Below are 57,671 nucleotides of genomic sequence, written 5' to 3' on the forward strand. Positions count from 1 at the left end.
AAAAGCAAGCTAATGAAGATCCGCTCGACTTGCATGTATTAGGCACGCCGCCAGCGTTCGTCCTGAGCCAGGATCAAACTCTCCAATAAAGAGTTATGAGTTAGCTCATAAAGTTAAAACGTTGGCTAGTGATCATCTATATAATAGAAGTCACTATAAAATATTGTTTGTTGACGCTTGTTTGTTTAGTTTTCAAAGAGCAATTGAATTGGAGCGGGTGATGGGAATCGAACCCACTACATCAGCTTGGAAGGCTGAGGTTTTACCAGTAAACTACACCCGCATATAAAGTTAAGTTTCTGAATGGTCGGGAAGACAGGATTCGAACCTGCGACCCCTTGGTCCCAAACCAAGTGCTCTACCAAGCTGAGCTACTCCCCGATATCAAGAAAAAATATAATGGCGCGCCCGAAAGGAGTCGAACCCATAACCTTCTGATCCGTAGTCAGACGCTCTATCCAATTGAGCTACGGGCGCGTATGTGTTTGATAGCAACTTTTATATCTTACTACATCCAACAACGGATGTCAACATCTTTTTTTGGTGCGGCCGAGAGGACTTGAACCTCCACGGGGTTGCCCCCACTAGGCCCTCAACCTAGCGCGTCTGCCATTCCGCCACGACCGCAAAACATGACAGGATAATATCTTAACCAATTTCAGCTTATTAATCAAAGGTAATTAATGGTGCGGGTGAAGGGAGTCGAACCCCCACGCCTTGCGGCGCCAGATCCTAAGTCTGGTGCGTCTGCCAATTCCGCCACACCCGCATATTAATATAGAAAGTTAATTTCGCTGTCGCGAGATTAAGGCTTTCGCGAAAAAATCATGGTGAGCCATGAAGGACTCGAACCTTCGACCCTCTGATTAAAAGTCAGATGCTCTACCGACTGAGCTAATGGCTCGAAAATGGCTGGGCTAGATGGATTCGAACCAACGCATGACGGAGTCAAAGTCCGTTGCCTTACCGCTTGGCTATAGCCCAATAAAATGGCGGTCCCGACCGGGATCGAACCGGCGATCTCCTGCGTGACAGGCAGGCATGTTAACCGCTACACCACGGGACCAAATGATAATTTCAAAGGTTGATTGTTTTCATTTACACTGTCGAGAAAAATCTTGGTGACCCCTACGGGATTCGAACCCGTGTTACCGCCGTGAAAGGGCGGTGTCTTAACCGCTTGACCAAGGGGCCATATTAAAATGTTCTGGCGGAGAAGGAGGGATTTGAACCCTCGCGCCGGTTACCCGACCTACACCCTTAGCAGGGGCGCCTCTTCAGCCTCTTGAGTACTTCCCCATACATAAAATTAATGGCTCCGCAGGTAGGATTCGAACCTACGACCGCTCGGTTAACAGCCGAGTGCTCTACCACTGAGCTACTGCGGAAAATTATTAATTGTTTCCTGAGAAACCTCTTTAGAAAACTGTGTTGTTGTCTTGTCGACTCTTACTATTATAAGAAGGCGCCTAGTAAAAGTCAAGAAGGTTTTTAAGAAGTTTTTTATTTTCTTTTAAAACCTGTGCCTACAGCTATTCTACAGTCATTTCTCTCACTTTGACAAGCTTTCCTCGGCATTTCCCGCAAACATATTTCAAAGTATTAATTGACCTTTTACGACGATACATCAATTTGCAATTGCTGCATTGATAGAAAAGGATCTTCTGTTTCGACTTTCTTTTTTTCACATCCGGAAGAACGGAACAAAACCTGGGAGCGCCAACCTCTTTTAACAAATCCCTAAAATCCTTATCCCTGTGCTTATAACCCTTCCCCTCTAAGTGAAGGTGATAATGGCAAAGCTCATGCTTAATGATTCCGATCAATTCCTGTTCGCCTAGCTGCTCGAAATACTTCTTGTTTATTTCAATGTTATGGCTGCGCAGCATATAACGGCCTCCAGTTGTCCTGAGCCTTGGATTGAAAAATGCTTTATGCCGGAATGGCTTATGAAATTGTTCTGCGGATATTTTAACAATTAAGTCGTGTAACTCTTGATCTGTCATCATGATAAAACGCCCGCCTTTTGTAGAAACATGACAACCCATTATAGCATATATTAATGATACCTTTTCACGTATTATCTTAAGGAGGTATTTTTATGCCCGTGTGGTTCCAAAATCAAATGAAACGAGCCTTTTATGAAAAAAATCGTTATCAAATCAAACTTTTAAATCAATGCTGGTTTTTTTATAGAAATAAACAAGAGTATTGAAATAGGTTAACTAAGTTATTTTTTTTAAATCATTCAGAATGGTTTGTCTTATAAAAAAACTGCAGAGAACCTACTCTGCAGTCTTTCCGCTTTACGCTTGTTCTGGCTTTAGCATCGTCAATGCTACTCGCCCTTTTTTCTGGTCGACACTGTCTACCCAGACAGTTACAACATCCCCTACCGAAACGATATCCATTGGATGCTTAACGAATCTGTTGCTTAGCTTTGAGATATGGACTAAACCGTCCTGCTTTACGCCAATATCGACGAACGCGCCGAAGTCGACTACGTTACGGACTGTTCCCTGAAGCTCCATTCCTGCTTTTAAATCCTCAAGCTTTAGTACGTCTTTCTTCAGGAGCGGAGCCGGCAGCTCGTCACGCGGATCTCTTTCCGGCCTTACTAATGCGTCAATAATATCTTTAAGCGTCAGCTTGCCGATGCCAAGCTCGTCCGCTGTCTGTTCGATATTAATTTTAGCAAGGGCTTCTTTAAGAGCCGGAGTTCCTAAGTCACTTTTTTTGAAGCCAAGGCTATCGAGGAGCTGCTTCACCTCTCCGTAGCTCTCTGGGTGGATACCCGTCCTGTCCAATGGATCTTTCCCATCGATAACGCGCAGGAATCCGATTGCCTGCTCATACGTTTTTGCACCGAGACGCGGAATTTTCTTCAGCTGCGCACGACTAGTGAATTTACCTTCTTCCTCACGCTTTTTAACGATGTTGTTGGCCACTGTTTTTGAAAGGCCAGATACATATTGCAATAAAGAAGATGAAGCTGTATTAACATTGACCCCTACCTGGTTAACCGCTGTCTCAACAACAAATGTCAGTTGGTCAGATAGCTTCTTTTGGCTGACATCATGCTGGTACTGTCCGACCCCGACTGATTTCGGATCAATTTTAACGAGCTCTGCCAAAGGATCCTGAAGACGGCGCGCGATGGAGACAGCACTTCTTTCTTCTACCTGGTAGTTCGGGAATTCTTCGCGGGCAATGTCTGATGCTGAGTAAACACTTGCTCCTGCTTCATTGACAATCAAGTAAAAGATTTCTTCATCTAATTCCTTCAGAATTTCCGATACAAACTGTTCCGTTTCCCTTGACGCTGTTCCATTTCCGATTGCGACCATTTCCACTTTGTAATCCTTAAGGACTTTAATGAACTTCTCGCGGGCTTCCGTACTTTTCGAGCTAGAAGTATGAGGATAGATTACCCCTATTGACAGCACTTTTCCTGTTTCATCAACCGCTGCCAACTTACAGCCTGTCCTGAATGCAGGGTCTACACCAAGGACTACTTTCCCTTTTAACGGCGGCTGCAGAAGTAATTTGCGCAGGTTTTCAGAGAAAATATGAATCGCTTGCTCTTCACCTTTTTCCGTCAGCTCATTCCTGATTTCCCGTTCAATGGACGGCTGGATCAGGCGCTTATAAGCATCTTCTATCGCTTCCATTACTGAAGACGCTGTTACTGCATGACCTTTTGCGATCCATTTCCGCTGTAGATAATTCATAATCAGGTCTGTTTTTGGCTTAATCGAAACTCTTAAGAGTTCCTCTTTTTCACCGCGATTAAGCGCTAGAATCCTGTGGGGCACTACTTTGTTGACTGGTTCCGCGTATTCGTAGTACATCTCATATACTTTTTTCTCATCCAGTTCTTCGTTCTTCACGGAGGATTCGATTACTCCGGATTTAAAGGTTTCGTTCCGGATCCACTTTCTGCTGTCCGCATCATCGGAAACCATTTCAGCGATGATATCCTTGGCACCGGCGATCGCATCCTCTACAGACTCCACACCTTTTTCGTCTGATAAAAATTCACTCGCCTTATCTTCAAGACTGCCGTTAACGGGAAACTCCAGCATCCATTGAGCTAGCGGTTCAAGACCCTTCTCTTTAGCAACAGTCGCTTTCGTTCTTCTTTTCTGTTTATACGGGCGGTATAGATCCTCTACTTCCTGGAGCTTGATCGCCTTTTCAATGCTTGCTTTCAGTTCGTCTGTCAGCTTTCCCTGTTCTTCGATGAGCCTGATGACTTCTTCTTTTCGCTGCTCTAAGTTCTGTATGTATTGCCATCTTTCAACTATGTCACGAATTTGCACTTCATCAAGCGCGCCTGTCATTTCTTTTCGGTAACGGGCAATGAATGGCACGGTATTCCCCTCGTTTATCAAAGAAATGACACTTTGTACCTGTTTAGCTGTTAATGATTGCTCTTTGGCAATGATTTTTACGTATTGATCCTGCTTTTCCATTGTTTGAGTCAAGAGACAATCCTCCATAATCTTTATTGATATTACTTGTCACTCATTACAGTGTACCAAAATCGGCAGAAGCTTTACAGTGACTATAGGATTTCAACGATCCTGTTGTTTGGTAATTCAAGGATGGGATTTGGACCTTGATGCTTCGTTTGCTTATGATTCCTTTTTGACAAAAATACTAGGACATAGATTGTTCTATGGTTGGTCACTCTTCAGCAATCAAGCAGCCATTTGGGCTTATAGAATCATTCTATGGGCCCTTTTCCGCACCTTAGGCACCCATTTGGGCTTATAGATTTATCCTATTTGCCCTTATACCATTTCCTAACCACCATTTAGGCAATTCATATATTTCCCTTTTCCGCTCTCCAATCAGTTATCAGCCCATTGCTTTAGTCCCATCTCTTCTATACAAAAACAAAAAGAAGCCCACCGGCTATAGTAGACTTCCCACAATAAAAGTTGCATCATCCATTGAATTTGCATATTCGCTTTTAATTTGTTCTGCGATGGCACCAACTGAGCGATACCCCTTCAATATTGTTTTAGCGCCGTGGATATTGTCAAAACCGTCTGAGTAGATCAGGAATTTTGATTCCGGTTCAAAAACAAATCTCTGAGTATGAAATACCTGGGGCTTTCCTGACAGGTATCCTGTTACTGGAAGCGGGTATGTCAGTTTGCCATTTGGCGAGTAAAGGAAGAATCGGATATTCCCGACGCAGCTGTAGACGAATTCATGGGTTTCAAAGAAGACCTTGAAAATCGAAACCGCTGCTCCCCTTTTTTGCACCAGGATATTGTTACAGTATTTCATGAGAGTATCAACATCTTCGTGATGGTGCTGCTCTACTACAGCTACAACTGCCGCAGAAGCTTCATGGGCGTATTGTCCAGACCCTAATCCATCAGCCACCACACAGACAAAATATTCATCGGTGGCAGTAAAGAAGTAACTGTCACCGCACTCTAATTTACCTTCTTTAATTGTCTGGTAAGCGTAAAGTTCTATTTTGTCTTTAAACTGTTGGATCATGTAATATACTCCGAATTATTGTTTTCTGCATGGATTGCTTCTTGAAGTTTCTTGATCGCCCTTCTTTGAAGCCTTGATACGTGCATCTGCGAAATCCCAAGCTTGTCTCCTGCTTCCTTCTGGCTCAGGTTATCAAGGTAGGTATATTGGATAATTAACTTTTCGCGGTCGCTCAGGACATGAAGGACCTTCTCGAGCACCATTCTTTGATTGATTTTTTCATAGCCTTCATCAATATTTCCAACGATATCTAACAGAGTGACTGTACCTCCATCAGAATCGGCTTCAATAGAATGGTCGACAGACAACGCCTGGTAGCTTTTGCCCATTTCCATCGCTTCCAATATTTCTTCCTCAGAAACTTGAAGTACTTCGGCAATTTCGTCCACTCTTGGAGAACGGTGCAGCTGGGTAGTCAAATCTTCGACGGTCGTCTTGATTTTCGGGCCAAGCTCTTTTATCCTGCGCGGAACGTGAACGCTCCACGTTTTATCTCTTAAGAATCTTTTAATTTCACCAATGATGGTCGGAACAGCAAATGCTTCAAAGCTTTTGCCAAACGTTTCATCATATCTTCGGATTGCTCCTAAAAGTCCGATCATCCCCACCTGGAAAATATCCTCGTGGAACGACCTTCCTTTTGAGTACTTCCTCGCAATAGTTTCAACCAGGTTTTGATAATTGAGAACCAGCTCATTTTGGGCGTCCGCATCCTCATGCAGCTGGTAAGCTTTGATTAATTGATTAATCTCTTCTTTTGGCCGTTGCTTAGGTTGAGATTGTCTCTGCATCTCTCTCCACCTGCTCTCCTTCTCGGTACTTGGTCATAAAGACCGTGACGCCCTCTTTGTGATGAATTCGAACCTCATCCATTAAGGTTTCGATCAGATACAGTCCCAAGCCTCCTTCGCGAAGGAATTCGACAGAACTATTCTGATCATACGGACCAAGTCCCTGGCGTGCTGAATGGAAATCAAAGCTCTGGCCATTATCGGCAACCATTACCTCTAGCTTGTCTTCATACAATCCAAAACCGATGATGACTTCGCCGTTCTCATTATTTTTATATGCATGCTGTACCGCGTTCGTACAAGCTTCACTCGTAGCAATTTTCAAATCTTCAATTTCGTCGTACGTGAATCCCATACGGCTGGCAATTCCGGAAAGTGTCAAACGGATGACACCCACGAATTCCGGTTTAGCCGGGATTTTCATTTCAATATAATCAAATGACTGGTTCATTGCACTCCACCCTCAATCTGGCTGTTTATATCGATAATATCGGCCAAGCCGGTGATTTCGAAAAGCCGCTGCAATCGTTCGGATAAGCCGACGATTTTGAACTCTCCGTTATGGGCCCGGACATTTTTAAATACTCCTACAAATACTCCAAGCCCAGTACTATCCATATAATTGACCTCAGAGAGATCAACAACCATCTTTACGCCTTCTTTTTCGGATAAAGGGAAAAGCTTTTCACGAAGCTGTGGAGCTGTATATGCATCAATTTCACCATTCACTTTAACTGCTAACACGGATTCTGTTTCTTTAACATCTATCGAAATATTCATAATTGACCCACCCTTTACAATTCAATTGCCTTTTAGATTTACCCGGTTCGGAACTCAATTAAACATCTCTTTTTAAAATAATTAAGGTAAAATCATCTCGCAATTGGAAATGCTGAAGTTTTTCGAGTTCCCTAAAGATATTATTGACAATTTCCTGAGCATTTAAGTGAATATATTTATTTATATATCCGATTAAAGTTTCCTTTTCGATGAATCCTTCTTCCGTCCTGCATTCAGTTACTCCGTCAGACATCAGGATGACCATATCCCCTGGATGGATCTCTTTTTCATACTGGATGTACTTCGTACGCTTGTCGACGCCGAGCAGCAAGCCTCTTGCTGTCAGCTCTGTAAATTCCTTCGTAACGGAATCATAGTAGAATCCAGGTTCATGTCCTGCTGAAGCATAGTAGAAAATATTGTTTACAGGATTAAACATTCCGTAAAACATCGTGATGAACATGCTTGGATCAACGTTCTGCTCAACGACCCTGTTCAAGTTCTCCAAAATGCTGCTAGGATCAAGCCGGTTTTCTGGCAAACTGTCCATCGCATACTTAATCATGGACATACATAGCGCAGCCGGGATCCCTTTTCCAATAACATCCGCAATCGCGACACTTATATTATTGTTTTCATCTTGGACAAAATGGAAATAGTCCCCGTTCATGTGCTTGGCAGGCACGCTGATCGCACCGATATCCAAACCTGGCACAACCGGAATCTTCGTTCCAAGCAATGTTTGCTGAACATTGGCAGCAATCTCCATTTCGGATCTTAACTCCTCTTGCTGATGCCTTAAGCTCTGGTGCTCTCGATAAGCAATGCCATAGCCGATCATCACTTCGAGGAGGATGTCAAAGGAATGCATGATATCTTCTGGAAGTTCAGGATACATCTCAAGAAGCAAGCTTTTATGCACGCTGATGATTTCTTCCGGTGCGATTTTGTGTTCAATCGACTTCCGGCTGAATTTCTGCCCTGCATACAAAGCCTGTTCGGATTGCTCTTTAATGTAATTGTCAAGAATATCCCGATACTTTGATTCCATCATTTCTCGGAATTCCATACTGTTTCCCCCTATCGGAGCCATTTAGATGCTCTTATCTGTGTTCCTTGTCCTGGAGATGACTCAATATCAAATTCGTCCATGAGTCTTTTTACTCCCGGAAGGCCAGCTCCTAGTCCTCCTGATGTTGAAAAGCCATCTTCCATTACCTGGCGTATTTCTCTTATTCCTGGGCCGCTATCCACTGCATTGATTCGCAATCCCGCTTTTCCGCCGTCATAAAGTTTATCGATGCATATCTGTCCTTTTCCGGCGTACAGGTATATATTTCTGGCCAACTCACTAATGGCGGTGGTGATTCTGGCTTGGTCAACTGTGCCAAACCCCAGCTCTTTCGCAACATTTCGCCCAAGCTGGCGTGCTGCTACGATGTCCCATTCATTTATAATCGTAACGCAGGATTGGATGTCCATTCATCTATTCCCCCAATTCCTGTTGTAATTTCTCCAAACCTTTTTCTAAATCTAATGCAGTTAGGACATCATCAAGACCGATTCCTAATTCAATTAGCGTTATGGCAACAGCAGGCTGGATTCCTGTAATGACTACAATCGCGCCCATAAGCTTGGACATATTGATTACATCCCCAAGCACCTTGGCGATAAATGAGTCAATAAAATCGATTGAGGTAAGATCAATGACAACACCATTCGCGCTTGTCTCGTGTATCTTATGGAGCAAATCCTCTTGAAATTGAAGAGCAGTCTGATCGTCAAGCTCCCATTGAATGGAAACCAAAAGACAATCATTCAGCTTAAGGATAGGTATTCTCACTTTGCTCCCCCCGTTGAAACAATTTTTTTATTTGTCAGCTCAAGGGCTGCTTCAATTCCTTTTTTCAAATTATTCTTCGTCGTAAACTGGTTCAAATCGATGCCAAGATTTACGATCGTCTGTGCAATTTCCGGACGAATTCCTACGAGCATGCACTTCGCCCCAATCAGCCTCACCGCATCTGCTGCCTGGATGATATGGTGGGCTACCATTGTATCAACAACCGGTACACCAGTAATATCTATAAGAACAACCTCTGAACGATGCTTAACCGCACCTTTCAAAAGATTTTCCATGATTTGTTTCGCACGTTCTGTATCAATTGTACCAACCAAAGGCATTACTGTAATTCCTTCAAAGACAGGAATCAATGGAGCGGAAAGCTCCTGCAAGGCTATTTTCTGCAAGGAAACCGTTCTTTCCCAGGTCGATGAATACACACTGACGATTTCATTGTTCATCGGCGTAGCCCAGCGGTCGAACTCGTACACAATGTCCATTTGGTTTTCCTTCGTTACGATTCCTTCTTCCTGCATGCCTTCAAACACGATCAAATTAAAGGTATGAAGTCCCTTTGTAACGAATGTCAAAGGCCAGCCTAACCTGACCACTTTTTCAGCAAAATCCGTCAGCCTGTTCGTATATTCCTCGTTCGTCCCCTTGAAGTTTGAGATGAGCAAATCGATGAATTCCTTGCTGGTCGAAACAAAGACCCGATCAGACACAAGGCGGACCACTCGCTCATCTGCCTCTTCCTTCGTTCTATTTATCCATTCATCCTGTATCTGCTGCTTATGAGACTGAATGTAATTCGATATTGTTTGGTTCATTTCATCCTCCCCATTCTATCACACAAAAATTATACAATACCCTCATCCGGACAACTGTAAACCAAATTTAAAAATGTAAAACAATATTCATAAATTTAAGTTAATATATATATCCATTTAATGATAACAGTTTTCTTTCGTCAAATAAAATCAACTTGTCGACAGGATGTCTGCAATTTCGCATGACGCTTTTTTAATATTCCTTAAAAGGGAACTTTCTATTTTAACGGACACAAATTACTGTTGATTTTTATCCGAATTCACCAGAGACATATAAAAAAAGAGACAAGCGACCAGCTCGTCTCCACACAGAACACATCCGTTTTTATTTTTTTTTGGTTATGTAAAAGGCCTGCAGACAGGCCCCATGCTTCTGGTTACAAAAAAACGCTCTATTACAGAGCGTGCTTTTAATTAAAATTCAATAAGACCTAAACTTACCTGAAGGGCTTCATCCACTTTTTCCATCATTTCGTCATCGAGATGAGTAATTTTATCGGTTAGGCGCTGTTTGTCGATTGTGCGAATTTGCTCCAATAAGATAACCGAGTCTCGTTCAAAACCGTACCGCTTCGCATCAATTTCAACATGAGTTGGAAGCTTTGCTTTTTGGATTTGAGCTGTGATCGCTGCGATAATGACTGTGGGACTGAACCGATTCCCGATGTCGTTTTGGATGACCAGCACAGGGCGTACACCGCCTTGCTCTGAACCAACAACTGGGGATAGGTCTGCAAAATAGACGTCACCACGTTTGACAATCAAGGGATTATCCTCCGCTGACTAGACGTTCAACTGTGTGTTCTGCCTCGTATTCTGCTTGAAATGCTTCAGATGCAATGGTCAGATTAATTTTGGCCATTTCCATATAGCCTCGTCTCATGGATTCGCGAATTTGTCTCTTTTTCTTCTCACGCAAATACATTTTTGTAGCCTGATAAATAAATTCGCTGCGGTTTACGTTTTCTTGCTTAACAAACCCATCTAATTCACTTAAAAGATGCTGCGGTAACTTAACCAAAATCTCAGTTGTTGCGCTGGATTCAGACACAAACATACACCTCCACCATCATCACTACATACCGTTATTAAGTTCTTTATCTCTCTACCATTTCTAATCTTATCACTATTTATGCCAGATGCAAAGGCTAATCAGCAATTCTTCTGTATTATCCGCCAAAAAAATAGTGTTTTATGCATGAATAAACAGGACTGTTAATTATTGTATCTAAATCTGCCATCTCTAGTATGCATTAACGCTTTATAGCAGGGAATTGTTCAGTTCCACTACTTTTCCGTCCTGCTTATATAAGCGCGGCACCCGCGAGGAAATGATGCAGGGAACTTCATAATTGATCGTTTCCAGCTTATTTGCTATTTCGTTGATGGAGATTGTTTCTTCTCCTTGTTCGCCAATTAGGGTGGCAATCTCCCCTGCCCGAACCTCGTATGGCAGCTTCACCATACATTGATCCATGCAAATGCGCCCGATGATCGGCGACCTTTTTCCATCCACTAATACTTCCTGGCCTTGAAGCCTGCGTATCCATCCATCAGCATACCCAATCGGAAGTGTCCCTACCCAAATATCTTCAGCCGCTTCATAGGTTGCACCGTAGCTTACTTTTTCACCTTTTTCCAGCTTCTTTACATGAACGAGCCTGGAATGCAGGGAAAATGCCTCCTGCAGCTCGACCGGCAATTCAGGTGCTATTTCCATTGAAGGCGCCAATCCATACATCGCGATTCCAACCCTCACCGCGTTGAAGCGGGCATCTGCGTGCATCAGAGCAGCGGCACTATTGCTGCTGTGCACGACCGGCGGCTGCTTGTCCAGAGTGGTGAGCATATCTTTGAACTTCGAGAGCTGCCGCTTAAAATACGTATCATCCATTTCATCCGCAGTGGCAAAGTGCGTATAGATCCCGTGAAGTTCGAGCCTCGAATCTTCTTTAATCAGTTTTTCTATCGATTTCAGTTCATCCGCAGAACGAATCCCGATTCGGCCCATGCCTGTATCTATTTTTATATGAAGTGAAATCGAGGCATCCTTACTAAGGACATCGCACGCTTTTGCCAGCCATTCCTCCTGGAAAACAGTGAGAATAATCCCTTCCTCTGCAGCAATGTTGACATCCTCCGCCCTGCTTGCGCCGAGCACCAGGATTGGTGCTGAAATCCCCTTTTTCCTTAAAGCAAGCGCCTCGTCCATAAAAGCAACAGCCAGCATCGAGGCTCCCGCTTCAAGGGCCGCTTCAGCTGTCTGCGAATCGCCATGTCCATATGCATTCGCCTTTACAACCGCAATAAACTCGACATCTTCAGGCAGATGCTCCCTGATCGCCTTTACATTGGCCTTGATGCGATCCAAATCCACCTCGGCCCACGTATCGCGGTAAAAAAATCCTTGCTCCTCCACCGAAAAACCACTTCCTTCAATCCGTACGTTATTTTTATTGTTTTATTATCAAACCGATACAACGCAATGTCAAATGGATAATATATATAGATTTTTCAAGGAGGAACTTCGCGGGAGAGAACCGGGATCAGACGAAGATTTCGATTTATTCCTGAAAAATTAAATATATTCCTTAAAAACGGATTATATTCCTTAAAAAATGGTTTTTATTCCTTAGAATTCAGATTATATTCCTTAGAACCAGATTATATTCCGAAGCCCAGAACAAAAAGCGCAAGCGCCTCGTTCAGCCCCGACAAGCGCTGGAGGGCCGACCGGTGAAGTCGTTCTTTGACTTCATTGGGCGGACCGAAGCGACTCGAGGGGCTAGGCGCTGGAGCTGGATTAAGAAGACTACATATAGTTATCCACAACTAAATAATTTTATAATTTCCTAAAGAATAAAAAAAACAGGCTCAGGTTGCTCTGAGCCTGCATCCGATTTATTATTTTTCCATATCAGCCAATACCGATTTCGCTACCATTTCCAGCTCCTCCGGAGATAAGTCCGCTGAAGCCAGCATATAGTCTACTCCGAGGTGAGTCCAAGAAATTGAATTTTCACTCATAGCACCGATTGTAAAGCCCAGATCAACCGGTTTTCCAGTCATGTTAATTGCAGATGACATCGCAGGCATTGCGTCTGCTTTTTCCTGAATCAGTGTGAATGATTTGTCGCCGTCATATGTCAGGACAACACGCTTACCGTTATCGGTCGCGATTTCCTTTTCATCAATCAAGGTCACGCCAGGGATTTCAGCCATTGGGTATTTCACAGTGAATTCTTTATCATTCACATCGGCCATAACCGGCACCTCTAGCTGAGCACCTGTCATGTTCTTTTTCATATCAAATGCATCTTTATCAAAGCTTGCATCGAATTTCACGTTAGAGAATTCAACCGTCACCAGGGCATTGCGGTCCGGATCCATCACCTTCACACTTACTGGTGACAGGTTCTTTTTATTCAGCTTGATCTCCTGGATCGGAAGCATCTTATTGTTCTGATACCTTGTTTTCGTTTCGAAAACGTAATGATCTTTCGTTGCTGAGAACTTCGCTTGCTTATCCTCGAGGATATCCATGATTAAAGATTCGTAAAGGTAAGCCTGGCTGCTGTTTTTCGGCCAGTCGCTCTGGAAGCGGAAGCTCTTGTTCAGCGCTGGTGTCAGAACAAAGACTCCTTCTTCATTCCTCAAGATCATCTGGCTTTGGTCTTTCTGGGCATTCTTCAAGTTGACACGGTAGAAGGACGGATCTTTATGCCAAATCTCCACTTCATACACTTGCGGCTCCGTACCCATTTGCAACGTCATTTTTGCATTAGCCTTGTAACTCTTTAAATCATTGAGCGTTCCATCCAACTCCTTAACCACAGATTCCTGTGATTTTGTACCGCAGGCAGCCAGAGCAAAAATAACCATGAGCCCGGCGAGAAGCAGCAACAACCTTTTCTTCATTCTTCCAACCCCTTTTAGTCTCATTTAAACGTGTAAAGGGAAAGAAAGGACAGGAATAAGACACTGACTGCAAATTACTTGAGTGGTCTTTCTGCAGCCATGTTCCCGCCGCCTAGCCTTGTCTCCCTTACTGCATTATGAATATATGAGACAACCTGGGCGAATATGCCCCCGGGACCCGACAAGCATTTAAATTTTTTCAATTATCACCTGTGCAATAGCGTATTGTTCACTGTGTGAGATCGTGAGGTGAACCCCCTCCATAAACGGCCTTGTCACGATTGGCCGGCCATGGATGTCGTTTTCGATTTCAATATCCATAAATGATAATTCCTTGCCGATACCAGTACCCTTCGCTTTTGAAAAAGCCTCCTTCGCCGCCCAGCGGCCTGCAAGGAATTCAACGCCTCTCCGTTCATTATATTGATTGAAGACAGTCTTCTCTTTTTCCGTGAGCACCCGGTCAGGAAAACGAGGCTGAGATTCAACAAGCTTCCTGATCCGGCCAATTTCTATAATATCAATTCCAGTTCCGACGATCATTTTATCGACTTCCTTCTAAAAAAGATGGATGGTGCATACAAAATATTGTACAACTATTGCGGATTAGGGCTATCCTTAAAACTAGGACTTTAATCACTTAACATTGCCCGATTATTTATATAAGAACACAGGAGGTTTAGCATGTTTACGAGGACCGAAAGTTTACGCGACTTCATCCGGTTTTACCCTATCGTTTCAGTAATTATCTCAATCCACATCTTATTATATTTGGCGACAGCAGTACCAGTCTTCCCGAGTAGATATCTGTTCGAACAGCTTTCAGGGGTAAATTTATACATCGTTAACGGCGAGTATTGGCGTATTGTCACACCGATTTTCATGCATGGCGGCTTTGCCCACATGCTCTTCAACAGCTTTTCGCTCGTCTTGTTTGGACCTGCGCTGGAACAATTGCTGGGAAGAACGAAATTCATTTTGATATACTTAGCAACAGGCATAGCTGCAAATATCGCAACGCTTATTCTCGAGCCGCTCACCTATACACATGTCGGTTCAAGCGGGGCAATCTTCGGCCTATTCGGCTTCTATATCTCCATCATCGTTTTCCGGAAAGCCATGCTCTCCCGGGAAAACTCACAGACAATCATGACCATTGCCATCATCGGGGTGATCATGACCTTTGTCCAATCTAACATTAATATCACTGCCCACATTTTCGGCTTGCTGGCAGGCTTCCTGATTGGCGCTGCATCTTTTAAAAAAAATAGCTAAAAAAGTATTAAAAAAGCGCCTGATTGGCGCTTTTTCTTTTGTCTCTGATAAATCTGCTGATTTCCGTTCCAGGCGTTTCGCTTTCCGCGGAAGAATTATTACTCATTCTTCTTGGCAGCACCGGGAGCCTTACTCTGCGGTTTCATGGGAATACCAGTGATAAATCGACTCGGCATCCTTTTTCTCCACATCAATCACCTTGCCGCCAGCACCGCCGTGGCCTGACTTCACGATTGCCTCAACGGTTGCCAGCTTCTTATTACGTTGAAAAAAACTTTCTTTGACACTGAAGGATTGGACTTTATTTTTCCTCATATAAACCGTGTTCTTCACGATACTGCGGTAACGGAAGGTCAGCATTCCATGATCGAGGCTCCAGCCTGTGTCCTTGTAGTTCAAAAATGACCACAGCGCCGAGACCGCCAGCAAGACAAGCGTTCCATATCCCCATGGCCTTAAGAACCAGATGGCCGCGATGATGATCGGAAGCACGAACAGCCAGCCTTTGAATAAGTACCGGACATACGCCCGCGACGGTGCAGGGATTAAATCGACTCGGAAATGGTAATCTGTTAAATGTGGTTCGAGCAAACCCGGTATCTTCTTTTTTTTCACGATTGGAAGGATGATTACCCTCGAGCTCTCCTGGTCTAATGCAGAGCCTCCCGCGCTTTCCACGTATGCAGATGCATAGCCTAGCGGCTGCCTGATCAGGTTCTCACTGATGCGGATCGCCTGGATCCGGTTCAATGGAATCGTAAATTGCCGCTTCTCCAGCAATCCTCTCGTAATGACAAGGTCATTATCCACTTTCCTTACGGTAAAATTGGCGTATTTAAGCATAGTGCCAAACAACGCGATCACCCACGCCAGCAAAAATCCTGCAAAGACCACAACGCTGACAAAGACGACTCCGCTTTGGACAAAATGTTCTACTCCATCAAAAATCTGTTCATATGGAATGAACTCCTCAAATTGGAACACAAACGCAAGTACCGCAGAAATGACGACCCCCACTCCCCCTGAAGTAGTCGCGAGCATCAGCAGTTCTGTTGCAGACATTTTATAAAGAATATCATCGCGCGTTTCCTGTTCCTGATTCTCGTCTTCCGGTACGGCTCTTTTCTTTATTGAAATTAAGTAGTCATGGATTTCTTTTGCTTCCTGTTTCGTGATCGCCGTCAGGACTGCCTCTCCATCTTGAAGCCCCATGCCGCCGGATCCAGCAGTTTCTACCTTCACCTTAACAAGGCCGAACAGCCGCTGTAAAATCCCTTCCGATAAATCGAGGCTTTGAATCCGATCGAATGGGATATACCGTTTCTTCCGGATAATCAATCCATATTCAATCCGAAGCTCACCTTGTTCTATCCGGTATGTAAATCGGTACCATGTAAGTACTCCATAGACAAAAATTAGGACGACCGCTCCAATCGAACCATAAAAATAAAACAGGTCCCAATTTGTTCCCCTGCTGCCGAACACGACGAAAACCAAAAACGGGATGATCAGTTCTTTCAGCTGGCGAAGGGCATTGACAACAGCGGCGATCGGGTGAAGTCTTTTCGGTTCAGACATCTTCATCCGCCACCCTTGCCAGCCTTGAGATCGAAGTCCTCAGGCTTTCTGCTTCCTCCATATCAAGCGCCGGTATTTCGTGCACCGTCGCGGCAGTCGATATCGTAACCGTCGATAATTTATATTTTCTTAACAGAGGTCCCTGCTGGGTATCAACATGCTGAACACGGATCATCGGAATAAGTGTTTTCTTTATGATGAAAACTCCGTATTGCAGTTCAATCTCCTGCTCCCTAACCTCATAGCGCCATCGTTTCCAGCGCAATGTTGGCAACAAGATGATAAATAAATAGCTATATACAGCAGCAAACCCCAAAGCTGCACCAATAATCCAATAAGGCCAATCAAAAAAAACCGTAATAGTGGTCAAACCGCCTGCCAATAGCCAAACCACAAGGGTATGGATGCAAGCAGATATTTTCCAGACAGTTAAAGCCCGCTCGGAAATACGCTTCTGCGGTTCAGAAATCGTCATAAAGCATCCTCCTGCTTTTCCAATTAATAGCACCTTCTAAGTATACAACATGAACACTTTCGTTGGGCATTAAATTGGGGAGAATGTGCTTTTCATCTTTAAGTGCCTCTGCAGATGCCGGCAACACCTGAAATTAAGTGCCCTCTATAAATGCTTGGCAACACCTGATATTTGTGAATAGCTCAGGTGCCACTTTACCACACTAAAATTGACGAATTACACGGGTCCCTTGCATCAATCGAATTAATATCGAATTATTTAAGCAGGAAGCTGCTTCCGTCAATCTTTTCAATTCCCGGTGATTGTTTTAAATCCTCCGCAAGCTTGAATAAGGCAAGGTCTTTCTTTTTCGCTTCAATCATGCAGTGGATTTCTGGGACTGAACCTTTAATTCCATTCAGGAAATCCATGAACATGTTCACATCCACGTATTCAGCATGGGCTCTGAATTCCTTTTCAGACCGGGGGCTGGAAATATGCATTTTCACGGGCAGCTTCGAATGCTCCCATGTACCAACGACCCGCTCCCACTGGTCCTCCCAATTTATAACCTCATGGTGAGCCAGGTGGTGATGGTAGTCGAACACGAGCGGAATCCCCAATTTTTCGCAAAGATAAAGCGTGTCATGAAGTGTGAACGACGTATCATCATTCTCGAGAATGATCATATTCTGCAGCCTTGTGGAAATCAAGCCCCAGTTATGGATGAACTGTTCAAGCGCTTTGTCCCTGTCATCATAAACACCGCCGACATGCAGGACACAGCGGTGCTCCGGATCGATATCCATCCCCTTTAACAACGCATGGTGCATCCCCAGTGTTTTCACCGAATTATTCAGAATGTCTGTTTTCAGGGTATTCAACAGGACAAAGTGGTCCGGATGGAAATCAACACGCATCGGATTCTCATGTAAAAATTCCGCTATATCTTTGAGTGGATTTTTCAAAGCACGCATATACTTCCAATCCAAGAGTTCTTCATGGTTTGCAAGCGGAATCAGCCTCGAGCTCAGCCTGAAAAAATGAATCTCATTTGCCTTGCTATGCCTCAAAAGACGCAAGCAATTTTCTAAGTTTGAGACAGCAATCCTTTCAAGCTTGTTAATTGCTCCCTCGCGATCCTTGATTGTCTGGAATTGCTTGAACGTCATCGTCTGTGAAGGCGATGCATTTTTCAGCTCCTCACTCATTGCCACATAACCAAGCCGTATAATCGTCATCGCATACACCCCACTCATTTTTTAGGTAGTATGCCCAAGTATCATCTTTTTTCTGAGGTATTCACTCTGTTTAGGTACGGGGGAATTGGAAAAAATCTTCGATAATTACCAGTTCGCTAAATAATGAGGTATTTTCGCAAGATTCTCGTGTGCTTTCGCAAATTTATACGTTTTTTTGCCTGAATCCTTCTCATTTTCGCAAGATTTTCGGAAGCGGGCCCTAAAAGTGGTGATGACAACATAAAAAATCCCCGGTTCATTAAAAACCAGGGATTTTCATCAATTTATTTATCTTGGTGATCTAGACTTAAAGCCGCCGCCTTCTCTGCTGCCGCCGGAGCGCTTAGCGCCGCCAGATCTTGGCTTCAAAGGTGGTTTCTTGCGTCCGCCGCCGCCGCTGTTAGAATCGTATCTTCTGCGGTCCTGCGGTTTTTTGTTTCTGTTTGGAAGAGGCTTTTCCTCTGTTAGCTTGACAGGAGACATATCCGGCTCTTTTGTCAGCATTTTAAGCACAGAAGCAACAACAGTTGTTGCATCATGGTTTCTTAACAATTCATCCGCTGCCTGACGGTAGTACTGCAGGTTGTTGGCTTCGATTGTTGACATGATTTTTTCAATGACTGCTTTTTGCTGGCCTTCTAAAGCTTCATCCATTGTTGGAGCTTTCAGCTTTTCCATACGGCGCTTAGTTGTTCTTTCCACTACCTGAAGGTAAGATTGCTCTCTTGCCGTAACGAAAGTGATGGCCATACCTGTTTTTCCTGCACGTCCAGTACGTCCAATACGGTGAACGTAGCTCTCTGGATCTTGAGGGATATCAAAGTTGTAGACGTGTGTAACGCCAGAAATATCCAAGCCACGAGCCGCTACATCCGTTGCAACAAGAACATCGATTGAACCTTCTTTGAACTTTCTTAATACTGACATACGCTTCGCCTGCGTAAGGTCTCCGTGGATTCCTTCTGCAGTATAACCGCGCAGGTTTAATGCTTCAGAAAGCTCATCTACCCGGCGCTTTGTGCGGCCGAAGATGATAGACAATTCTGGAGATTGAATATCAAGAAGTCTTGTTAGGACATCAAATTTATTCTTTTCCTGAACTTCAACATAGAACTGTTCGATTGAAGGGACAGTCATTTCTTTGGCTTTAACGCGAACGATTTGCGGATCCTTCATGAAACGCTCAGCAATTTTCTGGATTGGGCCAGGCATTGTAGCAGAGAACAACAATGTTTGACGTTCGCCAGGAATTTTAGCCAAGATTTCTTCGATATCTTCGATAAAGCCCATGTTCAGCATTTCATCTGCTTCATCAAGGATGACAGTTTCAACGTTGCTTAGGTCAATTGTCTTCCTGTTGATATGGTCAAGCAGACGTCCTGGTGTTCCGACGATAATGTGTGGGCCTTTTTTCAACGCGCGAATTTGACGGCTGATATCCTGTCCGCCGTAAATTGCAAGGACGCCTACTCTCTTGCCAGCACCAATTTTATATAATTCTTCAGAAACCTGGATTGCCAATTCACGTGTTGGCGCAATGATGATTCCCTGAATATTGTGGTTTTCTTTTTTGATCTTCTCAACTAGAGGGATACCGAACGCTGCAGTCTTACCAGTACCTGTCTGTGCCTGGCCGATTACATCTTTGTTTTCAAGGCTGATCGGAATTGTTTGTGCCTGAATAGGAGTTGCTTCCTCAAATCCCATATTCTTTACAGCTTTTAATGTTGCGGGGCTAATGCCCATCTCTTGGAACATTGTCAACTTTGCTCATTCTCCTTTATATTCACATTTACTTTTGTCCAGTTTCGGCTCCTAGCCTCTCGAGTCGCTTGTTTAGTATCGCCTCCTAGAAACTCCGAAACTTCAACTCCGCCGTCAGAAGCAAAAAGCGCTTCTTTGTCGGAGTCTCCAGTTTCTGCGTTTCTGGGCAGTCGGCTACACATATCGATTTCGGTCCATCCGCTGAAGTCAAAGAACGACTTCAACTGCTGGCCCTCCAGCGCTTGTCGAGGCTGAACAGTCGCCTACACTTTTCGTTATTTTAAGTGGCTGTTTAAGTATGATCCAAACCATTTCTGATTCTGGTAAGTTTATTGTACCGTTATGGCAAAATAGGTGCTCGCACCTTGGTTTTAAGCAGGGCTGAATCAGCATTGTAATTAGTACGCTGAAGCACAGAACCTGAAATATTAGCAAAAAAAGACATTCTCCAAACACGGGAGTATGTCCGCTTAAAGGATTTTCTCAGATAGACACTCAATATTTATCATACCATCTTTAGGAAAGAAAAGCAATTTTTGCGGAATTGACTTAGCTGCCAATGCCTTCTCTTTGCATTGAGGTTAAAAAAACATAAACTTCCTCGAAAAGCTGTTCCTTTTCATCACAGTGACAGATCAGATGTTTGGAGTTTTTATAAAAAATCAGCCGTTTTTGTGCTGACCCAATATTTTCATATAAATATTGGGCACTTTTGGGAGGAACGATTCCATCGCTCTCCCCCTGTGCTATTAATGTTGGGACCTTTACATCATTGAGAACAGGCTTAATTTTATTAACGAGCCTGCGAAACTGCAAGGTAGCGGTCATGGGTGTTTCTTTAATTTTTCGCTTATAACGCCTGAATAGTTCATTTTCTTTCAGTTTTCCTTTAACTGTATCCCTCATCATTTCCCTCACGTCGATGGCGAGCTGCTTAGGGTTCACATAATAGGCAGCAGCGCTAAGCAACACGAGTTTTTCAACCGGATATATCGATGCAAGATAGCTTGCAATCAATCCACCCATCGAAAAACCAACGACATAAACAGTATCACATTCCTTCAAGAGCGCCTTCAGTTCATTTTCGGCATGGCCGATCCACTGATCATAGGTGATGCCTCGTAAACTGAGCTCCTCACCGTGTCCGGGAAGCGTGGGAACAGCTATTTTCCAATCAGTTCTTTCTTTTAACGACCTGGCCAGGGGCTCTACTTCAAATGGTGCCCCGGTAAATCCATGGATTAAAAGACAACCTATCATAACCAATCACCCATTAGTTTTTCTCGTATTTAATCTTTCCCCATTTTAAATCATTTAACCCTTAAATTCCTACAATATCGACTCCGATTAAATCGCAAAAAAGATGTCCTGTTGTGGACATCTTTTAGTAGCTCTATTGAATACCTTTTCACAGCACTTTCATTAGTTCGACCACTGAGGCTTATTTTTGCAGAGATTGGACTACTTCTTCAAGCGCCATTCCGCGTGAAGCTTTTACAAGGACGATTGTTTCATCGGTTACATACTTTTTCAGTTCGCTGCTTAATGCGTGCTTATCCTGGAATGCAAAGACTTTTTCTTCTCCCAGTACCTCTTTCGCACCCTTTGCGATCGATTCGCTGAGCTTGCCATACGTGAATACGTAATCGATTTTCCCGGTATCAAGGGCAGAACCCACTTTGTAATGATACTCTTCCTCCAGAGGTCCAAGCTCGAGCATATCGCCGAGCACGAGAATTTTCCTGCTGTAGCCCGAAAGATTGGCGACCAAGTCAATCGCTGCATTCATAGAAGTTGGGCTGGCATTGTAGGCATCATTGATGATTTTCTCGCCCTGGGCACCCTCAGAAAGCTCCATTCTCATATTTGTCAGCTTCAAGCTCGCAAAACCATCATTCATTTTTCCAAAAGGAACACCAAGGAACTCTGCTGCAAGCATTGCTGCAAGCGCGTTTAAAATATTATGGTTTCCGAGAACAGGAAGATAGAAAGTATCATCGCATTGATTCGTTTTAAACTTGTTTCCATTTTCGATCGGCTCAACACTGACAGGATACATGTCATTGTCATGGCTCGCACCGAAAGACTTCAGCTGGCCTTGCCCATCATAGTCCGCCAGCCTTTCCTGAAGCAGCGGCTCATCTCCATTAAAGATAATCAGTCCGTTATTTTTCAGTCCGGCGATAATTTCAAGCTTCGCATCAGCGATAGCTTCGCGTGATCCGAGATCCAGGAGATGGGACTCGCCAATGTTTGTGATGATGACGGCATCAGGACGGCCCATTTCTGTTAAAAATTCAATTTCTCCCTTGCTGCTCATGCCCATTTCAAGCACGGCAACCTCTGTATCTTCTCTTAAGCGAAGAAGAGTCAGTGGCAGACCAAGGTGGTTGTTGAAGTTTCCTTCGGTTTTCTGCACCTTGAATTCTTGCGCCAACAAATTCGCTGTCATGTCCTTCGTCGTCGTTTTTCCGTTGCTCCCGGTGATTCCGACCACTTTGATATCGAGCGAATTGCGGTAGCTTCTTGCCAGTTCCTGCAAAGCTATTGTCGTATCTTCTACAATAAGAATCGGCAAATCTTCAGGCGGGTTCGGTACATCCTTTTGCCATAAAGCGGCGGAAGCTCCGCCATTTTTGATGACATCCTCGACAAAATTATGGCCATCTGTCCTGGCTCCTTTAAAAGGAACAAACAAATTTCCTTCTTCAACCTTGCGAGTATCGATTGTAACTCCCTTTACGATTACATCAGAGAATTTGCTCACATCGTTCAAGGCACCTGCCATTTGAGCGATTTCTGATATTTTTTTTTGAATCATAATGATTTCCTCCCATGGACGGCAAAAATGAAGGAACACGGCTAAAGAAAGCAAGTTGCTTTCACTGGCCGTGTCTCCCTGTTGTAAAACTTTATGTGTTCCCTATTTTAGAAAGTGTACTTGATCTTCTGCTTTTCAGCGTGGCGTTCGATTGCGAGGTTCACCAATTTCTCGATTAGCTGCGGGTACTCAACTCCGGTATGCTTCCACAACAGCGGGAACATGCTGAATGGAGTGAATCCAGGCATTGTGTTAACTTCATTGATTAGAAGCTGGCCATCTTTTGTAAGGAAGAAGTCAGCACGGACAAGTCCTGAGCAATCCAATGATTTAAAGGCTGTAATCGCCATTTCTTTCAAATCTGCATACTGCTGCTCAGTGATTTCAGCCGGGATGATCATCGCTGTGTCGCCATCCTCATATTTTGCTTTGTAATCGTAGAAGTCTTTCTTTGGTACGATTTCCCCGACTACTGAACATTCAGGCTCATCGTTGCCGAGTACCCCGATTTCAATTTCGCGCGCGACAACACCTTGTTCAATGATGATTTTACGGTCAAATTGGAACGCTTCCTTGAAGGCTTCTTCAAGCTCCTGCTTGTTTGAAGCCTTGCTGATCCCCACACTTGAACCAAGGTTTGCGGGTTTTACAAAGCAAGGATAGCCAAGTTTTTCTTCAACGAGCGCATAGATTTTGTCGTTATCCTTTTCCCATTCACTGCGAAGGGCAGATACATAATCAACCTGAGGCAGTCCAGCCTGTGCAAAGACATTTTTCATGACGATTTTGTCCATGCCTGCAGCTGACGCAAGAACGCCATTGCCGACATAAGGAAGGTTCAATAATTCTAACAATCCTTGAACAGTTCCGTCCTCGCCGTTTGGCCCGTGGAGCAATGGGAAAATGACATCAAGTGTCTGGCTTGATTCGGCTCCGCCAGCCTGGAATAATGCGGGTGTAAATGAAGGAGTCGGCAAGTTTGAGCCATCAGAGAACTCAAGCGCCTTCACGTTTTCGGCAGGAGCGCTCAATTGAGATCCCTTGACCCATTCGCCTTCCTCCGTTATGTATATAGGATAAATCTCGAATTTTTCAAAATCCAATGCCTTCGTCACAGCCAAAGCTGTCTGCATCGATACTTTATGTTCAGCCGATTTGCCGCCATACAGCAGCCCGATTCTTGTTTTCATAGAAATAGACCTCCAATATGATTCACTTTGATTACAATCTAGCTCCAGTGCCAGGTTCTCCGGCACTTTCCGCTTATTATTTTACCACTTTATTTTTTAATAAAGTAATTGTTATCAATTTTTAATATTACGTCTCCAGCTATACTATTTCCTGTTTTAAATGTATGAAACCACAAGGTTGGATTAAGACCGTCTTTTTTTAAAAGAACGCAACATTTTTAGGGAAGATACCCAGTTTTCCTGTCTAAATTACCATATGAATTAATCAATAATTCTGTGAATAAATGCCCGCTTATAACAGCTGTCTCGCCTTTTCAACAACAAAAAAGGCTCCATTCCAGGGAAGCCTAATTAAGCATTTTTATCCATTGTTTTCTCTATACCCATGCTGGAAGCATTAATAATAAACGTATTCCCCTTTGAAGCTTCAATAGTGTGCACTAATCTTAGATGCGCTAATTCAGGATTGTTCGCTAACACCTTCGCGGTATTCGCAAGACTCCTCAACGTTGCTGCTTCACCCCGTGCCTTTTCTAAGGCAGCCTGGGCCTCTTTCTTTGCTCTTAGCACTTCTGAAAATGCCTTTTTCAATTCCGCTGAAAGCATAATATCCTTCACATCAACCGCGAGAATGGAAAGGCCGATGATCGTCTCGTCTTCTGTCAGCAAGTCTTTTACTCTGCTGTTTATCTGCTGGCGGTTTTCTATTAGTCTATCAATTTCTATTGTCGATATGACGTCTCGAAGCTTTAATTGTATGGTCGTATATAGATTTTCCTGAAAATCTTGATATTCTAATACGATCGCTTTGGGATCCTTAACTTGATATTTCACTGCCAAACTAATTTTCACGTTAACATTGTCAGCACTTAACAGCTCTTGCCCGTTTATCTGTAAAATAACGGGTCTCATATCAAAAACGTCAATTTTGGTTGAGGGTGTGAAATAGGTATACTTTCCAGGTTCCATTACACCCTGGAATTTCCCCTTATGAAATTTAACACCGCGTTCATATTGATAAATAGTAATGGAATTAAACACCATCTTGATTGCAAAGAATAATATTAAAATCAGAATAAAATATAAAACCGTATCAATAATAAAAGCAATCATGCCATCACCTGATCTTCATAATAATAACCGTTATGGATCCACTCACAGAAACGATTTGGACAATGGAGGTCATACCTGCAGGATTGCCCAAAGCAAATATTCTGTGAGTGGATCGTTATGGGCTTCGAACCCGAACCGGCCCCAAAAAAGGTAAACCAGTTTCCAAGATTGAGAATGCTGATAGGCTACATCATCTAAAGATTTTAAATGGCGGCTTGGCATTCTCCTTATTAATTGTAGCAAGTTTTGAGCAAAAAAGTATCCGTAGGCTATATTTATTTAGGCTCTTTTCGTAAACTTTGTTGCCTTCACAACTAAAAGTAAAAATCGACATTTGGATTTTTCACGAGTTTTCTTGCATTCCCTGATCAGCGAAAAACAACAATCCATGCGAAAACAGACTTTATTTTACAATCATCACCGGTGCTTTCACTCGTTTTGCGACTTTGTGGCTGACGCTGCCGAGCACCATTTCCTGGAGGCCATTCAAGCCTCGGCTCCCGACCACAACTACATCAAATTCATTCTTGTTTGCATAATCGACGATTGCCGGTCCGGGTTCACCAAGTAATTTTTCCAGCTTAAAACTCAAGTTTTCGCTGTTAAGCAGACTTGTAACCGGCTGAAGCCTCATCTTTCTTTTTTCCTCAACTACTGTACGATTGGGATTGTGAAGGACGTCTTCCTTGGATGTCTGTCCATCAATGACATAAACCACGGTAATTTCGCTATCGGCGTTCAGTTTCGCCAGTTCCGCTGCTTTTTTCGCAGCACGTAATGAATGATCAGACCCATCTGATGCAAGCATGATTCTCTTAAACATATGATCCCTCCGTACTTTTTCCATTATCTTATATATAAAAGAAAGCACGCTGATTAGTCAACGTGCTTTCCATTTAAATTAATGTCCGGAAAGCTTCGCGCCTTCCTGTTTGTGAACAGCAAGCTTGTCAATCAGAAGTGAGCTCGGCTCATTCAGGCCATGTAGGCGGACTACATTTCCGCTCGCCCTCAGCTTGATGACAATCTTATCAATCGCCGCAACCGCTGAATCATCCCATACATGGGCATGTGTCAGGTCGATGACGACATCCTTTGCTGTATCTAGCATATCGAATGATTCAATTAAGTCAGTTACAGACGCAAAGAATACTTGGCCTTTTACAAAGTAAGTACGACGGTCGGCTGCTACATCAAATGTTGATGTCACTTTCACCTTGGAAATCTTCGCTACAAAGAAAATAGCGCTCAGGATGATACCGGAGAAAACACCTTTAGATAAGTCATGCGTAAAAACAGTTGTAACAGTTGTTACTACCATTACAATTGAATCCGTTAAAGGAGTTTTCGCCATCCCTTTGATTGAAGACCAGTCGAATGTACCGATTGAAACCATGATCATGACGCCAACCAGGGCAGCCATCGGAATTTGCACAACGACATTACCTAACACGATGATCAAGAACATAAGGAAAGTCCCAGCTACAAAAGCGGATAATCTGCCTCGGCCGCCAGATTTAACGTTAATAACGGATTGACCAATCATTGCGCAGCCTGCCATGCCGCCGAATAGTCCGGCAACAATGTTCGCAATCCCCTGGCCGCGGCTCTCTCTATTTTTATCACTTGAAGTATCAGTCATATCATCGACAATGGAAGCAGTCAGCAAGGATTCAAGCAAGCCGACAATCGCCAAAGCCAATGAGTATGGGAAAATAATTTTTAACGTTTCAAGGTTCAACGGTACATTTGGAATCAAGAACGCAGGCAATGCAGAAGTCAGCTTGCCCATATCGCCGACAGTTCTAACATCACTCTTCGTCATAAGCGCAATCACCGTGATTACGATAATCGCTACAAGCGGTGAGGGAACTGCTTTTGTAATGCGCGGGAAAAGATAAATGATCGCAAGCGCTCCTGCTACCATTGCATACATAACCCATGTTGCATCCACGAATTGTTCAAGCTGAGCCATAAAAATCAAGATCGCCAGTGCATTTACGAAACCGATCATGACGGATCGCGGAATGAATTTCATAAATCGGGCCAATTTAAACACACCAAACAGAATCTGCAGGATCCCTGTCAAAATCGTTGCGGCCATCAAATATTGTAAACCATGGTCAGCAACAAGCGTCACCATCAGCAGCGCCATCGCACCGGTCGCAGCTGAAATCATGCCAGGACGGCCGCCGACAATCGCGATTGTCACAGCAATCGCAAATGAAGCGTAAAGTCCTACCATGGGGTCAACGCCAGCAATAATCGAAAAGGCGATTGCTTCAGGAATCAAAGCAAGCGCGACGACGATTCCAGCAAGGACATCTCCTTTGACGTTGCCAAACCATTGTTCTTTAATTGTAGTAGTATTCAAGTAAACACCCCTTAATTTATTTTGGTGGCTTCCTACTCTCAAGCAAGCCGGGTCCGTTAAAAACAGGATTTATCATAACATATTTACAGAAACGAGCAACCCTCATTGTAAGCGCTGCAATTAAAAATTCCCTCCAATTATCGACGGATATCTCTGTTTTTCACATTGGAATAGTAAAAACCTTTAAATGTAAAATCCGATTACTTGGGCCCGTTGAAGCTCTCTAAATTATCTTTTGCCAGCTCGGCTCTTCTATCAGCCACAAGTCTTTCTTGTGACCTTTTTTTCGGGTAAGCTTCTTTTCTGGAACGTAAACCAGCATATACAAAAAAACAGTCCTGCAACTCACTGCAGGACTGTTTTTTTACCCAACTGGCGTACAAATCTCAATATAATGTCCATCAGGGTCAGCGGCATACGCGACAACCTGGCCCCATGGTTTTTCGGTTGGTTCGAGTAAAATCGGAACGCCGGCTGCACGCAATTTTTCTACGGCACCCTGGACGTCCTCTGTTACAAAGCCAAGTTCAAAGGTTTGTTCCTTCCTGTTTCCATCAGGAATTGGCAGATTGGTAATTTCCCTGCCGCTTTCCCTCGTATTCATTGAAAGGACTGTATTGCCCGTCTCGTATTCGATGTAAGTACCAAACTCATTGCGCAGCTTCAGGCCAAGCAGTTCTCCGTAAAAGTGCTTTGTTTTTTCCAGGTCTGATACATATAAAATAACGTATCCCAATTTTAAATCCACCATCATCACCTCATCTAAATAATTCGAGATTCGATGGCATAATCCTTCATCTAGATTTGAACGATGATTGTGTCGCTCTATATTTTAAAATCGCTTCTTTTGTGCAGTTGTAAATACCTTCACTGATCAATTTACCCAGTGGGGTGGCTGTGCCTGCGTAAGAAATGAGCTCTCCCTGCTGGGTTGCAGCAATACAAATACTGTCTGTTGAGATGCCTGTTGAATCGGGAGTGGCACCGGGACTGACCCCATCCAGCTCCTGCAAAACGCTGATTTTTGCTTCCGCAGCTGTCATCGCGCTCTGGATAAATGCCTCCTCGGAAATCCTGCCATTAATGAACAGCCACGTATTGATATTACGCGGGCGGTCACGATGTGTGTTTCCCGCGGATACAATGACAAAAATCGAAAACTCACCATCTTCAAAAAGCCGGTACGCCGCCGTTTCAGCCGGAACCGCCGTCATCATGCCAACCGTTTCGCTTGGCAGAAAGCCATTACCCAGCAGATATTCGGCCATCTCTGCCTTATGGTCACTGCAATCATATTCTGCAGCAACAATCCGGTGAACAAATGAACTGTGCCACCCTATTCCGGCGCCAGTAATACCCGAAGACATTGTCCTCAACGGAATCGGCGACTTAAGAACAATCCGGTCATTACCGATATCAAGAAGCTTCACGTCTATTTTCACAGCATGATTTTCACCACTGCCTGATTCAGGTACCAATAAAAGCTGTGGCTTAGCGATTTCTGGGTGGGGGTGATTTTTGACCTCTGTCTTATATACTTTTTTGATCCGTTCTTCCTTTAACACTTCAACTGGGTTATCGACGATTAAAATCTCGCCGTTTTCCATAAGCAGAAGCCTGTCGCAGTATAGCGATGCTAAATTCAAGTCATGAAAAATGGAAACGACGGTCAATTGCTCTTCAGCCGTCCATTTTTTAAGCAGGTCCAGCAATTCCTTTTGGAAGCTAAGATCGAGGTGGTTCGTCGGCTCATCAAGCAGGAGGATTTTTGGCTGCTGTGCCAGCGCCTGGGCAAGGAACACCCTTTGCTTTTCTCCTCCTGATAATTCGACAATCGATTTTTCCTGAAGATGTGTAATGCCAGTCTGCTCCATCACCTTCTCGACAATCTGCTCATCTTCATTCCGCCAGCTATTGAACCAGCCCTTTTGGTGGGCGTACCGGCCAAGCGACACCGTTTCCTTTACTGTGTAAGGAAAGGCCTGTTCCGCATGCTGCGGCAGCACCGCCATCAGCCTGGCAAGTTCCTTCGGCGAATAGTTGGATAACAAACGATTATCCACCATGATCGAACCGCTGTTTATATGCAAAGCACCGCTAATCATTTTAAGCAAAGTCGTCTTGCCGCTTCCATTAGGTCCAAGGATGCCAAACAGTTCTCCTTTTGCCACTTCAAAAGAAATCCTCTTCAGCACTTCGCCGCCTGAATATCCGCCTGTTAAATCGTTTACTTGAATCATCAGCCTGCACTTCTTTCCTTACGATTTCTCATTAAAATAACCGCAAAAACAGGAGCGCCAATCAACGCGGTAATTACCCCGATCGGCAGTTCCGCTGGCGCGATAACCGTCCTTGATACAAGGTCAGCAAGAATCAGAAAACCGCTCCCTAACAATACGGACAATGGCAGCAAATGCCTGTGGTCCGGTCCCCATATCGTGCGGACCAAATGCGGAATGACCAGCCCGACAAATCCAATCGTTCCAGAAACCGCAACCGCCGAACCCGTCAAAAGTGAACCGGACAATAATATTAGCAGCTTCCTTTTTTCCACATTGACACCCAGATGCTGTGCACGCTCTTCCCCGAATGACATAGCGTTCAGTTCCCTGGTGTTCGCAAGCAGCGTCACTAAACCGATTATAAAGAATGGAAGGATTATTTTAATATACTCCCATCCGCGCATTGATACACTGCCAAGCAGCCAGCCGATGATTTGCCGCAGCTCCTCTCCGGAGAGGGCAATCATTAAAGAAATAAAAGCTCCTAAAAATGAACTTAGAATGATTCCAGTCAATATAATCGTTTCAACCCTGAGCAGCCTGTCGACCTGCCGGGCAAAAAATAACACAAACAAAACGGTAGCGAATGCGAACAAAATACTCAGCACAGGCAGAGTAAAGGAGCCAACGAAAGGAAGCGAGATTCCGAAAAACAAGGTGATTACCGCTCCAATCGAAGCTCCTGATGATATTCCCAAAGTATATGGATCTGCCAGCGGATTCCGCAGCATGCCCTGGAACGCGGCCCCCGCAATTGCTAGAGAAGCGCCAACAAAACCGGCAAGCAATACACGCGGCAGCCTGATATCCATGACAATACTTGTATGCATCGGGTCGATTCCCTGTCCCTGAAAGCGGAAAATTTCAGCACCAATGATTTCAACAATAGCGGGTACAGGGATGGAAACCGTTCCGATCGAGATGCCCAGCAGCATCGAAATGACTAAAAACGCAGCTGCCAATAGATACGCCAATCCTTTTTTATTTAAAAACGTCCGGATAAATGGCTTTTGCAAGCTCCTCTGCTCCTTCAGCGAGCCTTGGACCTGAGCGGGTAACGAGGTCAGAGTGGACATCGAATACCTGCTTGCCTTTGACTGCTTTTACATTTTCCCAGCCCTGTCGCCCGAGAACCAGCTCGACTGCGTTTTCTGTGTAATAACCATAGGTTGTCACAACGACATCTGGATTACGCTCAACGATTGCTTCCTGGTCAACCTTTGCCCAGCCTTCCATATCGCCAGCAGCATTTTTTGCTCCGATCAATTCGAGCATCTCATTGATGAAAGTGTTTTTGCCAGCTGTATAGATTTCCGGAGCCGGCGACACCTCGACAAACACCGATTTCTGCTGGTCAGGCTTTATTGATTCAGCCTGTTTTTTCAATTCCGCGAAACTGTTTTTCATATTGCCCACAAGTTCAGCAGCTTTTTGCGGCTCACCGATCGCTTTGCCAATCATCTCGATTGATTCGTATACTCCATCAAATGACTGCGCGTCATTGACAACGACTACATCAATCCCGGCATCCTTCAATTGCTGAAGACCTGCCTTAGTGCTGTCAGCCGTTGACTCATGGGCAAGGACGAGATCAGGTTTAAGGGAAATCATTTTTTCAATATTGATTTCCATCCCGCCGATTTTTTCCTTTGACATTGCTTCCTCAGGATAATTATCGAAATCAGTCACACCCACAATCGCATCCCCGTTTTCAAGCGCATAAACGACTTCCGTGTTGCTCGGAATCAGTGAAATGATTTTTTCAGGTTGATTTTCAATTACAATATCCTCGTCAAGGGCATCCTTGACGGTTACCGGGAAACCCGTTGTTTGCTCCTGCGCAGCTTTTTCGCCTTCCTTTTTTTCTGGCTGTGCTTCTGTGCCACATCCAACCAGAACCATGGCCACCGTCATCATGATTAATAATAATTTTTTCATTTGCTTCTTCTCCTCCATTTTGTCTTGACTATGTTAAAACTTTATTGTTGATTTCCGCTCCAGGCGCTTGCTTTCCGGGGGGGGCGTTCGCCGAGCCTCCTCGTCGCTGACGCTCCTGCGGGGTCTCGCCTGAAACGCTAATCCCCCAGGAGTCAAGCGCCTTCCACTCCAATCAACAGGCTTAAAAACAACATTTAGCTTTAACAGAGCCTAAAAAAATAAAAAACATCTCCACCTGAAGGGGAGATGTCCGAGTAAGCAAATGTTTTTAATCGAATTAAAAGACATAGAGCCTGTCGGCACCTCCCTATCCTCGTAGGTTTGCTGGTGCAATGAACAGGCAGGTCTCCTGGCTCATGGTCAATCGCTTGCTGCGCCTTCCCATACATTTGTACAGTGGCATTTTGCAGCTTGCTCCCATTTACAGTGGCGGGACCGCGTTGGAGTTTCACCAACTTCCCTTTTAAGTCTTGTTATGAAAGGCTCTTTCGCATATACGTCTGCTAAAAAGGCCTTAAAAGACACCCGATTCATTTAAATATGTAATTTTCCGCTAAATCCAATTATACACGATGAGTGAAAAATTGCTTTAAAAATTTATGATAGTTTCGACTTGTTCTGACAGATTTCCTTCTGGATGTTTGTCTTCCAGAAAAGCTATTGGGCGAGCAAGCTCCATTCCTTCAGCTTTTTATCGAATACCAATCTGCCGTCGGGATTGTTCCTGCTGGCCTCTTTATATTCATCATACATATCATCCATATTAGAAAAGTCGCCGATGACCCAAATCGGGATTTCGATTCTGTTGCGATTTTGTTCCATATTCTTCAGTGAAAAGACGGCACCTTCTTTTAAAGCGGGTGTCAGCGATTTTAATATCTCCTTGCCGACTGATGGATAGGATTTCTTCTTCCTGATACCGAGCAGCGTTTTCTCAGGCTTCAATTCTCCGAGCTTTCCAGCAAGAACATTTCCGAGCATCCGGAAAAAGTCATTGAAGTTGCGGTAATACGTTTTATTGAACCAGCCATCTTCATGAGCAAGGTAAACAAAACGATTTCCGAGCTGATTGTAGAATGGAAGCTTTAGATGATGTTTGATATGGCCGAGGTATAGGATTTCCGCAATCTCCTGTGCCGAAAGCACATTCAGCGCTTCCATTTCCTCAAAATCAATCCAGCAAAAATCTCCATAGGCGTTGACATTGTCAGCAACCAGCTTTTCAACTCCGTCTTCCTGTACATACTGAAATAAGGTATGCCTGTTAAAATCACCATCCTCATAGCGATGCTTCAGCAGCAGCAAATGGTTGAGTGAATCAGATAAGGACCTGGCGAATTCAAAGAATTCGATTCCATATGAGAGCACATATTGATCCCTGTCGTTCAAATGGACATATAACAAATCGCGATTATATGGATGGTTCTTTTTCAATGGCAAAACCTCCCGGAGCTTCTTGGCTGTACACTGATAGCGAGTCGCACAAAGGCACTGCTTCCGTTCAAATGACGCTCATTCCATTCTATCAAAAATCAACAGAAATATCTTATTCTGACTCCCCAAAACATAATTATTATTTTCCACCTTTTAAGAAAGAATCCGGTGGTTTTACTGCAACTAAAACACCATTTAATTCGTCTATTACCTTTATAGGTAAAAGTTTCCTCGGAAGTCATTGTAAGGATAATTTTTCTTTGCTAGCATAAAATTAAAAATAAATCCAGAAAACAGGGTGTACCATATGGAAAAACCTTTGAAAAAAAATGAACGATTTGATTGGACATTGACGTTCCTGTTAATGTTGTTTTTCCTGACAAGCTGTATAGCGATTTACAGCGCCCAAAAAACCGGGCAGTATGGACAAAACTTTATGAATAAGCAAATCTTTTGGTATGTCGTTGGAGCAGGAATTATCGGTGTGGTCATGATGTTTGACAGCGAGCAATACCGGAAGCTTTCTTGGTACTTGTACGGTTTCGGCATCTTTCTGCTTGTATTCCTTTACTTTGCTCCTCCTAGTATCGCCGAAGAACGAAATGGGGCAAAAAGCTGGTTTTTCATTGAGCCATTCGGCTCGATTCAGCCATCTGAATTCATGAAAGTCTTTTTGATTTTAGCGCTCAGCAATGTGATTTTCGTTCATCATCAAAAAAATGAGGCGAAAACCTTCCAGTCTGATTTACTTCTGTTCATCAAGATGGGGGCGATTACCAGCCTGCCGCTCGGTTTGATTATGCTGCAGCCCGACCTTGGAACGGCTCTTGTTATTCTTGCTATTTTTACAGGATTGATCCTCGTTTCGGGAATCACCTGGAAAATCATTCTGCCGTTATACGGTGGCGGTGCTGCGCTAGGTGCTGGAATTCTATATATGGTTATCTGGAAGCCTGAAATCCTCAAAGAATATTTAAGCGTAAAAACCTACCAGTTCGGGCGTATCTATGCATGGCTCGACCCCGAAAGCTACCAGAGTGAATATGGATATCATCTGGTAAAATCGCTCAGGGCCATCGGATCAGGGATGCTTACCGGGAAGGGCTTCAGCGAGCGGGAAGTGTATATTCCTGAAAGCCATACCGATTTTATTTTCAGCGTCATTGGTGAAGAATACGGCTTTGTTGGCGGCAGCTTCGTCATCGGCCTGTTTTTTCTATTAATCTATCATTTAACGAAAACGGCTTTGGATACAAACGACCCATTTAACACCTACATCAGCGCAGGTGTCATCAGCATGATCACCTTCCATGTCTTCCAGAATATCGGGATGACAATCCAGTTATTGCCGATCACCGGAATCCCTTTACCATTCATCAGCTACGGCGGCAGCTCGCTAATGGGCAATATGCTCGCCATGGGACTGATTTACGGAATCCGCTATCACCATAAAACGTATATGTTTGCATCGAATGACAGGGGATTTAATATATGAAATTAATAAGCAACTACCGGGACAATGAATTGCTGCGCAGTAGCTTCATACAGCTCGCTGCTGATATATTTGGCCTTGATTTTAAAAATTGGCATAAAAAAGGATACTGGGGAGAGCGATACGTCCCCTACTCCTTTGCAGAAGGAGATCGAATCGTTGCCAATGTATCAGTCAACAGACTAGAAATTATTATGGACGGAAAAAGCTATAGGGGGTTGCAAATCGGTACCGTCATGACCCACCCTGATTACCGCAACAGGGGCCTTTCAGCTAGCCTGATGAATCATATTCTTGATGAATACAGCGGCAAATACGATTTCATGTACTTGTTTGCGAATGACAATGTGCTCGATTTCTATCCCAGGTTTGGATTTGAACGTATGGAGGAAAGTCAGTATTCGGTATCGTTTTTTTCAGGTGATCGTGGTGGTAAATTACGCAAACTGGCTATCGGCGACTCCAATGACTTGCTGCTCATTGAAAAAATGGTTTATGGAAGAGAGCCGGTATCGAGATCTTTCGGCACCGCAAATTCTGGCGGCATTACGATGTACCATGTCTTGAATGTTTTTGCCGATCATCTCTATTATTTTGAGGAAGAAGACTCAATCGTTATTTTTACTAAAGAAGAAGATAAAGTTCACCTGTATGATGTCATCAGCAAAGCACCTATTAACATTAATATGCTTCTCGAAAGAATAACGCCTAAAAAAACATCTGAGATCGTGTTCCATTACGCTCCTGATTATGAAGGCCTTGAATATGAACTCAGTCCCTTTCAAAGAGAAGGAGCTTTATTTGTGAAAAAGGGCGCGGCGCTTGCGTTTCCATCATCTGTAAAGCACCCGGTCACATCGGAGGCATAATACAAAAAAGGCTGATCATCTCAGCCTTTTTTCAATACTTTCCTGTTATTCATTTTCACACTCGAACGGACAAAGAAATAAAGGATGAAAATCCCCATGATCACGAGCCCTGTTTTATTTAAAGCAAACAGCTTGAGCACGGCGCCTGCAAGTGTGGCCAGGTAAAGCATTCCGAGCAGTGCATTCATTTCCTTGTTCTCGAAGTAGTCAGTCATTCTTGCTCCGAATTGAGAGCCAACAAGCGCGCCGGCAATCAGCATCAGGCCGATGAAGTAATCGATATCGGTATTAACTGCATACGAAATGAAGCCGACGCTTACGATCAGCAAAACAGCAAAGAGGCTAGTTCCGACTGCCTTCTTAGGATTAAAACCTAGTGATGTGATGATAAGCGGGACGATGATAAACCCTCCTCCAACCCCGAGTGCCGCTGAAGCGAAACCGCCAACAAAACCAATCGCCAATAATTTTGGTACTGAAAAAGACTCAGGTACAGCTATGTCTTCTTCTCTTTTTTTGCCCTGGCGGATCATTTTAAAGGCAAAATACGCAAGCAGCACGATATACAAGAACGGGATAACGATTTCATCCCATCCGCGGGCTTCAAGAAAATAGACCATCGGACGTGCCAGCTGCGTGGCTGCAATCCCACTCGCTCCCATCATCAAACCCTCTTTCCAGAGGATGTTTTTCAGACGAATATGGGCAATAATTCCCGAGAAAGATGTACCCACCGTAAAAAACAAGCTAGTTGTGATTGCTTCGAGCGGCGAAAAGCCGATCAACAGCAGGATCGGCGTCAGGATAAAACCGCCGCCCACCCCGAAAAAACCCGAGAGAACACTGATCATCCCGCCCAGCAGCAAGAAAATTAAATATTCCATTTACAGCATCCCTTTTCATTCAAGTCTTATTTAGGATACCACTTTCAGCTTCAATGGTAATATCATTTAATTATTTTAGACAAATTCTCCCGATCAAGGTGATTTCTCATAGCTGAAGATGATTTTATCCTTGCTTTAAGCGTTATTCTCCCAGTTGAACCCCTTTTTATCCTGGCTGGTTTCCGAGTGAAAAATATCTTTGTATTATTATAGTTGGCTCTTGATGATTCAATAATGATATACTTCTTACTATAATAATTTCAAAGGAGAAACTGCTTAATGTCTGAATGGATACATGCTTTTGAAGAATGGCTGCTAGAATTCGGCTCATGGGGATTATTCATCGTGTCCTTCCTGGAATCTTCCTTTTTCCCGATCCCGCCTGATGTATTGATGATTCCAATGGGAATCGCGAATCCTGACCGTGCTCTCTGGTATGCCTTCATCACGACTTCCGGGTCTGTGCTTGGCGCACTTTTGGGATGGTATATCGGCAAAAAGGTCGGCAGGCCAATCTTGCGCTTTTTTATAAAAGAAGAAAAGATCGTCATCGTAGAACAATATTTCGAAAAGTACGGCGCGATGGCAATCTTAATTGCTGGCTTCACGCCTATTCCATATAAGGTATTCACGATTTTTTCCGGAATCTCGAACGTGAAGATTCCAACGCTCATCATCTGGTCGATCATCGGACGAGGCGCTCGTTTCTTCCTTGAAGCAGCAATCATTGTCGCGCTTGGGGACAAAGCTATGCCTTTCATCGAGGAGAATTTCGCCATGCTTACAGCCGCCGTCGGTGGTGCAGTCATTATTGGCTACTTGATTTACGCGTTTGTTCGCAAGTCTAAAAAAGCATAATTACACTTTAAGAACCGGATCTGATTACAGGGTCCGGTTTTTTCTTTGAGGCTGTGTTTAAACTTGGCTGTTGATTCCTAAAAATCAACAATCGCCTTAAACACAGTCCCTATTTGAAGGATATGCTAAATGATAGACCGCAGCTGATTCCAGGTCAATCCATAGTCCATTGTGTATCATCCTGTTTATATTGCCAGCAATTGGGTAGATTAAAGTATGCTTGCTGGCTAACTAATACTGCTGCATATTATCTATTATCTCGGCAGTGAAGCTAGCAGAAAATAGCTTACTATATAAGGAGTGAGAAGTTTGTACAATAATTTCTATAATGGCTGGGATGGCATTCTTGGCAAATTGCCGAATGTACTGATTGCGCTCGCCGTCCTCTTGGTTGGATGGCTCGTAGCGAAATTGATTGAAAAGGCGGTTTATAAAGGGCTGCAAAAAACGAGCCTCGATAACAAGCTTTTCTCTAACATGAATAACAAAAAGTATTCTGCGGAGAAAATCCTCAGTAAAATTGTCTACATTTTCGTTCTCGTATTCGTCTTTATCATGTTCTTGAACATTTTAGATTTGTATATTTTAACTGAACCGCTTGTAGGAATGATTTCTACAATCACATCAGCGATTCCAAACATTTTAAAAGCAGGACTTATTCTATTAATCGCCTGGCTGATTGCATCAGGTTTGAAGCTCTTGATTCAAAAAGGCGGCAAGACATTAGGCGTCCATGAAAAATTGAGCAAGTACAAGCTGACTGACAACAATCAGCAAACAACGAACGTAGTCGATAAGGTCGCAAACATCGTCTTCTATCTAGTATTATTGATGGCATTGCCTGCAGTATTGGCAGCCCTGAATTTACGCGGCGTGTCTGAGCCGTTTGAAAACATGATCCAGGGAATCCTGTCATTCATCCCTAAACTATTCGCGGCAGCGTTAATTTTATTAGTTGGCTATTTTGTCGCTAAAATCGTTCGCGATATCCTGACAAACTTTTTGCAGAGCATTGGCACTGAAAAAGTAGTCGAGCGTTTCGGACTGTCCCGTTTATTCGAAGGAACAAGCCTGTCACGCGTTATCGGCACAATCGCTTTCGTCTTCATCTTGATTCCGACTGTCATTGCAGCGCTTGAGCGCCTTGATATCGAAGGAATCTCTACGCCAGCAATCGCAATGCTTAATGATATCCTGACAATGATCCCAAATATCGCCGTAGCGATCTTGCTTGTATTGATCGGCATGTGGCTTGGGAAATGGCTGAAGCGATTCACCACTGATTTATTAAGAAGAGTTGGGTTTGATTCTTATTTTAAAGGCATGGGTGTAGGTGCAACAGCGAAGCGTCCTAACTCATTAAGCTTCTCTGAAATTGTCGGCTATATCGTCCAGGTGTTTGTCGTTCTCCTATTCGTAGCTGAAGCACTAAATGTAGTTAAACTAGATTTCTTCGTAGACCTTGCTAGAGGTGTCATCGCTTATCTTCCACATGTAGTGGCAGCACTGGTCATCCTTGGTGTAGGATTATGGCTTGGAAGCCTTGCGAAAAAAGTTCTTGCCAGCGTCCTGCAGGGGGAATCTTCAAATGTCCTTGCATCAGTTGCAAAGTATGCGATCATCACAATTTCCGTCTTCATGGCACTTGACCAATTGGGAGTCGCTCCAGCAATCGTCAACGCAGCGTTCATCCTGACTCTAGGCGGACTCGCCCTGGCATTTGGCCTCGCATTCGGTCTTGGCGGAAAGAACTTCGCTTCCAAATACTTAGCCAAGTTCGATGAAAAAATCGAAAAAACAAGCATCAACCAGGCTGCGGTTCAGCAGCAGAAAATGAAAAACAACAATCCTATTAATCCAAACCCTGCAACACCGCCGAACCTAAGCACCCTGAACCAGACCGGCAACAACAACCCAATGGATCCGCATAACGATAACAATCCGTTGAATCCGTAGAAGAACAAAAAGCGCAAACGCCTCGTTCAGCCCCGACAAGCGCTGGAGGGCCTGACAGTGAATTCGTTCTTTGACTTCATTGGCAGGACCGAAGCGTCTCGAGGAGTTAGGAGCCGCAGCTAGCCAAGCGACTCGAGCTGCTCAAAGCTAACGCTTTTCGCAAGATACTCGAAGAAGCACTCTCGGGGATGAAAACTGGCGAGGCGCTGGAGCTGGATTGAGAATACTACATGAGTTATCCACAACTAAACAATTTTATATTTCCTAATCAACAAAAAAACACAGCTGCTTAATACCGCAGCTGTGTTTTTTTTATGTATTTTTTAACTGAAATTATCAATGAAAAAAACGACGAGAAATACAATGAAGGCATAAAAACTAAGATGCAATAGCACGGTAGTGACAAAATCCTTCAGTTTATCAAACGAAAAAGGTTCACTTTTCCTTGTCCTTGCTCTCATAGCTCGCTTGTCCCCCCTAGTAAAACTATCCAACCAATCCAGATTTTTCTTTGAAAATATCATAGCATATTCATGGGGCTTTGTGCTTTATATTTTAATAGAAGGACACATTTAGATTTTACATATGAATTTATCACCCAAAAGAAAAGCGGAAGCGCCTTGGTCAGCCCCGACAAGCGCTGGAGGGCCGACCGATGAAGTCGTTCTTTGACTTCATTGGGCGGACCGAAGCGTCTCGAGGGGCTAGGCGCTGGAGCTAGACATTTCTCGAAGTGAAATTTATGCTTTCTTATCTCAAAAGAAAAAACCCTCTAAAATGAGGGTCCAATCTAAATCATCTTTGTCCATAGCTATCGAATTTTTTCGCCAGCGTTGCCATTTCTTCATCAGATAGCAATGTTGGCTCGCCAATGGCTTTCGCCTGGTAAAAAATCTGGGCGCTGTACTCGATTTCCTCAGCGACGGTGAATGCTGTTTCGATATTATGAGCGCCGGCAATCATTCCGTGGTTTGCCAGCAGTACGGCTCTCCTGTCGACCATTCCTTCATAAGCCTTTTCCGCAAGCTCCTTCGTCCCGAACGTTGCGTATGGAGCGCATCTCACATTGGGTCCGGCAAACGCGACCAAATAGGATACCGGCGGAATATCCCATCCTAACGCAGCAATAGTCTTAGCGTAAGGTGAATGAGTGTGCACAAGCGCGTTTATATCTTCCCGGCGCTGGTAAAATATCAAGTGCATATCGAGTTCGCTCGACGGTTTTTTAGTGCCATCGACGACTTCACCCTTTAAATTGATAATCACAACATCTTCAGGCTTCGTTTCAAAATAATCAATCCCGCTCGGACTGATGGCGACCAGCTCTTTTTCCCTGTTAAAAATGCTGATATTCCCGCCGGTCCCCTTCGTCAGACCGCTTGTGATGATTTTTTTGCCATATTCTACGACCTTCATCCGTTCTTCCAGAAGCAACATATACTGCGCCTCTCTTTCTCTAAAATCTAGATCAGGAACGTCTTATTATTGCATATTATGGCTTGAAGCTGAATCCTTTAATACTAGTAAAAATTGCTCGCCTGTTTTATAACTGGCCGGATTTAGAATAAATTGCTTAGCTGCTGTCAGGCAGATTCGTTCTGCTCTTACCCGCTGCTGCTCGTCAGAAATCGTTGACAAGTCCTTTACCTTGGCCAGTCCGGCAATCCGGCGGATCAACTCCATGCCCGTCACCGATGCTGTATCATGGAGAACAGTCTCCAAATACCAGCGGTCGAAGCCAGGTTCTTTCGCCATGATATCGGTTACGTTTTTCTTCCAGCTTACCAGGAACTTTTCAGCAAAAAGATCAACCGTGTCCTTGATGGTTTCCTCCAGCCATGCAACATAATTCTCTTCAGCATTCGTTACATGTGCCCGTGACCAGGCAAACATTAAATTCGCAACTACATTCCCGGTGTCATACCCCATTGGTCCATAGAACGCGAATTCAGGGTCGATCACTTTTGTTGAATCTTCTTTTACAAAAACAGAGCCTGAATGAAGGTCGCCGTGGACAAGTGCCTGGGCATTGGTCATAAAGGCGAACTTCAGCTTGGCAGCCTCAAATCTCAAAGCATCATCAGCATAAATATTCTGCTCGACCCACTCTTTGTTAGCCGGGAACAGATTATTCCGGTTGTTATGGTCAGTGAAAGGTTCAGAGTATACGAGGTCCTCGGAAATTTCGCATAACTCAGGATTGATGTAATCCTGGACAAGGGCTTTCTTTGCTTTATGCTCCATGACAACGTCCGAAGTCAGCAGCAGCGTATTCACCATGAAAGTCGTTAAATCATCCGCAAGCTTCGGAAAAATGCGGCCTTCCATTAAAGCCGTCCGCAGGATTGTATGGTCGGAAAGGTCCTCCATTACGCAGCAGTTCATCACACTATCATATAAATAGACGTCAGGAACCAAACCAGGTGCCAGCTCGCCCTCAAGCTTAAGAACATTCGACTCAATTCTGATCCGGTTGGTTGAAAGCTTGAACTCATCTGAAATCCTAGCGGTATCTCCTGCCTGTTTTACGATCAGCGATTTGCCAGACTGTTCATCTATTACCCGGAATACATAGTTTAAATTACCATCGCCAATCTCTGCGCAAGTCAATTGAGCTGAGCCATCAAAAAAATCAGTTTTGGACCTTACATATTTGATTACCTCATCGGCATTCATTAAAAAATAGGAATTAAAATCTGCCATCATTGTTTGACCCCTTTCCCCAAAAACAATTATAGAAATCTTTTAAAAATTATTATAGCTTAAGATTGTTAATTGAGGCACTATTTCAACTATTTCGAGCAAAAAAACTCTTAACTCAAGTTTTTAAATATCCAGTTTGTGAAAAGAAAATAAAAAAGAAGACGATTCCCCGCCTTCTTCAATCCTTATTTCGTCACTCACATGGCAGTAAAATCGTGAAGGTAGTTCCCTTTCCCTCTTCACTATCAACGACGATCTTCCCTCTCATCCTCTGGATGATATCATAGGAAATCATCAGCCCAAGGCCTGTCCCTTTTTCCTTGGTAGAATAATAAGGGTTGCCGAGGCGTTCAAGCTGGGCCTTTTTCATGCCGACGCCCTCATCCCTGAACTGAACTTTTACGTAGTCCTTGTCAATCTTGGCGATGATGTAAATACTTCCGCCGCCAGGCATCGCTTCAATGCCATTTTTCAGGATATTGATAAAAACCTGCCTGATTTCGTGAGCATCGCCTTTAATCCAGAGATTCTTTTCAATACCTTCTACCAATTCTGTATTTGCAAGATGGGAGTAAGATCTCATGAAATCGATAATTTCCCTTAAAAGTCGGCTCAGGTTTATTTTAACCATGCCGCCAGTGTTCGGTTTTGCAAGCGATAAAAAGTTATCGATGATTGTCTGGGTTCGGTCCAGTTCCTGCAATGATATCGAAATGAAGAGATTCTGATCAGCGCTTAAGTTCCGCTCTCCCTGCAAGACCTGCATGAATCCCCTGATCGTCGTCATTGGATTCCTGATTTCATGGGCAACAGAAGCGGCAAGCTGACTAATCGCCGAAAACTTCTCAGCTTTGTGCAGCTCATGCATCATCTGCAGCTGGAAGTTCGTCATCTCAATTATGTATATGGTTACTGATAAAGCGATGAAAGAAACGAGTGAAAAAACAAGAAGATAGAGGTAGTCCTCAGCGTTCCCTGAATTGATCAGAGCCGCAAGCCTTGTCGAAGTAATCAAGGCATAGACAAAGAGTCCGAGAGCAATTTTTTTCTTGACGGAAGTGTCCTTGTACATTTTTTCAATCGCGAAAAACAAGATTAAAATGACTGCATAATTGATTGATGTTACACCCAGCTTTTCTATTTCTAAAAACCCTTGCAATAAAAGCAAAACTGCAACCAGCAAAAAACTATCCGTCCTGCCTAAATAAAAGTAAGCAATGAAGATCGGGATCAATTTCAAATCAAATTCCATTCCACCATGAAATCGCACAGGTAAAGCCATCGTCAGCAATAGCGCAGCTAAAATCGACAGCTTAAAAATATGCAGCTTATAGGTATAGCGCTTTTGCATCCATAAAAAGTTATACATGAAGCCAAGCGACAATATTATCGAAAAATGCAGGATTAAATCTTTCAAAAACGCTACCATTGCGCAAAATCCCCCAAGGACCGCCAGAATGTAAATAAATGTCTACTTCTTATTATCCACTGCCGGAGGGAATTCTTCAATGTAAAATTCAGATTTTTTAGACACCCTTATATAAATGTTTTTTTACATGGGTCTTTTCGTAAACTCTGTTGCTTTCACAACCAAAAGTAAAAATCGTCATTTGGATTTTTACGAGTTTTCATGCATTCCCTGTTCAAACACCTCCTCGAAAAGAGCTCGAAGTCATGAGATATACGGGATGAATACTTGATTTGAAAAACAACAATATATGCGGAAAAACAGCCGTTTATCAAAAAAAATTTTCTCAGGCACTCTAAAACTTATGCTATAATAAATCCAACCATTGCTTTACCGCAGTAAAAACCCTACTTTGAATGAGTGGGGTTTTTTTATTTTTTCATTCACTTATAAAAGGCTGGGCCTTCCAGCTTCCCGTAAAATTCACAAGGGTGATTATCTTGAATATAAAAAAACAAGCCCTGATTACTCAGAGCTTGTTTGTATGTGCCAATCGTTATTATAGTTTTGTAACGTTAGCTGCTTGTGGTCCACGAGCGCCTTGTTCTACGTCAAAAGAAACTTCTTGACCTTCTTCAAGGGATTTGAAACCTTCACCTTGGATAGCTGAGAAATGTACGAATACGTCTTCTCCGCCTTCGCGTTCGATGAATCCAAAACCTTTTTCTGCGTTAAACCATTTTACTTTACCGTTTTCCATTTTTGTTGCCTCCTAGTGTGATATCCACACAATTTGTTACTATTCTTGCTCTCAATGATATACAGGCGAATCAAGCAGTGCATGTTCTTCCCTTACATACCGAACAAAAATAATTCTTCCTAAGAATAACAGAAATAATATAATAGTGCAAGCTTTATAAGATTTGCCAAAAAATGGCCGCCATTATAGTTTTCTTAAAAAAAGTCAATAATGAAATAAGTAAGACCTTCATACTCCATTCCAGAATTTCAGAAAATAACCTTCAAATATGGTATAATGAATAGAATATGAAAGGGCGTGGCTAATTGAAAAGCTCGAGCAACCTATATAAAGCTGGTCAGGAAGTGCACATTAAAGATACTGGTGAAACGGTTACAATCATGAAATCTCAATACGTTAAAAATATGAAGAGATTCTCATACATCGTCAAAGAACACCCCAGCACATTCTATTTCGAAGAAGAACTGGAGAAAATTTAACGGAAGCACGGGGACGGTTCTCCTGCTTCTTTTTTTATACACTGTTAGCTGTTTAATTACGCCTTTTGCGCTGTTAGACTCGACTGTTAATTTTCGCTCCAGTCGTTCCAATCAACAGAGGTGGAGAAATCAACAATTTTACTATTACAGTGCCTTTTAAAAAAAGCGTGCCCATTGAGCACGCTTTTTTCCTCCTAAGCGCCCGTATCTGCCTCTGCGGATTTCACCTTTTGCGGCCACAAGCTGAATTTTCCCAATTTGACCATGATTGCAGGAACGAGGATTGTTCTGATCAAAAACGTATCGATCAGTACACCAATGGCGACGGTAAAGCCGAACATGAACAGCTCCATGATGGGCTGGGTGATGAGGACAGCGAATGTTGCAGCCAGGATCAAGCCTGCTGAGGAAATAACCCCTCCCGTATGGGATAATCCAAGGCTGATCGCTTCCTTGATCGGATGCTTTCTTGCTTCCTCTTTTATCCTTGAAATGAGCATGATGTTATAGTCTACACCAAGCGCTACAAGGAAGATGAATGTATATAACGGGATGCGATAGCTGATTTCCGAGTAGCCAAAGAACTGGTCAAATATGAAAAATCCAGCTCCGAGCGCCGTAAAGTATGAAAGGATAATCGTAGCCATCATATAGACTGGTGCGATGAACGATTTTGTCTGCAATCCCAGCAAAACCATGATGACAATTGTTGTTAAAATAACTACAGTCCATGTATCCCTGTCATTCACATCACGGATTTCAGCCTGCTTGGCAGTTTCACCTGCATAGTAAAGCTTTGTCCCCTCTAAACCAACAGTCTTTAGCAATGCCTCGTCTTGCTCGCCAATCGAATTTAACTGGTCGAACGTCTTCTGATCATATGGATTTCCGTCAAAGACGATCTCAAGCTTTGCTGCTTTCCGTTCCTCTGAAAAATAGGAATCGAGCCTCGCAGCCTGCATCGGATCAGCAGATGCATAATCAGGATTGACCCGGGCGACTCCGTCCATCTTAAGTAATTCTTCCCTAAAGTACTGCAATTTTTCCTTCTCCAACTCTGTTTCACTTTCAATGATCAGCGTGGTCGGAGCCAATTCCCCGGGAGCAAAGTTCTTCTCCAGAATCTCGTATCCTTGCCGTGACTGGATATCGTCCGGGAAAGATTTAATCAGGTTAAATGAATACTCGATATTCAATGTATTCAGGGCGATAGCCACAAGCGGGACTAGCACAATAAATCCGCTCTTTACAGGACTTTTCACAACGGCATTTCCGAGCTTCGACCAGAAAGTCGGCTTAGCTGCTTTCTGATGGTCCACTTTCGGAATGGATGGCCAGAATGCCTTCCTGCCGAATAGTACATATAATGCAGGCAGCAACGTCAGCCCGCCTAAAATGATAAGCACTAAGGCAATCGAGAAAACAGGCGCGAAGCTGCGGTAAGGCTCATAAATGGCAGCGAACAGGACAAGCATCGCCGCCAGGACGGTCCCGCCGCTGTATAGGATCGGTTCTGTGACCTCCTCCATCGCACGCTTCATCGCGGTGTACTTGCTTTCTTCCTTTTTCAGCTCTTCCTTGAATCGGGCTACGATAAACAACGAATAATCGGTCAATGCGGCAAATAGCAGAATCGACATGATTGAGGTCGATTGCGTGTCGATCCTCATGCCAGCCGAGCCAAATATCCCTATCGTCTTATTTACGACCTCATAGACAATCCCAGCTCCTAGCAATGGAACCAATGCCAAAAGCGGTGAGCGGTATATCAGGATCAGCAGGACAAAAATCAAGCCCATCGTCCCCAGCAGGAGGACAACATCCGCTCTTGCAAAGATACTGATCATATCAGCCACAATACCGGCTGGACCGGTAATCGCCAGCTTGACCTTGTCGCTATCCTTTAATTCTTCCTTTGCGATCTGGCCCAGTTCTTTAATCGTCTCATTAATCGTTTCACGTTCCAGGTTTTCCTTCAAAGAAACTGGCAAAATCAGCGTCGTGTTATTTTCGGATAAAAATGACGCCTTTGCCTGAGGAGGCATCTTATGAAACGGAACAACAGCCTTAACCGGTTCAAGCTTCGCCTCTTCTACCTTTTTGCTTATATCATCGATGACGCCAAAATCCGCCTCGGTAAATTCACCTTTTTTATTAAAAACCAGCAATGCAGGCGTGCCTTTATCATCTGGAAAATACTCTTTTATTTTCTCATCCGCTTTGAGCGAAACAGAATCCTCTGGCAAACCGGATTCATTGATACTTGTCGCATAATCACTCGCTCCTGGAGCCATCCAGCCCATCAGCAACGCCGCAATGAACCATGCCGCCACAATTCCCTTTGCACCTTTTTTACTGCTAGAAAAAACCGTTAACTTCTTTGCCCATTTCATCATATGACTACCCCAATTCGCGGAAGCACGGGGACGGTTCTCCTGCTTCCTTTCAAACTATATCCTTTATTCCACATGCTGCGCCCTCACTTCATTTCGTTTTGCTATAAAGAATGTTGAAACAAGGAATAAAATAAAGCTGACAAGCAAAGTGACGCCACCGCCAATATATAAAACGAGCGAAACCGCTTCTGGCAGATTGAAAGGCTTTAGATTATGCACCCACATTCCTGCTGTAAGTCCTGTCGTACCGATTATAGCCGTCCACGTGTGCCATGCCGCCAATTTTTTCGACGTTATTGTGAACACTTCATAATAAACCGCCCACGCAAACAAGGTCAGCCATCCGACAACCAGGATATGCGCATGGATCGGCCGGAACGCATACGAAACAGAACCCGCCATATGTGCGCCAAGCATTGCCCCAATGACAGAAAACACGGCCGAAAATCTAAGCAAAGCTAAATTTCTTTCCTTCAAAATAATCCACCCCTTTAATGATTAAAAAAACACCTTCTGCTCACTTACGAATCTCATTATAAGAAACGAAAGTGAACGGAAGGTGAACGCGATATTACAAATTAGCCCAGATTGCGTTTATTAAAGAGAAGAACGAGGAACCGCCACCTCAGCTTTTGTTGGAAGAACGAGGAACCGCCACCTCAGCTTTTGTTGGAAGCACGAGAACCGTCCCTCTGCTTCCTAGGCAGGGTGACGATAAATTCAGTGCCTTTATCTGGCTGGGTTTTTACTGAAATGGTTCCTTTGTGCAGCTTGATGATCCGGTCTACGATTGACAGGCCGAGACCGGTTCCGTCCACTTCTCTGGACCTTGAAGGGTCGGCGCGGTAAAAGCGGTCGAATATCCGCTCTGTTTCTTCGGCGGTCATTCCTATTCCTGTGTCCTTGATGATCACCTTGATAAAATGAAGTTCATCATGGACGCCAATTTCAATTTCTCCATTTTCTTTATTGTACTTGATTGCATTTGTTAAAAGGTTTTCCCAGACATTATAAAGGAGTGTCGGGTCTCCTTCGCAAACCACATTCGGAAGGTTATAGGTGATGGTTATTCCCTTCTCGTCGAGCTGCCATAAATACATTTGCACCAGTTCTTTCAGCTGGTTCCCCAGATTGAATGGAGCTGTATTGAAATAATAATCTTCTTTTTCCAGAGAAGTGAGCAGCAGCAGTTGCTTAGTCAGTAATGAAAGCCGATTGGTTTCCTGATGGATCACCTGGATGTATTGGGCTTTTTCATCCGGAAGCAAATTTTCCTTTGCCAGCAGATGGGCGTATCCCTGGATATTCAATAACGGCGACTGAAAATCATGGGACACATTCGAGACAAATTCTGTCCGCATCTGATCAAGCTGACTTAGCCTGAGTGACATCTCCTCAAAGCTACGCGCCAACACGCCGATTTCATCCTGCCGGCTGATATCCAGCTTGATATCAAATTTACCATCCTGGATATCCTTCGTCGCCGATGTAAGCTTCGTGATCGGCTTCACGAGGAACTTTGAAGCAATCAAAACAAGTATGACACTGACAACAAACATAATCAGAATCATCCAGCCCATCAAGACATGGATTTCACTGAAAAGCAGCTTGATATCCGGTCTCATGAACAGCGCATACTGCTCATTTTCATAGCTGAACGGTATCCCGACTGTATTGCGAAGCTCATTCGCGAAAAATCCGGTGACGAAGGTTTCCATCGGGAATTCCCTCATGCCGTGATAGATTTCTCCTTCTAGAACAGAACCCACGGCTTCCCGAGGCAGATTCTGTCGTTTAAACTCCGCTCCAAAATATTGCTCAGAACCACTGGCGTTAACGATGTAAATTTGATAGCCCGTCGATGCGGCACTGTGTAAGTACGGTTCAATCTCGATGTTTCCCTGACTCTCAATGTAGCTGGCAAGATTTTTAGCCACACTCACATTTTTTTCATCATTCAATGGCTTCACAAGCTGATGGTAATACGTATTGGAAATAAAAAAGCCTAAAATCGTGCTCGTAAAGATGATGGCAATGGTCGCTAGCACAAATTTTGAGTAGATGGATTTCATTTGTTTTTTACCTCGACTAAATATCCAACGCCTCTGATCGTTTTAATCGTGAAGGCATTCGTCAATTCAGAGAATCGGTCGCGCAGCCTTTTTATATGGACGTTCAGCGTTCGCTCATCTCCGGCAAAGTCAAGGCCCCAAATCTCTTCGATCAGCTGGTTTCTTGTAAACACCTGGTTTGGCTTGGATGCCATAAACGAGAGCAATTCAAATTCCTTGAGCGGCAAAATGATCGTCCGGTCATCTGCCTGGACCTCGAAATTCTGCTGGTTGATGGTTACATTGCCAATCGTAATCATGAGATTGCTCCGCTTCTGGTAGCGGCGGAAAAGCGCATTGATCCTGAAAATCAGCTCTTTGGGGTCAAACGGCTTCACGATATAATCGTCCGTTCCTGAGAGGAATCCCAGCTCCTTGTCCTCGATCTGTCCCTTCGCTGTCAGCATGATGACCGGGATATCATGCGATTCCCTTATTGCTTTCGTAAGCTCATAACCGTCCATTCCAGGCATCATCACATCAACTACAGCCAAATCAATGACTGAATTGGCCAGGATTTTCAAAGCATCAACCCCGTTCATCGCCTGTAATACAATGTGCCCTTCATCTTGAAGCTGTTTTTTTACCAAATATAGAATGTTGATATCATCGTCAACTATTAAAATCGCTGCCATAACCAGGTCTCCTTGCAAAGCTCTTAATACCATTTATTATAGCGATTCGAGAGCCGGCATCATAGCCAATTACTTTTCTCCTATATCAACCCAATTTTCATGCCTTTAAACTCTATCATTTATACTTGTTTCGCAACTCGAAATTTGTCTAATAAATAGGTAACTTACTCTATTAAATGTTTTCTCAATTTTCCGTAAAATAGATATCAAATCTAGTTCTTGGAGGAATGAATATGAATTTGAAGAAGAAAGTTTTATCCGTTTCTTTATCCAGCATGATGGCTCTTGGCGCAGTAACAGTGGTTTCTCTTCCGGCTGGCGCGGTTGGAAATGGTCCTGGTGCCGGGAATGGCTCCGTGCAAACCTCGATTCTTCATACATATGAAAGCTTAGTAGAATATCTGAAGACTCAGGATGCGAAGCAAGAGGCGATGGAACTTGAAGTGATTGGGCAGACGGTCAAAGGCCGCGACATTTATATGGCTAAATACGTTTCCAATCCAGAAAATCCGACGGTGTTATTTTTAACTCAGCAGCACGGAAATGAACAGCTGACAACTGAGGGAGCAATGGAATTCATCAAGCATTTGGGCACCTCAAAAACCAGTGGAGTATTGGAAAATGTTAATATCTTGGTCATCCCGATGCTAAACGCGGATGGCGCGATGGGCGATGTTGATTTCTCTCTTGAAAACTATCATGCTGACGGCGACCGCCACCTGACCCGTTACAACGCAAACTACGTGGATTTAAACAGGGAGCATGCAAAAGAAACGAGCGAGATGGAACCAGAAGCGCGTGCACTTCATGAAAATGTCTTCGCTAAGTATGATATTGATTATATGATCGATCTTCATCATCAAGGAACGCTGAGCGAAACTGAAGGCGAGTTAGTATCCGGATCGATTCTTTATCCTACCAATGAGAATGTTAAGCCAGAGGTGCTTGAAGGCTCCAAAAAGCTTGGCGCAGTAGTATATAATGCGCTTGAGGATACTGGATGGGGACACATTGGAAAATATGTAGGCGGCACCGGAACGAATATTGGACGCAACGGAGCAGCTGTCCGCTATGACATTTCAACTCTACTATTCGAAATGCGCGGCATGTCCGACCACTTTATTGAATCATACGCACTTGGCCAGAAGAGCAATGGCTATCTGATCAAGCAGACCATCACGACCCTGGATGCCACAGTAAGGGCAATTGCAGATGATTCTATCGAAAAGATGGACACAAGCTTCTGGGATACACTCCCTGAGCAGAAAAACAGGCAGAGCGAAGAAGCTGACGAGTAAGATTCTAGCAGTGTGATTCATGTGGGTCACACTGCTTCTCTATGCAATGCAACTGAAGCGCGATTCATTTTACAACTTTAGCCTACCTCCATTAGTACCTTTACAGTATTTAAACCCCACATTGCTTTTTGTATGATTAAGGTGAAAAACCATACAAATAAGGAGGTTAGCCAATGCATTCTCGATTTTATCTTCTTATGCTCTCATTTCTCCTCTTGTTGAGCCTCTGGACTGGTCCTGCTTTTGTTCATGCCTCTACTGTTAAGTCTGCCGTTCCGGGACAGGAATGGGAAGATACAATTTATGATCGCCCAGAAATCTATTCAAACTATATTACAGAAAAAGATGTCTTTATAAAAATGAGAGACGGAGTTATTTTAGCAGCCGATGTGCACCGACCTGATGGACCAGGGCCGTTTCCAGTCATCCTCACACAAACTCCGTATAACAAGAACGTCAGCAGCACCGAGAATCTCAATGAGTATTTTATTAAACGAGGCTATGCGCATGTTGTAGTCGATGTCCGTGGAACAGGCTCCTCACAGGGTGCATGGGATTCGTTCGGCGAGGCAGAACAGCGTGATGGCAAGGAGCTTGTGGAATGGGCAGCAAGCCAGCCGTGGAGCACCGGAAAGGTTGGTTTATATGGCTCTTCCTACCGTGCGATCAACCAGCTTTTAACCGCAGCCCAACAGCCTGAAGGACTGGAAGTCATTTTCCCGATCGTGCCGATGGGTGATATGTACCGCGACATTCTTATGTCAGGAGGAATGGTCAACACAGGATTCATCCCGCTCTGGCTCGGACTTGTGACAGGCAGCGGCTTGCTTCCGCCTTCCTACACTCTATCTGACCCAATCATGGGCACGACGGTATTGCTAAACCATACAGGCCAATTGCTCGGCTTTCCAGTCAGCACCCTGAGCTCAGCGATTACAGGCGGCGAATTTGCCTACGATGGACCAGCCGCACAGCTGCGCTCCCCACTGGCGGTTGCCGATCAAATTGAAGTTCCCGCATTTTTTACCGGAGGACTTCATGACCTGTTCCAGCGCGGAACTCCGCTTATTTATGAAAAATTAAAAGCAAACGGCGTACAGACAAAGTTGCTGATGGGAAACTGGACGCACGGGAACTATGGCAGCGGTTTGCCTGCCGACAATGTCCCTGCTCTCGATCATATAGCGTTGAGATGGTTCGACCAGTATTTAATGGGCATCAACACGAACATCAATAAGATTCCAGATGTCACTCAATTTGTACTCGGTGATGATCGCTTTGAGGTCCAGCCTGGCTGGCCTCATCAGGAGGCAACTGATGAAAATTTTTACCTTCGCAGTGGGAAATTATTGACAAGGGAGACTCCTTCCTCTTTGGAGCCATCGCGCACCATGCTCCAGCAGCCGCTGAACGGCATCTGCTCAGGCAGCACGAACCAATGGATGGCCGGAATTCCAGATGCCCTGCCATGTACGAAGGATAACCGACTGACCGAATTGGGAGAACTCACCTATACGACTGCACCAATGAATACAGATTTGCGTGTTTCCGGGCCGATTGCCGCTAAAATTTTCGCTAAAACAACCTCGCGCGAACTTATATTGTCTGTGCGTGTAACAGATGTCGCGCCGGACGGGACTTCTCGCGAGATTACCGCTGGCTGGCTGGCTGCCTCACACCGGGCAGTCGACGAGAGCAAAAGCCGCTTCCTCGATGGAGAGAATATTCAGCCTTGGCATCCATTTACGAAAGCCGCGGTTCAAGAAGTTACACCCAACGAAGTTATGGAGCTCGATGTGGAAATCTTCCCGAGCAACTTCGTCATTAAAGAAGGCCACAGACTCCGCGTTTCCATCGGGCCAAGCGACTTTCCACATTCGATGTCGCCGGTTCCGCAGCTTGTAGATCAACTTGGTGGAGTCGCCACAATTTTAAATAGCTCAAAATACCCGTCATCGATTGTGCTCCCGGTCGTGGAGGAATAATCATGAAGTTAGCCTGCCGAGTTTACGGCAGGCTTTTTTGCCTTAAAATATTCACTGGCTATTTATTCTCTTTTGCTTAAATATGGAGGAGAAAGGATGTGGAGTATGATTATAAAAACACGCGTTAAATCAAATGAGTTGAAAATGTTGGATTGTTTAGCACCTCGGATGGAATTCACTGAGAAAGAGAAACAACGGCACTATGGTCTCAGGAAAGGATTTGAAGGAGAAATCAAGTTTGATATATGGATGGAAAGCCTTGAAATTGAACATCTGACACTGAATGACCTGCTCCTAGAAGTAGGAGGCACTACTTTCCAGATTGATTCTCTTGTCATTGTCCAAGATAATATCCTTGTTTTCGAGGTTAAGTACTATGAAGGTGACTACTACTACGAAGGTGAACGTCTCAAAAAAATCAACGGAAGTGAAATCAAAGATCCCCTGCTCCAATTAAAGCGGAGTATTTCCCTGCTTCGACAACTATTCGAAAGCTTAGGCTTTAAACTCGTGATTGTATCCTCCGTCGTCTTCATCAACCCTGAATTTACTCTATACCAGTCCCCTAAGGATGCACCCATTATCTTTCCGAGCCAGTTAAATCGTTATATGAATAGTCTAAACAAGAAACATTCCAAAATGACCACCCTTCACAGAAAAATGGCAGAAAAGCTTTTACAATTACACCAAACTGACTCCCCTTACAAACGAGTTCCAAAGTACGATTATGATCACTTGGTGAAAGGATTTATGTGTGGAGAGTGTCACCAGCCTTTGGATAGGACCGAAAAAAAGGAATTCGTATGCAGCCACTGCGGAACACATGAAAAGATTGATGCCGCCGTTATGCGAAATATTGAAGAAATTAAGTTGCTTTTTCCGGAGAAGAAGTTAACTACAGCTCTGGTTTATGATTGGTGTAATGGAGTATTACCTATTAAAGCAATTAGAAGAGTCTTAAACAAAAATTTTAGTCCGGTGGAAGACAGGCATACACGACATTACACATGATATTTTGCGTTTTTCCCTTTCCGTTCCCAGCTATGTTTTGGGGTAATACCGAGAATTTCCTTTTACCCTTTTTAGCTCCCTGCGGCGTTTTGGGGTAATGCAGGAGCTTTCCTTTTACCCTTTTTCCTTCTCTGCGACGTTTTGGGGTAATGCAGAGGCTTTCCTTTTACCCTTTTTCCTTCACTTCGGAGTTTTGGGGTAATGCAGAAGCTTTCCTTTTACCCTTTTTCCTTTTCAGCGACGTTTTGGGGTAATGCTGGAGCTTTCCTTTTACCCTTTTTCCTTTTCAGCGACGTTTTGGGGTAATGCAGGAGCTTTCCTTTTACCCTTTTTCCTTCACTTCGGAGTTTTGGGGTAATGCAGAAGCTTTCCTTTTACCCTTTTTCGCTCGCTGCGGCGTTTTCGGGTAATGCAGAGGCTTTCCTTTTACCCTTTTTCCTTCTCTGCGACGTTTTGGGGTAATGCAGGAGCTTTCCTTTTACCCTTTTTCCTTCTCTGCGACGTTTTAGGGTAATGCAGGAGCTTTCCTTTTACCCTTTTTCCTTCTCTGCGACGTTTTGGGGTAATGCAGAGGCTTTCCTTTTACCCTTTTTCCTTCTCTGCGACGTTTTGGGGTAATGCTGAGGCTTTTCTTTTACCCTTTTTCCTTCTCTGCGACGTTTTGGGGTAATGCAGAGGCTTTCCTTTTACCCTTTTTCCTTTTCAGCGACGTTTTGGGGTAATGCAGGAGCTTTCCTTTTACCCTTTTTCCTTCTCTGCGACGTTTTGGGGTAATGCTGAGGCTTTCCTTTTACCCTTTTTCCTTTTCAGCGACGTTTTGGGGTAATGCAGAGGCCTTCCTTTTACCCTTTTTCCTTCTCTGCGGAGTTTTGGGGTAATGCACGGGCTTTCCTTTGGCGCACAAAAACCCGCTGGGGAAACCAGCAGGCTATTCGTCTATTAGGTTTAGTGCCTATCCTTCCCCACATACTTCCCATAGTCCGGTACCGCAATACTGTCAAATTCCCGCACCAACTTTTCTAGACTGTTTGACAGTAATTCATCAGACATTAGCAGCCCATGTCCTGTTACGGCGGCGGCGGGTTTTAATGCCTCCAGCTTAATGACTGATTCTTTAGCGGATTTCCAATCGGGCGTTAGATACCTTGGAGGCCCGCTTATTTCCTGTTCCTGCATTAAAACCTTATACAGGGATTCCTGTTTAACCGTCACAAAGGCGTCTCCTGCGATTAGCATTCGATCTCTTTCCCTAAATAAAGAGACATGGCCTGGAGTATGCCCCGGTGTGTGAATCCACTTAAATTCCGGCATATGCGGAATACTTCCATCAGGAGGAAGCTTTTCAACATTACCCCCAAGGTCAATCGGTTCATTTGGAAAAAGAGGTGACAACTTCGCTACCAAGCCACCTTCAACGGACGAGTCGGGTTCAGGATAACTCTTTTGCCCTGTTAAATAAGGAATCTCCATTTCATGTGCATATACAGGGACTTCCCAATGCTTCACTAATTCAATAATCGCTCCAACATGGTCGAAATGGCCATGTGTTAAAATAATTGCTTTTGGGCGGCTATTCGCTCCAAAACGCTCCTCTGTCACGGAAATGATTTCTTCCGCTGATTCAGGCATTCCCGCATCGATCAGAACAAAATCCTTTGTTTCCGGATTTCCAACCAAATGAATATTCACAATCTGGACAGTATAATTGAATAGGTCTGGCAAAATCTCCATGCCCACACCGCTGCCAATAGAAGTAGCAGGAATATATTTATAATCACTTCCGTAGTTCATTTGCTTATCTATTTCCATTCAAATACCTCCGTAAAAACTCAATTCCATACAGAGTTATTGTCTCTCTTTAAAGATAATTTATGATTTGGAGGCGTTGGGATCAAAAAAAGGATCGAGAAACGTACAAAGTACGCTCCCGACCCTTCTGGAGTTTTTATTCAATTATAAATTAATTTATTCAACCGTAACGGACTTAGCCAAATTCCTTGGCTTATCGACATCACAGTCGCGGTGCAATGCTGCGTAGTAAGAAATCAATTGCATTGGTATTACAGAGATAAGAGGTGTTAATAGGCTGTGCACTTCTGGAATGACGAAGCGGTCTTCGTCTGTTTCCAGTCCTTTCATGGAAATGATGCACGGGTTTGCTCCGCGGGCAACGACTTCTTTGACGTTTCCACGGATGCTTAGGTTGACAAAGTCTTGAGTTGCAAGGGCGATGACTGGTGTGCCTTCTTCGATCAAAGCAATCGTTCCGTGCTTCAATTCTCCGCCTGCAAAGCCTTCAGCCTGGATATACGAAATTTCCTTTAGCTTCAACGCGCCTTCTAGGCCTACGTAGAAGTCGATTCCGCGTCCGATGAAGAATGCGTTTCTTGTTACAGTCAGGTATTCGCGGGCGATGCTTTCGAATTCTTCTTTGTCATCGCAAAGAGCTTCCATAGCTGTCGCAACGATTCCTAATTCCTGTACAAGATCGAAGTCAACATCATGGCCAAGGCCGCGAGCTGTTACTTCAGCTAAAATTGCAAGAACAGCAAGCTGTGCTGTATAAGCTTTAGTTGAAGCAACCGCGATTTCAGGGCCAGCATGAAGAAGAAGAGTGTAATCTGCTTCACGGGATAGCGTAGAACCAGGAACATTCGTAATCGTAAGTGCCTTGTAGCCCATTTCCTTCACTTGAACAAGAACCTGGCGGCTGTCCGCAGTTTCACCGCTCTGTGAAATGAAGATGAACAATGGCTTTTCAGAAAGAAGCGGCATGTTGTAGCCGAACTCACTTGAGATGTGGACTTCGACAGGAATCTTCGCCAATTTTTCGATGAACTGCTTGCCGACAAGACCAGCATGGTATGAAGTACCCGCAGCGATGATGTAGATGCGGTCTGCTTCTTTCATGGCAGCAACAATGTCAGAGTCGATTTCAAGCCCGCCTTCGCCATCCTGGTAGTTCTGGATGATTTTGCGCATCACTAGCGGCTGCTCGTCGATTTCCTTGAGCATGTAGTGTGGGTATGTTCCCTTTTCGATGTCGCTTGCATCAAGCTCTGCAGTGTAAGGAGCGCGTGTAACAACTTCTCCTTCAAGATTCTTGATTGTCACTTCGTCCTTTGTAACAAGAACCATTTCCTTGTCCATCAGTTCAACGTACTGGCTAGTTACCTGGATCATTGCCATAGCGTCACTCGCTACAACATTGAAGCCTTCTCCAAGACCTACTAGAAGCGGGCTCTTGTTTTTCGCCACAAAAATAGTTTCATCATTTTGCTCGTCGATAAGGGCAAGTGCATATGAACCATGTAAAAGTGTCAGCGTTTTCCGGAATGCGTCTTCCACGCTCAGACCTTCGTTAACGAACAGTTCGATCAACTGAACGATGACTTCAGTATCTGTTTCACTTTTTAATTGAACATTTTGCAAATACTCGCGCTTCAATAGATCGTAGTTTTCGATTACCCCATTGTGAACAAGAGTCAATCTGCCATTTGTGCTCTGGTGAGGGTGAGCGTTCACCTTGCTTGGCGGCCCATGAGTAGCCCAGCGAGTATGGCCAATACCTGCGTTTGCCATAACATCAAGGTCTACTCCGTTGCGAAGGTCCGCAATGCGTCCTTTTTCTTTAAAAACATGAACGCCGTTGCCATTGATGACTGCGATCCCAGCAGAGT

52 protein-coding genes, 11 tRNA genes, 1 rRNA gene and 1 riboswitch (1 of these 65 running past the window's edge) are annotated in these 57,671 nt (G+C 44.0%); of the genes, 10 read left to right on the plus strand and 54 right to left on the minus strand.

All coding sequences use genetic code 11. The features are described from left to right. The 13 genes from M3204_RS20080 to M3204_RS20140 form a co-directional block, all read right to left on the minus strand. A 16S ribosomal RNA gene (locus M3204_RS20080) occupies positions 1 to 89 on the minus strand; the annotation flags it as partial. A 120-nt stretch (positions 90 to 209) separates the two neighbouring features. Then, positions 210 to 283, minus strand: a tRNA-Gly gene (locus M3204_RS20085). A 21-nt stretch (positions 284 to 304) separates the two neighbouring features. Then, a tRNA-Pro gene (locus tag M3204_RS20090) sits at positions 305 to 381 on the minus strand. Between the two features lie 19 nt (positions 382 to 400). Next, positions 401 to 477, minus strand: a tRNA-Arg gene (locus tag M3204_RS20095). Between the two features lie 64 nt (positions 478 to 541). Continuing rightward, a tRNA-Leu gene (locus tag M3204_RS20100) sits at positions 542 to 627 on the minus strand. A 57-nt stretch (positions 628 to 684) separates the two neighbouring features. Then, positions 685 to 769 (minus strand) — tRNA-Leu (locus tag M3204_RS20105). Positions 770 to 828: 59 nt separating this feature from the next. Continuing rightward, a tRNA-Lys gene (locus tag M3204_RS20110) sits at positions 829 to 904 on the minus strand. A gap of 5 nt (positions 905 to 909) precedes the next feature. Beyond that, a tRNA-Gln gene (locus M3204_RS20115) sits at positions 910 to 984 on the minus strand. A gap of 6 nt (positions 985 to 990) precedes the next feature. Beyond that, positions 991 to 1,066 (minus strand) — tRNA-Asp (locus M3204_RS20120). Positions 1,067 to 1,119: 53 nt separating this feature from the next. Continuing rightward, positions 1,120 to 1,194 (minus strand) — tRNA-Glu (locus tag M3204_RS20125). Between the two features lie 14 nt (positions 1,195 to 1,208). Beyond that, a tRNA-Ser gene (locus M3204_RS20130) sits at positions 1,209 to 1,299 on the minus strand. Between the two features lie 14 nt (positions 1,300 to 1,313). Beyond that, positions 1,314 to 1,388 (minus strand) — tRNA-Asn (locus M3204_RS20135). Positions 1,389 to 1,532: 144 nt separating this feature from the next. After that, positions 1,533 to 2,006 (minus strand): SprT family protein, encoded by a 474-nt coding sequence (locus M3204_RS20140; protein ID WP_251487043.1) that lies wholly within the window; start codon positions 2,004 to 2,006, stop codon positions 1,533 to 1,535. Positions 2,007 to 2,101: 95 nt separating this feature from the next. Between M3204_RS20140 and cmpA the strand changes: the two genes are divergently transcribed. Beyond that, complete coding sequence (gene cmpA / locus M3204_RS20145; RefSeq protein ID WP_251486881.1) at positions 2,102 to 2,215, plus strand: cortex morphogenetic protein CmpA; 114 nt, start codon at positions 2,102 to 2,104, stop codon at positions 2,213 to 2,215. A gap of 91 nt (positions 2,216 to 2,306) precedes the next feature. On the opposite strand, the gene M3204_RS20150 is transcribed toward cmpA, so the two are convergent. The 14 genes from M3204_RS20150 to acpS form a co-directional block, all read right to left on the minus strand. After that, positions 2,307 to 4,475: a Tex family protein gene (locus tag M3204_RS20150; protein WP_251487047.1), complete on the minus strand. Its 2,169-nt coding sequence runs from the start codon at positions 4,473 to 4,475 to the stop codon at positions 2,307 to 2,309. Positions 4,476 to 4,920: 445 nt separating this feature from the next. Further along, positions 4,921 to 5,520, minus strand: a complete 600-nt coding sequence (locus M3204_RS20155; protein ID WP_251486884.1) for a PP2C family serine/threonine-protein phosphatase — start codon at positions 5,518 to 5,520, stop codon at positions 4,921 to 4,923. Further along, entirely contained in the window at positions 5,517 to 6,311 is a 795-nt protein-coding gene (sigB, locus tag M3204_RS20160) for an RNA polymerase sigma factor SigB (RefSeq protein WP_251486887.1), read from the minus strand. Before sigB ends, M3204_RS20155 begins: the two co-directional genes overlap by 4 nt. Further along, on the minus strand, positions 6,289 to 6,762 hold the full coding sequence (gene rsbW / locus M3204_RS20165) for an anti-sigma B factor RsbW (RefSeq protein WP_167834254.1): 474 nt from the start codon (positions 6,760 to 6,762) through the stop codon (positions 6,289 to 6,291). The genes sigB and rsbW overlap by 23 nt, the downstream gene beginning before the upstream one ends. Beyond that, on the minus strand, positions 6,759 to 7,091 hold the full coding sequence (locus M3204_RS20170; protein WP_251486889.1) for an anti-sigma factor antagonist: 333 nt from the start codon (positions 7,089 to 7,091) through the stop codon (positions 6,759 to 6,761). The genes rsbW and M3204_RS20170 overlap by 4 nt, the downstream gene beginning before the upstream one ends. Positions 7,092 to 7,149: 58 nt before the next feature. Next, a complete protein-coding gene (locus M3204_RS20175; protein ID WP_251486892.1) occupies positions 7,150 to 8,160 on the minus strand; it encodes a PP2C family protein-serine/threonine phosphatase in 1,011 nt (336 codons plus the stop codon). Between the two features lie 11 nt (positions 8,161 to 8,171). Continuing rightward, a complete protein-coding gene (locus tag M3204_RS20180) occupies positions 8,172 to 8,573 on the minus strand; it encodes an anti-sigma regulatory factor (RefSeq protein WP_251486895.1) in 402 nt (133 codons plus the stop codon). Positions 8,574 to 8,577: 4 nt separating this feature from the next. Continuing rightward, entirely contained in the window at positions 8,578 to 8,934 is a 357-nt protein-coding gene (locus M3204_RS20185) for an STAS domain-containing protein (RefSeq protein WP_125482177.1), read from the minus strand. After that, positions 8,931 to 9,764, minus strand: a complete 834-nt coding sequence (locus M3204_RS20190) for an RsbT co-antagonist protein RsbRA (protein ID WP_251486898.1) — start codon at positions 9,762 to 9,764, stop codon at positions 8,931 to 8,933. The genes M3204_RS20185 and M3204_RS20190 overlap by 4 nt, the downstream gene beginning before the upstream one ends. Positions 9,765 to 10,178: 414 nt before the next feature. Continuing rightward, complete coding sequence (gene ndoA, locus M3204_RS20195; RefSeq protein ID WP_041967053.1) at positions 10,179 to 10,529, minus strand: type II toxin-antitoxin system endoribonuclease NdoA; 351 nt, start codon at positions 10,527 to 10,529, stop codon at positions 10,179 to 10,181. Positions 10,530 to 10,533: 4 nt separating this feature from the next. Then, the gene (locus M3204_RS20200) at positions 10,534 to 10,815 is read right to left on the minus strand and encodes a CopG family ribbon-helix-helix protein (protein ID WP_207503024.1); all 282 of its coding nucleotides are present in this window, start codon (positions 10,813 to 10,815) and stop codon (positions 10,534 to 10,536) included. Between the two features lie 210 nt (positions 10,816 to 11,025). Continuing rightward, positions 11,026 to 12,183, minus strand: coding sequence for an alanine racemase (alr, locus tag M3204_RS20205; RefSeq protein WP_251486901.1), 1,158 nt, complete (start codon positions 12,181 to 12,183; stop codon positions 11,026 to 11,028). Between the two features lie 485 nt (positions 12,184 to 12,668). Further along, entirely contained in the window at positions 12,669 to 13,682 is a 1,014-nt protein-coding gene (locus M3204_RS20210) for a LolA family protein (protein ID WP_251486904.1), read from the minus strand. A 189-nt stretch (positions 13,683 to 13,871) separates the two neighbouring features. Beyond that, positions 13,872 to 14,225 (minus strand): holo-ACP synthase, encoded by a 354-nt coding sequence (gene acpS / locus M3204_RS20215; RefSeq protein WP_251486906.1) that lies wholly within the window; start codon positions 14,223 to 14,225, stop codon positions 13,872 to 13,874. Positions 14,226 to 14,366: 141 nt separating this feature from the next. Between acpS and M3204_RS20220 the strand changes: the two genes are divergently transcribed. Beyond that, entirely contained in the window at positions 14,367 to 14,957 is a 591-nt protein-coding gene (locus M3204_RS20220; RefSeq protein ID WP_251486908.1) for a rhomboid family intramembrane serine protease, read from the plus strand. A 129-nt stretch (positions 14,958 to 15,086) separates the two neighbouring features. Here the strand turns inward: M3204_RS20220 and M3204_RS20225 are convergent, their stop codons facing one another. From M3204_RS20225 to M3204_RS20300, 16 genes are all read right to left on the minus strand, one after another. Next, positions 15,087 to 16,535, minus strand: coding sequence for a PH domain-containing protein (locus M3204_RS20225; RefSeq protein ID WP_251486911.1), 1,449 nt, complete (start codon positions 16,533 to 16,535; stop codon positions 15,087 to 15,089). Beyond that, complete coding sequence (locus tag M3204_RS20230) at positions 16,528 to 17,010, minus strand: PH domain-containing protein (RefSeq protein WP_251486913.1); 483 nt, start codon at positions 17,008 to 17,010, stop codon at positions 16,528 to 16,530. The genes M3204_RS20225 and M3204_RS20230 overlap by 8 nt, the downstream gene beginning before the upstream one ends. A gap of 254 nt (positions 17,011 to 17,264) precedes the next feature. Continuing rightward, positions 17,265 to 18,230: a UV DNA damage repair endonuclease UvsE gene (uvsE, locus tag M3204_RS20235; protein ID WP_251486917.1), complete on the minus strand. Its 966-nt coding sequence runs from the start codon at positions 18,228 to 18,230 to the stop codon at positions 17,265 to 17,267. A gap of 288 nt (positions 18,231 to 18,518) precedes the next feature. Next, on the minus strand, positions 18,519 to 19,994 hold the full coding sequence (locus M3204_RS20240) for a DEAD/DEAH box helicase (protein ID WP_285857080.1): 1,476 nt from the start codon (positions 19,992 to 19,994) through the stop codon (positions 18,519 to 18,521). Further along, positions 19,991 to 20,218 carry a hypothetical protein gene (locus tag M3204_RS20245; protein ID WP_251486920.1) on the minus strand — a complete coding sequence of 76 codons (228 nt, stop codon included), beginning with the start codon at positions 20,216 to 20,218 and terminating at the stop codon, positions 19,991 to 19,993. Before M3204_RS20245 ends, M3204_RS20240 begins: the two co-directional genes overlap by 4 nt. Before the next feature lie 325 nt (positions 20,219 to 20,543). Beyond that, the gene (locus tag M3204_RS20250) at positions 20,544 to 21,254 is read right to left on the minus strand and encodes an alpha/beta hydrolase (RefSeq protein WP_251486923.1); all 711 of its coding nucleotides are present in this window, start codon (positions 21,252 to 21,254) and stop codon (positions 20,544 to 20,546) included. Positions 21,255 to 21,435: 181 nt separating this feature from the next. Further along, positions 21,436 to 22,815 (minus strand): UDP-N-acetylmuramoyl-tripeptide--D-alanyl-D-alanine ligase, encoded by a 1,380-nt coding sequence (locus M3204_RS20255; protein WP_251486927.1) that lies wholly within the window; start codon positions 22,813 to 22,815, stop codon positions 21,436 to 21,438. A gap of 107 nt (positions 22,816 to 22,922) precedes the next feature. After that, a complete protein-coding gene (locus M3204_RS20260; protein WP_251486929.1) occupies positions 22,923 to 24,005 on the minus strand; it encodes a D-alanine--D-alanine ligase in 1,083 nt (360 codons plus the stop codon). A gap of 351 nt (positions 24,006 to 24,356) precedes the next feature. Continuing rightward, on the minus strand, positions 24,357 to 25,118 hold the full coding sequence (locus M3204_RS20265; protein ID WP_251486932.1) for a slipin family protein: 762 nt from the start codon (positions 25,116 to 25,118) through the stop codon (positions 24,357 to 24,359). Between the two features lie 403 nt (positions 25,119 to 25,521). Beyond that, complete coding sequence (locus M3204_RS20270; protein ID WP_251486936.1) at positions 25,522 to 25,941, minus strand: universal stress protein; 420 nt, start codon at positions 25,939 to 25,941, stop codon at positions 25,522 to 25,524. Positions 25,942 to 26,019: 78 nt separating this feature from the next. Further along, positions 26,020 to 27,492 carry a SulP family inorganic anion transporter gene (locus M3204_RS20275; RefSeq protein ID WP_251486939.1) on the minus strand — a complete coding sequence of 491 codons (1,473 nt, stop codon included), beginning with the start codon at positions 27,490 to 27,492 and terminating at the stop codon, positions 26,020 to 26,022. 364 nt (positions 27,493 to 27,856) lie between these two features. After that, positions 27,857 to 28,240: a VOC family protein gene (locus tag M3204_RS20280; RefSeq protein ID WP_251487053.1), complete on the minus strand. Its 384-nt coding sequence runs from the start codon at positions 28,238 to 28,240 to the stop codon at positions 27,857 to 27,859. A 46-nt stretch (positions 28,241 to 28,286) separates the two neighbouring features. Then, positions 28,287 to 29,732 carry a heme ABC transporter ATP-binding protein gene (locus tag M3204_RS20285; RefSeq protein WP_251486942.1) on the minus strand — a complete coding sequence of 482 codons (1,446 nt, stop codon included), beginning with the start codon at positions 29,730 to 29,732 and terminating at the stop codon, positions 28,287 to 28,289. After that, positions 29,732 to 30,790: a FecCD family ABC transporter permease gene (locus M3204_RS20290; RefSeq protein ID WP_251486946.1), complete on the minus strand. Its 1,059-nt coding sequence runs from the start codon at positions 30,788 to 30,790 to the stop codon at positions 29,732 to 29,734. Before M3204_RS20290 ends, M3204_RS20285 begins: the two co-directional genes overlap by 1 nt. Further along, positions 30,756 to 31,730 carry an ABC transporter substrate-binding protein gene (locus M3204_RS20295; protein WP_251486949.1) on the minus strand — a complete coding sequence of 325 codons (975 nt, stop codon included), beginning with the start codon at positions 31,728 to 31,730 and terminating at the stop codon, positions 30,756 to 30,758. The genes M3204_RS20290 and M3204_RS20295 overlap by 35 nt, the downstream gene beginning before the upstream one ends. Before the next feature lie 304 nt (positions 31,731 to 32,034). Then, a riboswitch (cobalamin riboswitch) is annotated at positions 32,035 to 32,250 on the minus strand. Positions 32,251 to 32,369: 119 nt separating this feature from the next. Next, entirely contained in the window at positions 32,370 to 33,146 is a 777-nt protein-coding gene (locus tag M3204_RS20300; RefSeq protein WP_251486951.1) for a hypothetical protein, read from the minus strand. A gap of 307 nt (positions 33,147 to 33,453) precedes the next feature. Between M3204_RS20300 and M3204_RS20305 the strand changes: the two genes are divergently transcribed. Both M3204_RS20305 and M3204_RS20310 read left to right on the plus strand, forming a co-directional pair. Continuing rightward, positions 33,454 to 34,641 carry an FtsW/RodA/SpoVE family cell cycle protein gene (locus M3204_RS20305; RefSeq protein ID WP_251486954.1) on the plus strand — a complete coding sequence of 396 codons (1,188 nt, stop codon included), beginning with the start codon at positions 33,454 to 33,456 and terminating at the stop codon, positions 34,639 to 34,641. Continuing rightward, positions 34,638 to 35,507, plus strand: coding sequence for a GNAT family N-acetyltransferase (locus M3204_RS20310; protein ID WP_251486957.1), 870 nt, complete (start codon positions 34,638 to 34,640; stop codon positions 35,505 to 35,507). The genes M3204_RS20305 and M3204_RS20310 overlap by 4 nt, the downstream gene beginning before the upstream one ends. 20 nt (positions 35,508 to 35,527) lie before the next feature. On the opposite strand, the gene M3204_RS20315 is transcribed toward M3204_RS20310, so the two are convergent. After that, positions 35,528 to 36,391, minus strand: coding sequence for a sulfite exporter TauE/SafE family protein (locus tag M3204_RS20315; protein ID WP_251486960.1), 864 nt, complete (start codon positions 36,389 to 36,391; stop codon positions 35,528 to 35,530). Positions 36,392 to 36,670: 279 nt separating this feature from the next. Between M3204_RS20315 and M3204_RS20320 the strand changes: the two genes are divergently transcribed. Next, the gene (locus M3204_RS20320; protein ID WP_251486963.1) at positions 36,671 to 37,249 is read left to right on the plus strand and encodes a YqaA family protein; all 579 of its coding nucleotides are present in this window, start codon (positions 36,671 to 36,673) and stop codon (positions 37,247 to 37,249) included. A 309-nt stretch (positions 37,250 to 37,558) separates the two neighbouring features. Further along, the gene (locus M3204_RS20325; protein ID WP_251486966.1) at positions 37,559 to 39,205 is read left to right on the plus strand and encodes a mechanosensitive ion channel; all 1,647 of its coding nucleotides are present in this window, start codon (positions 37,559 to 37,561) and stop codon (positions 39,203 to 39,205) included. A gap of 795 nt (positions 39,206 to 40,000) precedes the next feature. On the opposite strand, the gene M3204_RS20330 is transcribed toward M3204_RS20325, so the two are convergent. The 4 genes from M3204_RS20330 to M3204_RS20345 all read right to left on the minus strand — a co-directional run bounded on the left by M3204_RS20330 (position 40,001) and on the right by M3204_RS20345 (position 44,076). Then, positions 40,001 to 40,642, minus strand: a complete 642-nt coding sequence (locus M3204_RS20330) for an L-fuculose-phosphate aldolase (RefSeq protein WP_251486969.1) — start codon at positions 40,640 to 40,642, stop codon at positions 40,001 to 40,003. Between the two features lie 45 nt (positions 40,643 to 40,687). Next, positions 40,688 to 41,908, minus strand: coding sequence for an S-methyl-5-thioribose kinase (gene mtnK / locus M3204_RS20335; RefSeq protein WP_251487056.1), 1,221 nt, complete (start codon positions 41,906 to 41,908; stop codon positions 40,688 to 40,690). A gap of 193 nt (positions 41,909 to 42,101) precedes the next feature. Beyond that, complete coding sequence (locus M3204_RS20340) at positions 42,102 to 43,337, minus strand: ATP-binding protein (protein WP_251486972.1); 1,236 nt, start codon at positions 43,335 to 43,337, stop codon at positions 42,102 to 42,104. Positions 43,338 to 43,875: 538 nt separating this feature from the next. Beyond that, a complete protein-coding gene (locus tag M3204_RS20345) occupies positions 43,876 to 44,076 on the minus strand; it encodes a cold-shock protein (RefSeq protein ID WP_041967029.1) in 201 nt (66 codons plus the stop codon). A 305-nt stretch (positions 44,077 to 44,381) separates the two neighbouring features. Between M3204_RS20345 and M3204_RS20350 the strand changes: the two genes are divergently transcribed. Then, on the plus strand, positions 44,382 to 44,555 hold the full coding sequence (locus tag M3204_RS20350) for a hypothetical protein (protein WP_251486976.1): 174 nt from the start codon (positions 44,382 to 44,384) through the stop codon (positions 44,553 to 44,555). 194 nt (positions 44,556 to 44,749) lie between these two features. On the opposite strand, the gene M3204_RS20355 is transcribed toward M3204_RS20350, so the two are convergent. From M3204_RS20355 to M3204_RS20370, 4 genes are all read right to left on the minus strand, one after another. Then, positions 44,750 to 46,951, minus strand: coding sequence for an MMPL family transporter (locus M3204_RS20355; RefSeq protein ID WP_251486979.1), 2,202 nt, complete (start codon positions 46,949 to 46,951; stop codon positions 44,750 to 44,752). A 63-nt stretch (positions 46,952 to 47,014) separates the two neighbouring features. Continuing rightward, positions 47,015 to 47,428: a hypothetical protein gene (locus tag M3204_RS20360; RefSeq protein WP_251486981.1), complete on the minus strand. Its 414-nt coding sequence runs from the start codon at positions 47,426 to 47,428 to the stop codon at positions 47,015 to 47,017. Positions 47,429 to 47,610: 182 nt separating this feature from the next. Then, positions 47,611 to 49,023 (minus strand): sensor histidine kinase, encoded by a 1,413-nt coding sequence (locus tag M3204_RS20365; RefSeq protein ID WP_251486995.1) that lies wholly within the window; start codon positions 49,021 to 49,023, stop codon positions 47,611 to 47,613. Beyond that, complete coding sequence (locus M3204_RS20370; protein WP_251486997.1) at positions 49,020 to 49,697, minus strand: response regulator transcription factor; 678 nt, start codon at positions 49,695 to 49,697, stop codon at positions 49,020 to 49,022. Before M3204_RS20370 ends, M3204_RS20365 begins: the two co-directional genes overlap by 4 nt. A gap of 233 nt (positions 49,698 to 49,930) precedes the next feature. Here M3204_RS20370 and M3204_RS20375 point away from each other — a divergent pair, with 233 nt between their 5' ends. From M3204_RS20375 to M3204_RS20385, 3 genes are all read left to right on the plus strand, one after another. Further along, positions 49,931 to 50,995 carry a M14 family zinc carboxypeptidase gene (locus tag M3204_RS20375; RefSeq protein ID WP_251487000.1) on the plus strand — a complete coding sequence of 355 codons (1,065 nt, stop codon included), beginning with the start codon at positions 49,931 to 49,933 and terminating at the stop codon, positions 50,993 to 50,995. Between the two features lie 173 nt (positions 50,996 to 51,168). Further along, positions 51,169 to 52,980 (plus strand): CocE/NonD family hydrolase, encoded by a 1,812-nt coding sequence (locus tag M3204_RS20380; RefSeq protein ID WP_251487003.1) that lies wholly within the window; start codon positions 51,169 to 51,171, stop codon positions 52,978 to 52,980. Positions 52,981 to 53,076: 96 nt separating this feature from the next. Further along, positions 53,077 to 53,991, plus strand: a complete 915-nt coding sequence (locus tag M3204_RS20385) for an NERD domain-containing protein (protein WP_251487006.1) — start codon at positions 53,077 to 53,079, stop codon at positions 53,989 to 53,991. A gap of 945 nt (positions 53,992 to 54,936) precedes the next feature. Here M3204_RS20385 and M3204_RS20390 read toward each other — a convergent pair. Together M3204_RS20390 and glmS are read right to left on the minus strand one after the other, a co-directional pair. Beyond that, entirely contained in the window at positions 54,937 to 55,794 is an 858-nt protein-coding gene (locus tag M3204_RS20390; RefSeq protein ID WP_251487061.1) for an MBL fold metallo-hydrolase, read from the minus strand. A gap of 162 nt (positions 55,795 to 55,956) precedes the next feature. Continuing rightward, on the minus strand, positions 55,957 to 57,671 hold the 3' portion of the coding sequence (gene glmS / locus M3204_RS20395; protein ID WP_251487009.1) for a glutamine--fructose-6-phosphate transaminase (isomerizing). Its footprint extends 88 nt past the window's final position; the window shows 1,715 of its 1,803 coding nt (coding positions 89–1,803); its start codon lies beyond the right edge, outside the window — the gene reads right to left on this strand; it ends in the stop codon at positions 55,957 to 55,959.

Source organism: Mesobacillus subterraneus, assembly GCF_023715485.1.
GTDB lineage: Bacteria > Bacillota > Bacilli > Bacillales > Cytobacillaceae > Mesobacillus > Mesobacillus subterraneus_B.

What these genes read in the sequence shown, in the direction of transcription:
- M3204_RS20140 (WP_251487043.1), bottom strand. Translation starts at nt 2,006, where the DNA reads ATGACAGATCAAGAGTTACACGACTTAATTGTTAAAATATCCGCAGAA.
- cmpA (WP_251486881.1), top strand. Translation starts at nt 2,102, where the DNA reads ATGCCCGTGTGGTTCCAAAATCAAATGAAACGAGCCTTTTATGAAAAA.
- M3204_RS20150 (WP_251487047.1), bottom strand. Translation starts at nt 4,475, where the DNA reads ATGGAAAAGCAGGATCAATACGTAAAAATCATTGCCAAAGAGCAATCA.
- M3204_RS20155 (WP_251486884.1), bottom strand. Translation starts at nt 5,520, where the DNA reads ATGATCCAACAGTTTAAAGACAAAATAGAACTTTACGCTTACCAGACA.
- sigB (WP_251486887.1), bottom strand. Translation starts at nt 6,311, where the DNA reads ATGCAGAGACAATCTCAACCTAAGCAACGGCCAAAAGAAGAGATTAAT.
- rsbW (WP_167834254.1), bottom strand. Translation starts at nt 6,762, where the DNA reads ATGAACCAGTCATTTGATTATATTGAAATGAAAATCCCGGCTAAACCG.
- M3204_RS20170 (WP_251486889.1), bottom strand. Translation starts at nt 7,091, where the DNA reads ATGAATATTTCGATAGATGTTAAAGAAACAGAATCCGTGTTAGCAGTT.
- M3204_RS20175 (WP_251486892.1), bottom strand. Translation starts at nt 8,160, where the DNA reads ATGGAATTCCGAGAAATGATGGAATCAAAGTATCGGGATATTCTTGAC.
- M3204_RS20180 (WP_251486895.1), bottom strand. Translation starts at nt 8,573, where the DNA reads ATGGACATCCAATCCTGCGTTACGATTATAAATGAATGGGACATCGTA.
- M3204_RS20190 (WP_251486898.1), bottom strand. Translation starts at nt 9,764, where the DNA reads ATGAACCAAACAATATCGAATTACATTCAGTCTCATAAGCAGCAGATA.
- M3204_RS20210 (WP_251486904.1), bottom strand. Translation starts at nt 13,682, where the DNA reads ATGAAGAAAAGGTTGTTGCTGCTTCTCGCCGGGCTCATGGTTATTTTT.
- acpS (WP_251486906.1), bottom strand. Translation starts at nt 14,225, where the DNA reads ATGATCGTCGGAACTGGAATTGATATTATAGAAATTGGCCGGATCAGG.
- M3204_RS20220 (WP_251486908.1), top strand. Translation starts at nt 14,367, where the DNA reads ATGTTTACGAGGACCGAAAGTTTACGCGACTTCATCCGGTTTTACCCT.
- M3204_RS20225 (WP_251486911.1), bottom strand. Translation starts at nt 16,535, where the DNA reads ATGTCTGAACCGAAAAGACTTCACCCGATCGCCGCTGTTGTCAATGCC.
- M3204_RS20230 (WP_251486913.1), bottom strand. Translation starts at nt 17,010, where the DNA reads ATGACGATTTCTGAACCGCAGAAGCGTATTTCCGAGCGGGCTTTAACT.
- uvsE (WP_251486917.1), bottom strand. Translation starts at nt 18,230, where the DNA reads ATGACGATTATACGGCTTGGTTATGTGGCAATGAGTGAGGAGCTGAAA.
- M3204_RS20250 (WP_251486923.1), bottom strand. Translation starts at nt 21,254, where the DNA reads ATGATAGGTTGTCTTTTAATCCATGGATTTACCGGGGCACCATTTGAA.
- M3204_RS20255 (WP_251486927.1), bottom strand. Translation starts at nt 22,815, where the DNA reads ATGATTCAAAAAAAAATATCAGAAATCGCTCAAATGGCAGGTGCCTTG.
- M3204_RS20260 (WP_251486929.1), bottom strand. Translation starts at nt 24,005, where the DNA reads ATGAAAACAAGAATCGGGCTGCTGTATGGCGGCAAATCGGCTGAACAT.
- M3204_RS20265 (WP_251486932.1), bottom strand. Translation starts at nt 25,118, where the DNA reads ATGATTGCTTTTATTATTGATACGGTTTTATATTTTATTCTGATTTTA.
- M3204_RS20270 (WP_251486936.1), bottom strand. Translation starts at nt 25,941, where the DNA reads ATGTTTAAGAGAATCATGCTTGCATCAGATGGGTCTGATCATTCATTA.
- M3204_RS20285 (WP_251486942.1), bottom strand. Translation starts at nt 29,732, where the DNA reads ATGATTCAAGTAAACGATTTAACAGGCGGATATTCAGGCGGCGAAGTG.
- M3204_RS20295 (WP_251486949.1), bottom strand. Translation starts at nt 31,730, where the DNA reads ATGGAGGAGAAGAAGCAAATGAAAAAATTATTATTAATCATGATGACG.
- M3204_RS20305 (WP_251486954.1), top strand. Translation starts at nt 33,454, where the DNA reads ATGGAAAAACCTTTGAAAAAAAATGAACGATTTGATTGGACATTGACG.
- M3204_RS20310 (WP_251486957.1), top strand. Translation starts at nt 34,638, where the DNA reads ATGAAATTAATAAGCAACTACCGGGACAATGAATTGCTGCGCAGTAGC.
- M3204_RS20315 (WP_251486960.1), bottom strand. Translation starts at nt 36,391, where the DNA reads ATGGAATATTTAATTTTCTTGCTGCTGGGCGGGATGATCAGTGTTCTC.
- M3204_RS20320 (WP_251486963.1), top strand. Translation starts at nt 36,671, where the DNA reads ATGTCTGAATGGATACATGCTTTTGAAGAATGGCTGCTAGAATTCGGC.
- M3204_RS20330 (WP_251486969.1), bottom strand. Translation starts at nt 40,642, where the DNA reads ATGTTGCTTCTGGAAGAACGGATGAAGGTCGTAGAATATGGCAAAAAA.
- mtnK (WP_251487056.1), bottom strand. Translation starts at nt 41,908, where the DNA reads ATGGCAGATTTTAATTCCTATTTTTTAATGAATGCCGATGAGGTAATC.
- M3204_RS20340 (WP_251486972.1), bottom strand. Translation starts at nt 43,337, where the DNA reads ATGGTAGCGTTTTTGAAAGATTTAATCCTGCATTTTTCGATAATATTG.
- M3204_RS20345 (WP_041967029.1), bottom strand. Translation starts at nt 44,076, where the DNA reads ATGGAAAACGGTAAAGTAAAATGGTTTAACGCAGAAAAAGGTTTTGGA.
- M3204_RS20355 (WP_251486979.1), bottom strand. Translation starts at nt 46,951, where the DNA reads ATGATGAAATGGGCAAAGAAGTTAACGGTTTTTTCTAGCAGTAAAAAA.
- M3204_RS20365 (WP_251486995.1), bottom strand. Translation starts at nt 49,023, where the DNA reads ATGAAATCCATCTACTCAAAATTTGTGCTAGCGACCATTGCCATCATC.
- M3204_RS20370 (WP_251486997.1), bottom strand. Translation starts at nt 49,697, where the DNA reads ATGGCAGCGATTTTAATAGTTGACGATGATATCAACATTCTATATTTG.
- M3204_RS20375 (WP_251487000.1), top strand. Translation starts at nt 49,931, where the DNA reads ATGAATTTGAAGAAGAAAGTTTTATCCGTTTCTTTATCCAGCATGATG.
- M3204_RS20380 (WP_251487003.1), top strand. Translation starts at nt 51,169, where the DNA reads ATGCATTCTCGATTTTATCTTCTTATGCTCTCATTTCTCCTCTTGTTG.
- M3204_RS20385 (WP_251487006.1), top strand. Translation starts at nt 53,077, where the DNA reads ATGTGGAGTATGATTATAAAAACACGCGTTAAATCAAATGAGTTGAAA.